Source organism: Segatella intestinalis, from assembly GCF_029348455.1.
Taxonomy (GTDB): Bacteria; Bacteroidota; Bacteroidia; order Bacteroidales; family Bacteroidaceae; genus Prevotella.
Genome location: NZ_JARJVV010000021.1, coordinates 1 through 49,759 on the forward strand (window position 1 = coordinate 1; position 49,759 = coordinate 49,759).

The 49,759-nt window shown below is 45.8% G+C and carries 42 protein-coding genes, 1 pseudogene and 1 riboswitch; of the genes and pseudogenes, 20 read left to right on the top strand and 23 right to left on the bottom strand.

Annotation, left to right across the window (positions count from 1 at the left end; all coding sequences use genetic code 11):
* Positions 1-350 precede the first annotated feature (350 nt).
* The 3 genes from P3T48_RS12765 to P3T48_RS12775 form a co-directional block, all read right to left on the bottom strand.
* Entirely contained in the window at positions 351-785 is a 435-nt protein-coding gene (locus tag P3T48_RS12765; protein ID WP_276506920.1) for an N-acetylmuramoyl-L-alanine amidase, read from the bottom strand.
* Between the two features lie 43 nt (positions 786-828).
* The gene (locus P3T48_RS12770; protein ID WP_158462255.1) at positions 829-927 is read right to left on the bottom strand and encodes a smalltalk protein; all 99 of its coding nucleotides are present in this window, start codon (positions 925-927) and stop codon (positions 829-831) included.
* Positions 928-1,005: 78 nt separating this feature from the next.
* Positions 1,006-1,548: an HU family DNA-binding protein gene (locus tag P3T48_RS12775; RefSeq protein ID WP_276506921.1), complete on the bottom strand. Its 543-nt coding sequence runs from the start codon at positions 1,546-1,548 to the stop codon at positions 1,006-1,008.
* A 970-nt stretch (positions 1,549-2,518) separates the two neighbouring features.
* Here P3T48_RS12775 and P3T48_RS12780 point away from each other — a divergent pair.
* Positions 2,519-2,731, top strand: a complete 213-nt coding sequence (locus P3T48_RS12780) for a hypothetical protein (protein ID WP_276506922.1) — start codon at positions 2,519-2,521, stop codon at positions 2,729-2,731.
* Positions 2,732-2,733: 2 nt separating this feature from the next.
* A complete protein-coding gene (locus P3T48_RS14435) occupies positions 2,734-2,901 on the top strand; it encodes a type II toxin-antitoxin system YafQ family toxin (protein WP_367614985.1) in 168 nt (55 codons plus the stop codon).
* A 424-nt stretch (positions 2,902-3,325) separates the two neighbouring features.
* Here P3T48_RS14435 and P3T48_RS12785 read toward each other — a convergent pair whose 3' ends face one another.
* Positions 3,326-3,535 (bottom strand): DUF4248 domain-containing protein, encoded by a 210-nt coding sequence (locus P3T48_RS12785; RefSeq protein WP_276506923.1) that lies wholly within the window; start codon positions 3,533-3,535, stop codon positions 3,326-3,328.
* Between the two features lie 361 nt (positions 3,536-3,896).
* Here P3T48_RS12785 and P3T48_RS12790 point away from each other — a divergent pair, with 361 nt between their 5' ends.
* Positions 3,897-4,106, top strand: coding sequence for a hypothetical protein (locus P3T48_RS12790; RefSeq protein WP_276506924.1), 210 nt, complete (start codon positions 3,897-3,899; stop codon positions 4,104-4,106).
* A 445-nt stretch (positions 4,107-4,551) separates the two neighbouring features.
* Here P3T48_RS12790 and P3T48_RS12795 read toward each other — a convergent pair whose 3' ends face one another.
* Entirely contained in the window at positions 4,552-6,822 is a 2,271-nt protein-coding gene (locus P3T48_RS12795) for a VapE domain-containing protein (RefSeq protein ID WP_276506925.1), read from the bottom strand.
* A 43-nt stretch (positions 6,823-6,865) separates the two neighbouring features.
* The gene (locus P3T48_RS12800) at positions 6,866-7,342 is read right to left on the bottom strand and encodes a hypothetical protein (protein ID WP_276506926.1); all 477 of its coding nucleotides are present in this window, start codon (positions 7,340-7,342) and stop codon (positions 6,866-6,868) included.
* 773 nt (positions 7,343-8,115) lie between these two features.
* Here P3T48_RS12800 and P3T48_RS12805 point away from each other — a divergent pair.
* Positions 8,116-9,285 carry an ATP-binding protein gene (locus P3T48_RS12805; protein ID WP_276506927.1) on the top strand — a complete coding sequence of 390 codons (1,170 nt, stop codon included), beginning with the start codon at positions 8,116-8,118 and terminating at the stop codon, positions 9,283-9,285.
* A 134-nt stretch (positions 9,286-9,419) separates the two neighbouring features.
* Here P3T48_RS12805 and P3T48_RS12810 read toward each other — a convergent pair whose 3' ends face one another.
* Both P3T48_RS12810 and P3T48_RS12815 read right to left on the bottom strand, forming a co-directional pair.
* Positions 9,420-10,760: an ATP-binding protein gene (locus P3T48_RS12810; RefSeq protein WP_276506928.1), complete on the bottom strand. Its 1,341-nt coding sequence runs from the start codon at positions 10,758-10,760 to the stop codon at positions 9,420-9,422.
* Between the two features lie 371 nt (positions 10,761-11,131).
* The gene (locus P3T48_RS12815) at positions 11,132-15,001 is read right to left on the bottom strand and encodes a hypothetical protein (RefSeq protein ID WP_276506929.1); all 3,870 of its coding nucleotides are present in this window, start codon (positions 14,999-15,001) and stop codon (positions 11,132-11,134) included.
* Positions 15,002-15,917: 916 nt separating this feature from the next.
* Here P3T48_RS12815 and P3T48_RS12820 point away from each other — a divergent pair.
* Both P3T48_RS12820 and P3T48_RS12825 read left to right on the top strand, forming a co-directional pair.
* Positions 15,918-16,175: an Rpn/YhgA-type helix-turn-helix domain-containing protein gene (locus P3T48_RS12820; RefSeq protein ID WP_276506930.1), complete on the top strand. Its 258-nt coding sequence runs from the start codon at positions 15,918-15,920 to the stop codon at positions 16,173-16,175.
* 257 nt (positions 16,176-16,432) lie between these two features.
* Complete coding sequence (locus P3T48_RS12825; RefSeq protein ID WP_276506931.1) at positions 16,433-17,173, top strand: DUF6994 family protein; 741 nt, start codon at positions 16,433-16,435, stop codon at positions 17,171-17,173.
* A 319-nt stretch (positions 17,174-17,492) separates the two neighbouring features.
* On the opposite strand, the gene P3T48_RS12830 is transcribed toward P3T48_RS12825, so the two are convergent.
* Complete coding sequence (locus P3T48_RS12830; RefSeq protein ID WP_276506932.1) at positions 17,493-18,026, bottom strand: hypothetical protein; 534 nt, start codon at positions 18,024-18,026, stop codon at positions 17,493-17,495.
* 121 nt (positions 18,027-18,147) lie between these two features.
* Positions 18,148-18,762, bottom strand: coding sequence for a hypothetical protein (locus tag P3T48_RS12835; RefSeq protein ID WP_158463287.1), 615 nt, complete (start codon positions 18,760-18,762; stop codon positions 18,148-18,150).
* Positions 18,763-18,900: 138 nt separating this feature from the next.
* Between P3T48_RS12835 and P3T48_RS12840 the strand changes: the two genes are divergently transcribed.
* Positions 18,901-19,101 (top strand): hypothetical protein, encoded by a 201-nt coding sequence (locus tag P3T48_RS12840; RefSeq protein ID WP_276506933.1) that lies wholly within the window; start codon positions 18,901-18,903, stop codon positions 19,099-19,101.
* Between the two features lie 60 nt (positions 19,102-19,161).
* On the opposite strand, the gene P3T48_RS12845 is transcribed toward P3T48_RS12840, so the two are convergent.
* From P3T48_RS12845 to P3T48_RS12855, 3 genes are all read right to left on the bottom strand, one after another.
* A complete protein-coding gene (locus P3T48_RS12845) occupies positions 19,162-19,497 on the bottom strand; it encodes a hypothetical protein (RefSeq protein ID WP_276506934.1) in 336 nt (111 codons plus the stop codon).
* A 4-nt stretch (positions 19,498-19,501) separates the two neighbouring features.
* Positions 19,502-19,921: a DUF2750 domain-containing protein gene (locus tag P3T48_RS12850; RefSeq protein WP_276506935.1), complete on the bottom strand. Its 420-nt coding sequence runs from the start codon at positions 19,919-19,921 to the stop codon at positions 19,502-19,504.
* 414 nt (positions 19,922-20,335) lie between these two features.
* Positions 20,336-20,605, bottom strand: a complete 270-nt coding sequence (locus P3T48_RS12855) for a hypothetical protein (RefSeq protein WP_276506936.1) — start codon at positions 20,603-20,605, stop codon at positions 20,336-20,338.
* A 248-nt stretch (positions 20,606-20,853) separates the two neighbouring features.
* Here P3T48_RS12855 and P3T48_RS12860 point away from each other — a divergent pair, with 248 nt between their 5' ends.
* Positions 20,854-21,723: an Rpn family recombination-promoting nuclease/putative transposase gene (locus P3T48_RS12860; protein WP_443217197.1), complete on the top strand. Its 870-nt coding sequence runs from the start codon at positions 20,854-20,856 to the stop codon at positions 21,721-21,723.
* Positions 21,724-21,803: 80 nt separating this feature from the next.
* Positions 21,804-22,574 (top strand): arginase family protein, encoded by a 771-nt coding sequence (locus P3T48_RS12865; protein ID WP_022251293.1) that lies wholly within the window; start codon positions 21,804-21,806, stop codon positions 22,572-22,574.
* Positions 22,575-23,037: 463 nt separating this feature from the next.
* Here the strand turns inward: P3T48_RS12865 and mltG are convergent, their stop codons facing one another.
* Positions 23,038-24,096: an endolytic transglycosylase MltG gene (mltG, locus tag P3T48_RS12870; protein WP_276506938.1), complete on the bottom strand. Its 1,059-nt coding sequence runs from the start codon at positions 24,094-24,096 to the stop codon at positions 23,038-23,040.
* Positions 24,097-24,290: 194 nt separating this feature from the next.
* Here mltG and P3T48_RS12875 point away from each other — a divergent pair, with 194 nt between their 5' ends.
* On the top strand, positions 24,291-24,935 hold the full coding sequence (locus P3T48_RS12875; protein ID WP_276506953.1) for an HAD family hydrolase: 645 nt from the start codon (positions 24,291-24,293) through the stop codon (positions 24,933-24,935).
* A gap of 32 nt (positions 24,936-24,967) precedes the next feature.
* On the opposite strand, the gene P3T48_RS12880 is transcribed toward P3T48_RS12875, so the two are convergent.
* The 5 genes from P3T48_RS12880 to P3T48_RS12900 all read right to left on the bottom strand — a co-directional run bounded on the left by P3T48_RS12880 (position 24,968) and on the right by P3T48_RS12900 (position 30,451).
* On the bottom strand, positions 24,968-25,675 hold the full coding sequence (locus P3T48_RS12880) for a LytR/AlgR family response regulator transcription factor (RefSeq protein ID WP_276506939.1): 708 nt from the start codon (positions 25,673-25,675) through the stop codon (positions 24,968-24,970).
* A gap of 80 nt (positions 25,676-25,755) precedes the next feature.
* Positions 25,756-26,994, bottom strand: a complete 1,239-nt coding sequence (locus P3T48_RS12885; RefSeq protein ID WP_158463281.1) for an ABC transporter permease — start codon at positions 26,992-26,994, stop codon at positions 25,756-25,758.
* Positions 26,995-27,022: 28 nt separating this feature from the next.
* Positions 27,023-27,805, bottom strand: a complete 783-nt coding sequence (locus P3T48_RS12890; RefSeq protein WP_158463280.1) for an ABC transporter ATP-binding protein — start codon at positions 27,803-27,805, stop codon at positions 27,023-27,025.
* Positions 27,806-27,880: 75 nt separating this feature from the next.
* A complete protein-coding gene (locus tag P3T48_RS12895; RefSeq protein WP_276506940.1) occupies positions 27,881-29,065 on the bottom strand; it encodes an efflux RND transporter periplasmic adaptor subunit in 1,185 nt (394 codons plus the stop codon).
* Positions 29,066-29,107: 42 nt separating this feature from the next.
* Positions 29,108-30,451 carry a TolC family protein gene (locus tag P3T48_RS12900; protein ID WP_276506941.1) on the bottom strand — a complete coding sequence of 448 codons (1,344 nt, stop codon included), beginning with the start codon at positions 30,449-30,451 and terminating at the stop codon, positions 29,108-29,110.
* A 165-nt stretch (positions 30,452-30,616) separates the two neighbouring features.
* Positions 30,617-30,831, top strand: a riboswitch (cobalamin riboswitch).
* A gap of 124 nt (positions 30,832-30,955) precedes the next feature.
* On the opposite strand from P3T48_RS12900, the gene P3T48_RS12905 reads away from it, so the two are divergent.
* The 8 genes from P3T48_RS12905 (at position 30,956) to P3T48_RS12940 (ending at position 41,226) form a co-directional block, all read left to right on the top strand.
* Positions 30,956-32,869, top strand: a complete 1,914-nt coding sequence (locus tag P3T48_RS12905) for a TonB-dependent receptor plug domain-containing protein (protein WP_276506942.1) — start codon at positions 30,956-30,958, stop codon at positions 32,867-32,869.
* Between the two features lie 60 nt (positions 32,870-32,929).
* The gene (locus tag P3T48_RS12910) at positions 32,930-34,045 is read left to right on the top strand and encodes a YncE family protein (protein WP_276506943.1); all 1,116 of its coding nucleotides are present in this window, start codon (positions 32,930-32,932) and stop codon (positions 34,043-34,045) included.
* 124 nt (positions 34,046-34,169) lie between these two features.
* Positions 34,170-34,961 carry a DUF4465 domain-containing protein gene (locus P3T48_RS12915; protein ID WP_276506944.1) on the top strand — a complete coding sequence of 264 codons (792 nt, stop codon included), beginning with the start codon at positions 34,170-34,172 and terminating at the stop codon, positions 34,959-34,961.
* A 515-nt stretch (positions 34,962-35,476) separates the two neighbouring features.
* Positions 35,477-36,616 (top strand): PKD domain-containing protein, encoded by a 1,140-nt coding sequence (locus P3T48_RS12920; protein WP_276506945.1) that lies wholly within the window; start codon positions 35,477-35,479, stop codon positions 36,614-36,616.
* A 342-nt stretch (positions 36,617-36,958) separates the two neighbouring features.
* On the top strand, positions 36,959-38,167 hold the full coding sequence (locus tag P3T48_RS12925; protein WP_276506946.1) for an ABC transporter substrate-binding protein: 1,209 nt from the start codon (positions 36,959-36,961) through the stop codon (positions 38,165-38,167).
* Between the two features lie 830 nt (positions 38,168-38,997).
* Positions 38,998-39,258, top strand: a complete 261-nt coding sequence (locus P3T48_RS12930; RefSeq protein WP_346429601.1) for a type I restriction-modification system subunit M N-terminal domain-containing protein — start codon at positions 38,998-39,000, stop codon at positions 39,256-39,258.
* Positions 39,259-39,457: 199 nt separating this feature from the next.
* Entirely contained in the window at positions 39,458-40,666 is a 1,209-nt protein-coding gene (locus P3T48_RS12935) for a DKNYY domain-containing protein (RefSeq protein WP_276506947.1), read from the top strand.
* On the top strand, positions 40,663-41,226 hold the full coding sequence (locus tag P3T48_RS12940) for a hypothetical protein (protein WP_276506948.1): 564 nt from the start codon (positions 40,663-40,665) through the stop codon (positions 41,224-41,226). Before P3T48_RS12935 ends, P3T48_RS12940 begins: the two co-directional genes overlap by 4 nt.
* Here the strand turns inward: P3T48_RS12940 and P3T48_RS12945 are convergent.
* A pseudogene (locus P3T48_RS12945) lies at positions 41,203-41,388 on the bottom strand (hypothetical protein); the annotation flags it as partial. The gene P3T48_RS12940 and the pseudogene P3T48_RS12945 overlap by 24 nt on opposite strands.
* A 443-nt stretch (positions 41,389-41,831) precedes the next feature.
* On the opposite strand from P3T48_RS12945, the gene P3T48_RS12950 reads away from it, so the two are divergent.
* Positions 41,832-44,105 carry a TonB-dependent receptor domain-containing protein gene (locus P3T48_RS12950; protein WP_276506949.1) on the top strand — a complete coding sequence of 758 codons (2,274 nt, stop codon included), beginning with the start codon at positions 41,832-41,834 and terminating at the stop codon, positions 44,103-44,105.
* 597 nt (positions 44,106-44,702) lie between these two features.
* On the opposite strand, the gene P3T48_RS12955 is transcribed toward P3T48_RS12950, so the two are convergent.
* The gene (locus P3T48_RS12955; protein ID WP_134843744.1) at positions 44,703-45,224 is read right to left on the bottom strand and encodes a ferritin; all 522 of its coding nucleotides are present in this window, start codon (positions 45,222-45,224) and stop codon (positions 44,703-44,705) included.
* A 282-nt stretch (positions 45,225-45,506) separates the two neighbouring features.
* On the opposite strand from P3T48_RS12955, the gene P3T48_RS12960 reads away from it, so the two are divergent.
* Positions 45,507-46,265: a helix-turn-helix transcriptional regulator gene (locus P3T48_RS12960; protein ID WP_276506950.1), complete on the top strand. Its 759-nt coding sequence runs from the start codon at positions 45,507-45,509 to the stop codon at positions 46,263-46,265.
* A gap of 6 nt (positions 46,266-46,271) precedes the next feature.
* Here P3T48_RS12960 and P3T48_RS12965 read toward each other — a convergent pair whose 3' ends face one another.
* Both P3T48_RS12965 and P3T48_RS12970 read right to left on the bottom strand, forming a co-directional pair.
* A complete protein-coding gene (locus P3T48_RS12965; protein ID WP_276506951.1) occupies positions 46,272-46,865 on the bottom strand; it encodes a hypothetical protein in 594 nt (197 codons plus the stop codon).
* Positions 46,866-46,915: 50 nt separating this feature from the next.
* Positions 46,916-49,243, bottom strand: coding sequence for a TonB-dependent receptor domain-containing protein (locus tag P3T48_RS12970; protein ID WP_276506952.1), 2,328 nt, complete (start codon positions 49,241-49,243; stop codon positions 46,916-46,918).
* Between the last annotated feature and the right edge of the window lie 516 nt (positions 49,244-49,759).

A 49,759-nucleotide genomic window follows, 5' to 3' on the forward strand; every position in this document is an offset into this window, starting at 1 on the left:
TTTATTGTACTTATCTATTTTCCTGCAAAGTTAACAATAATTTGCAGATATAAAGATTTTTACCTCTTTATTTTTCCAAGTGCAAATATAATAGAAGGGGCAGAAGCTCTTAGCCCAGGGCATCGCCCTGGGTATGAGGTCAGTCAGCAATGCGCCCTGTAAGGGCAAAAGCTTTAAAATACACATAATAAAAATGGTAAATCAGTTGCGGTATGTAAAGCTTTTGCCCTTACAGGGCGCCAGGTTTGCGACCATAAAAAACCCAGGGCGATGCCCTGGGCTAAGAGCTTTTGGGCCTTCAGCCCGTACTTAAACCACTTGCGAAACTTGAGTAAGGGAGTTAAGGAGTTTCAGATGTGGAAATGGATCTCCTTGAGCCATTTGCGGGTGTCGAAACAGGGACAGGCCTTGCGGACGCCGGGGAGGTCGCAGTGACCGAGGATCTCGGCATCGGGGAAGTCGACGCAGAGGCTGCGGAGCAATTCTTCCATGGTGATCTTCTGAGCTTCGGTGCGGGTGTCGGCAGGACGACCCTTGGCATCGAGTCCGCCTTCGTAGCAGATGCCTATGCTGTTCTTGTTGAAGTGGAGGGCGTGGGCGCCTACTTCGTTCTCGGGTCGGCAGGGGTAGAGGGTGCCGTCGCGGGTGATGTAGTAGTGATAGCCGATGCTGCTATAGCCACGGGCTTTATGGCAGGCTTCGAGCTGCTCGATGGTGAAACTCTGGGTGACTCTCGTCGCGCTGCAATGCAGCACGATGAGAGAGATGTTACGGTGATTTTGCATAGTCGTTAGATTTTTTTGGTTAACAAACGATGAGGTGGTTCGTCTACATTCTGCCGCAGCTGGTGACGCAGAAGGCGCCGGCAATGGCGGTGAGAACGGTGATGACGAAGTTGATGATGTTTTTTAATGTTTCTTTTTTCATAATGGTTTAATTTTTTTAATGGTTAATGTTTTTTCGAGGAGAATTTTCAGGAGTTAAGGGAGTTAAGGAGTTAAGACATTACTCTCCTTCGCCGCCGGTATTCTCGCCGCCTGAAGGGTTGCTGCCTGTGCCTCCTGATGGGTTGCTGCCTGAGCCGCCGGATGGGGTAGTGGTGCCTCCGCCTGTGGTGCCGCCAGGCTTCGTGGTGGAAGAGGTGACGAGGATGTCGGCTGCATCCTTGAGGGTGGCGTCGAGGTCAAGACGGCTGTTGGTGAGCTTGCCTGTGGCACGGGCACGGAGCTTGACACCCTCTATGTTCTTTGCCACGGTGAAGGATTCCTTCGTGTCGGCTCCCTTCTTGGGTCGGATGCCAATGGAGAATATGGCGAGGTCGTCGATCTTCACGGAGTAGCCGCTGAGGACGAGTTCCTTGACGCACTTCACCATGTCGGTGAGGATGCCGCGTACGGCTCCTGCCGAGAAGGGTGTGTTGTGGCTCGACATGTGCTCGGCGAGTTGGTCGATGCTGATGGTTGCGGTGACTGCAGGACGGGCATAGTACTTGCCGTACGTTCCTGGAAACTTTTTGTTGTTGTTTTTTACTAACTTGTAGAGAATCATAGTTCTTTTAGATTTTGGTTAATGTATTACTTGAGTGCACTAAGTTCATTCTCTCTGAATGACAATGCAAAGATACGATGATTTTATTTGGCAATGATGCCAAATAAAACATGTCATGAGAAATGGTGCCAAATGATGCGAAATGATGCTTTTTGATTGCATCATTTCGCAATTGATTGTAAAGGGGATTTCTCTTAACTCACCTGGATTTCCTTAGTATTAATGAATTCTTTTCTAAAATCACCCCGTCCCTCTTTACCATTAAAGAGGGCTCCACCTCTTTCCCCAAGCCCCTTTCCCCTCAGGGGACAGGGGATGTGCCAACCGCCCTACTCGGTGCTCAAACCGCTTCGCTATAAGGTTGGCGGACCATCAGAGGTCTCGCCAGCAGCGGAGCTGCATTTTGCGGTATGCGACCGCATGGATACAAATCGCTTACGGGCTGCTTGGTGCTTGCTCGAAGCTTTTTCGAAAACCTACCTGGATTTCCTTAACATTAATGAGTTTTTTTCGAAAACCCACCAGTCCTCCCTTACCCTTAAGGGAGGGTCCACCTCTCATCTCGGTCTTCTCCCCTCAGGGAAGAAGAGGAAACCGCTCCTCCTCGTCGCTCGTAACCATTTCATTCTATGGTTGGCGGACCATCAGAGGTCTTCGCCAGCAGCGGAGCTGCGGTTTTTTGTGCGGGGATAAACCCGCTTTCACTCAAGGATTTGCTTAGGGGTTGCATGGTAGATGCTTAGGGGCTGCATGGTTGATGCTTAGGGGCAGCCTGGTTGATGCTTAGGGGCAGCCTGGTAGATGCTTAGGGACTGTTTGGTAGATGCTTAGGGGCTGTTTGATGATGCTATGACAATACAAAACCTCCTGAAAATCTCCCCATTTGCAAAAGTGGAGTAAAAAAATGCAGAGATTCTTTGCTTTTTCAGAAAAGAAATCGTATTTTTGCAGCAATAAAAAAGATTTTATTATGGATGTAACAATACAATCGGTCAATTTACAACTTCCGAGTTCAGACATTCAGTTTTTGAAGGAATTGGCTAACAGGATGGGATGGAAAACCAGTACTGTAAACTCTGAAACTTCCAATACAGAGTTGGACAAGGCCATTCTTGATGTTAAGAAGGGAAACGTGAAAAACTTCGACACATTAGAGGAAATGATGAACTATTTAGAAGCTTAAAAATGTATAAGTTACAACTCTCTGGAAGATTTAAGAAATCGTACAAGAAGTGTATCAAACGAGGATATGACAAGTCTTTGTTTGAGGAAGTTGTGACTATTTTAATGAAAGGAGAACAATTACCTGCAAAATACAAAAATCACCCTTTGCATGGCAATTATGAAGGTTGAATAGCATATATGAATTTGGCAAAGCTGCATAAGTAATTCACTCAAGTTTCATATGTTCAGAAGTTAAAGGAGTTAAGACAACAGCCCCTAAGCGATTCGTGTCCATGCGGTCGCATACCGCAAACCGCAGCTCTACTGCTGGCGAAGACCTCTGATGGTCCGCCAACCTTATAGCGAAGCGGTTTGAGCACCGAGTAGGGCGGTTGGCACATCCCCTGTCCCCTGAGGGGAAAGGGGCTTGGGGAAAGCGGTGGACCCTCCCTTAAGGGTAAGGGAGGACTGGTGGGTTTTCGAAAAAAAATTACGGTAATGTATGACTGGTGGTTTTTTAGAAAAAATCCTTATGGCAAGGGAAGAAAGACGGGAGTAGTTTCGGACAGTTCTTTGCAAAGAGCTGTAGCAGCATGAGCTGCTACAGCATGCTTCAGGGTTCATCAAGGTACTGAAAGATGAGATCTACTTGCTGACGGCTGTAGAAATGAGAGTTCTTCCCTACGTTGCACCGTTGCAGTGCGACGTAGAGTTCGGGGATGTTCTTGATCCAACGTGAAAGTCGGTTGACTGCGACCTTGGGGGTCGAATGGGGGAAGTAGAGCAGAGCGAGCTCTGCTTTTTCGTATAGTCTGAGTTGCATTTTTATTAATGGTTTTTGTTTATTTTTTTGGGAGGTAAAGGAGATGTTCAGGAGTTAAAGGAGTTAAGGGAGATGTTCAGGAGTTAAGGGAGTTAAGGGAGTTAAGACAACAGCCTTATTGTTTGTATATTTAGCTGTAAAGCATATGGCTTTAACTTCTTAAACTTCCCTATTTGCGAAAGTTGAGTTAGATGAATTTTAAAGCTTTTGCCCTTTACCTTTCCGCTATGCGCCGGTGACCGTTGGTTCAGGGCGCCTTGCCGATTGCTATTATACCCAGGGCGATGCCCTGGGCTAAGAGCTTCTGCCCCTTCAGGGCGTGCTGCTAAGGGCTTCTTGACCATCAGGGCGTGCTGCTTCTGTGAGTTTTTTTGACCTTCAGGGCGCTGCCGCTAAGGGCTTCTTGACCATCAGGGCGTGCTGCTTCTGTGAGCTTCTTGGCCATCAGGGCGAGCTGCTATGGGCTTCTGGGCTTTCGCAGCCCCTAAGCAATTCGTGTCCATGCGGTCGCATACCGCAAAATGCAGCTCTGCTGCTGGCGAAGACCTCTGATGGTCCGCCAACCTTATAGCGAAGCGGTTTGAGCACCGAGTAGGGCGGTTGGCACATCCCCTGTCCCCTGAGGGGAAAGGGGCTTGGGGAAAGCGGTGGAGCCTCCCTTAAGGGTAAGGGAGGACTGGTGGGTTTTCGAAAAATCCCTCATTAATGTTAAGGAAATCTAGGTGGATTTTCGAAAAAAACTCTTTATTGGTAAAGGGAGGACTGGTGGGTTTTCGAAAAAATCCCTCATTAATGGTAAAGAGGGACTGGTGGGTTTTCGAAAAAATCCACAGAGCGAAACCAGCATTCCTGGGAGCGAAAGCAGCGATCGTGTGAGCGAACCAGAGAATCCTGGGAGCGAACGTGGCGAACATCGCATTCGCTCCCACGAGCGCCAAAACCACACAGCAGGGGGAGCAGCACAGCAGAGAGCAGAGGAATCTCCGCTTCACCATCAGAGAGAAGCGGAGGGAGAATCACAATTCATCTTTGTTCTCAATGAAGCGGGAGTCGGCAGCAATGGTGACTCCCTCTTTCTCCACCACCCACCACCCATGGGAGTTGTTGCGCCGCGTCTTGCTGTACCCCAGGTGGGTCATCACGTCGCCCACGTTGCGGGTAGAGAAGGAGGGACGGAACACCGGGTTGCCGGCGATGTGTTCGAGGATCTCGGCACTCGTCACGAACTTCAGGTTGGGGGAGTGGATGTCGGAGTCGGGGTTGGGGACACGGTAGTATTTCTGGATCAGCTCCTCCATGTAGTTGTTCACGATGAAGAGGCGGTTGTGCACCTCCAGGTGACTGATGTCCTTCGGCGTGAGCCAGTACACCCAAGGCTCCTCCTCGCCATCGGATGCGGCAGAGAGCGTTTTCTCCTTCATCACCTTCTGTCCCAGCGCCAGGGCCTGGGCATAGAGATGGCGGTAGTCGATGGGTGTCTCGCGAGGACTCTGAATGCGTTCCACCTCCCATACGAGGTAGCGGCGTGTCTCTTGTTCGCTGATGATGTGGATGTTGTTGCTCGTGCCGCAGAGCGAGGCGTTGTGGAGCAACTGAGAGCTGTAGCGGGCATAGGGACGTCGCAGGGTGATGGTGGGCTTGGTGACGATGCTCTTGAAGGCGCTGAGGTTCTTGCCCATGGGCGTCTCAAACTCGTCGAGACAGATGAGAGCCTTGCTGGCACACAGCTCCAGGAAGTCCTTGTTGTTGTAGTCGGCGGTGGAGTCGTTGGCGTAATACTGGCGCAGCTCGGGAGGCAGCAGGTACTGGAAGAAGGAGGTCTTGTAGAGTCCGCCCTTGCCCACGAGGATGAGCACCATCTCGTTGACCACCCTCGGGGATACCCAACACGCCACCATGCCTACGATCCACTTGCGGAACATCTCGGTGAACTCCTGCTGGGTGTGGAAGTGGGTGGGGTAGTTCTTCACCACCACGCGCCGGCTCAGCTCACCGATGTAGTCGGGGTCGCCCTCCTTCCATTCGGGCAGGCTCTCGAGAAATTCGGTCAGTGGATTGTATCGTCTCACGAAGTCGCTGTTCAGCACGATGTCCAGCAGGTTGATGGGGATCTTCAGTCCGTCGAGATCCATCCACGAGAAGATGGAGTTTTCGATGGGGTCGTCGACGATGGTCCAGCGGAAGTAGCTGGTGTTCTGGATGTCGAGTCCTCGCATCTCGGTCTTGTCGGTGATGGTGTTTCGGCGCAGCTCGAGTCGGGTGCTGAGCCACTGCCTCACGTCTTTGACGTCGGGGGTGCGCTTGTATCGTTCGCCGGGGGCATAGAGGTGCCAGCAACCGAAGTTGGCGGGGTGCTTGTACATCCAGTCTACGATGCTCTTGATGCCGTCGTACTGGCTGCCATACTGCTGCAGCATCCAGTTGAGCAGCTGCTCCTTGTCGGCACCGTAGCTGTGGCAGAATCCTGCAAACCGCATGCAGTATTCGTGGTGGCTGCCGGGCTGAAACTGCACCCGCCAGTTCCTGGCATGGTCCTCCACCCGCTGTATGATGGCTTCGAAGGTGGGAGTGCCTCCCTTGGTGGCGTTGCTCTTGGCGCGGTTCTTCTCGGCATTTTTCCTGACGGCTTTGTCGGCTGCCTCCTCTTTCTCCTGTTCCTTCAGCACCACGTGTTGATAGAACCAGTTCACCTCGTCGGGGGTGAAGGTGAGGGGCTTGGAGTCCCAGCAGAAGTAGGCTTTCGCGTCGTGGGCGAGTCCGCAGAGCCTCACCATGTCCTTGCACTGTTGGTCGGCAGAGATGTGCAGCAGGTCGTCGTAGATGGAGATGGCTTTGTCGACGGCGAGATGGTGCAGTTCGGTGACGGTGAGGGTGCATCCCTTGGGCCGTTCGTAGCGTAGGAGGATGCGTAGTCCCTTTCCGCTGATGGTGCGATACACCACCATGGAGTAGGGCGACTTGGAGGCGAGCTCCACTTTCTCGTCGAGCACGATTCCTGCGACGTGGTCGTAGTCGAGCATGAGCCATCCCGTGGCGCATCCGAAGTCCTCGAGCTTTCGTCCTGTCCGCCTGAACTGGATGGAAGGGCAAATGGCGGGCAGTCTCCGCTTTTTGTTGCGTGCTTCATTTCTATCGATGTTTATTGCCTCTCGATAGCCTTTTGTGTCGTTTTCCAATGCCTTGTCATGGAGGATGAGTCTTTCCAGTTCTGTGGTACTGATGAGTGGACTGTGACAACTCGTGCGTAGCGAACGAAACAGCGATGGAAGATTGTTGGTTGTTTCCATTGTTTTGATTGTTTAAAAGTTTATGTGATTTTTAGGGGATTTATTATTTCGTATTCATTTCGTATTGGTACAGTATTTCGGCCTTGCGGTAGAGGGTGCCTTTTTTCTGCTCGTTGCTGAAAATGGCGAGAGCTTTTATAAGCTGTTCGTTGTCACAGAGCGTCATTTTTCTGTCAAACTTGGAATAGCTTTCATTGAATTCGTCAACCAGGCTCTTCACATGGTCGCGTTTCGAATGCTTTGTCCGTTCCTCCTCGTCTCTGTATTTCAGGATCCTGATAATACTTAGTCTGAGCCGATTTTGTAAGTCCTGCGAGTAAATCGCGTCATTAAGACGTTTCAAGGTATGACTGCTGAAATGACCTTCTTCCATTAAGTCCTGGTTGGTTATTTTGTATTTTTGTCTTTGCCTTGTGTAGAAGTCCTGCCATTTATGGTAATAATGGTAGATGCATCTCAGCATTTGCTTCTTCTCTTCGGACAGTGCCAGAACTTGTTCTATTTCTTCCTTTTTGGGCATTACTTTGTTGTTTATATTTCGATTGCAAAGTTCGACATTTTTTTTTGAATACTCGGTGCACCTCTATGACGTGCACTATTGTTAAATCCGTTAAGAAAATAAAGGTTTTTTATACACATTGGGAGGTGTTTTGCCATTCTGCCGTTTTGCCACCCAATTGGAACAATCCTTATAAATGTGGACAAAAATGCGGGCAAAACCCATCCGTTCCCCCTTATTATCAATACTTTATCTCACTTTTCTCGCGTTGTTTATATATAAATGTTGAAATGAATCGGCACGGCAGCAGTTTTGGTAGTAATAACTGTTCAAAAAGGGTAGTAAATTCTGTTTTTTCGCATTTTTGTAAAAGATGGATTTTAGCCTAAAAAGGTGAGGTGCCCATTTTTGCCCACCCCCGATTTGGGCCACAAAAAAAGCCTGTTTTTTGCCTCCGTTCCAATGTTTTGGGCATGGTGCCCATATGTTTTTTCATTTTCTTTTACATCGATTTTGTGTTTTTCTTCATGATTTTTGCATATTTTCCCATTTGTTTGTCAAATTTTCTGCTTGCCCAAACGCAAATTGGCAGATTTCGGGAGTAATTTGCTGTGTTTTCCGATGATCATCCCATGCAAATTTCGCCATAATATGCGTAAAAATCCCTCAATGAGGGATAAAAATGATTAAATTCATCCCTCATTGAGGGAACTTTTCTGAAGAATCCATCCCTCATTGAGGGATTATTTGTATCTTTGCTGCAGTTTTAAATGATATTCATCTAAAAGAAAGATATGATAGACAATAAACTATATGAATACATGGCGGAGCTGCTGAAACGTACTCCGCTTGATTTCATCAGATATAAATATGATGAAATCAACTGGAAAGGACGATTAATAGGTATTGTGGGGCCGAGAGGCGTTGGAAAATCCACCATGATACTACAGCGCATCAAGCTATCCAAGGAAGGCCATCACCTGTATGTGTCGGCCGATAATATCTATTTTTCAAATCATTCCTTGGTTGACTTCGCCGACGAGTTTATTAAGGAGGGTGGTACACATCTTTATATAGATGAAATTCACAAGTATGCCGGATGGAGCAATGAACTGAAGCAAATTTACGACATGCACCCATCCCTGAACCTTATCTTTACCGGTTCATCGGTATTGGACATCAAGAAGGGAGAAGCAGATCTGAGCCGCCGGGCACTGATGTATATGATGCAAGGCTTGTCGTTCAGGGAATACCTGCAACTTTTTGAAGGAATCAAGACCAGAGTTTTCAGTCTCGACGAAATACTCAATCAACAGGTAGAGATTCCGGGAGTGGAACATCCATTGCCAATTTTCAGAGCGTACCTCGACCATGGCTATTACCCATTTGCCATAGAGGGAGATTTTACGCAAAGAATGCTGCAGGTGATAGACCAGACGGTAGAAGTTGACATTCCGCAATATGCCGATATGAGAGCCTCAACAGCACGCAAGCTAAAGCGCATGCTCGTTATTCTTTCCGGGTTGGCTCCCTACAAGCCAAGCTTAGAGAACCTTGCCACAGAAATCGGGGTAAGCAAGAACAATGTTCCTGATTATCTGGTCTATCTGGAACGTGCAGGAATGATAGGTCTGCTCAGAGATGATACTTCGGGAATGCGCAATCTTGGAAAGGTAGAAAAAGTCTATGTCGATAACCCAAGCCTGATGTCTGTACTCAACCCTAATCCCAATATTGGAAACATAAGGGAAACTTTCTTCTACAATCAGATGAGAGAAAAACAGGATGTTATTTCCTCCAGGATTTCCGACTTTACCATTGGTGACTATACCTTTGAGATTGGCGGAAGGAAGAAAGGTAAGAAGCAGATAGAGGATGTAAAAAACGGACGTATCGTAAAAGACGATATCGAGACGGGGCATGGAATCATCATCCCTCTCTGGTACTTCGGAATGAATTATTAACTGAGTACACTTCAAGACAGTAAAAAACGTCATTTACTCAACTTTCGCATATAATAAAAGGTCTATACACCACTTTTCATCGTGGCATATAGACCTTTTTTCTGCGCTATCATCAATTTAAAAGTAATAAAAGCCTAAATTGGTTCAAACCTGAATATAGGTTTCTTTATCATTTCGGGTTGAAGATACATCAACATATAGATAGGGTAATAGAGAATCTTGCCTACGACCTGAACATTGCCATTTGAAAAAACTATGGCGCGAGGGATAGCATACTCCTCATTGTTCATCACATTAGAGAGTGCATTATGACGTTTATAATCCTTGCCCGACTTAATTTCTATCGGCAAAATCTTACCTCTGTCTTCTATTACAAAGTCCAGTTCCCCCTGCTTCTTATTATTGAAATAATAAAGATTGTATCCGTGAGCACGTAATTCTTGCGCTGCAAAATTCTCATAAATGGCTCCATTGTTGATTTCTGTTGTACCCGTAAGTAAGTCTATCGCTATGTTGGCAGCATACTGACTTGCCAACAACCCCACATCGTTCATGAACAACTTAAACAAATTGCGCTGTTCACCGAGTTTTAAAGGCAAACGAGGTTCTTCTACATTATAAGTTGGGAGTGCTACGCCGGCATCAGATAGCCATAAGAAAGAATTTCTGTAACGCCCAAACTTCGCCTTTTCATTTAATGCCTTCAAAATAAAACGCTTGTTCTTGGCATTCAGTTCTGAAGGTATTAAATCGAAAATATCTTTGATATACAGCTTGTTCTTCGGGTCATACTTGGCTATATCCTTTCCGTAGAGGTGCATGATTTCTCGTTGTGCCTCACGTACTATCTGTAAATTATTCGTATTAATATACTTTTGGACAGCCTCAGGCATTCCTCCTATGATGAGATAAAGATGAATGAGGTCATTCAGCTTATTATGCACAACCTCGTCCACTACCTTGCATTGCTCATAGCACTCCTTGACATGGGTCATTACTCCTGTGCTCATGCCTACTGCTTCTGCAAATTCCTCAAAATCGAGAGGAAACATCTCTTTCTCTGCCATATAGCCAACAGGTACACTGCGGATGTCCTTCAACTCTACCCCTAACAACGATCCACTCATCACATAGCGATAGCTACCGTCTTCTACCAAGAATTTGATGGCAGTAACTATCTCCGGACATTCCTGCACCTCATCAAAGAAAACAAGTGTATTACCTGGAGTAAGTTTCTTCTCTGCCAAGGCAGAAAGGCGCAAGAGGATTTCCTTAGCATCAGAAGGAGACTTAAATGCCTCCCTATACTTAGGATTATTGAGGAAATTGAACTCCACTACATCTGCAAAGCATTCCTCTCCAATTTTTCGGATTGCAAAAGTCTTACCTACCTGACGAGCACCTGAAATGAGAAGCGCTTTTTTTTCTGTTACGAAGAAATTGCGTAAATAGCTGTATATCTTTCTGTTAAGCATATATGTATTACTTTTTCTAACCATATTTTATAGGTTTACGGAACTTTTCCAACCTATTTTAGACTGAAAAAGGAGCTTTTCCAACCCTTTTTAGGGCATTTTTTGCCACTTTTCCAAGTTCCAGCCGCTGCAAAGATACTATTTTTCTCCAAAAGTCAAGGCAAACAATAGTTAATTTTATCCAAAAGTCAAGGCTAACAACAGTTAAATCTATCCAAAAGTCAAGGCTAAACACCGCATTAGCTACAGTGACAGTAAAAAACGTAATTTACTCAACTTTCGTATATAATAAAAGGTCTATACACCACTTTTCATCGTGGCATATAGACCTTTTTTTGATATATCAGGCTTTGCTTTCGCCTTTGCGAAACTTACTTAACCATTATCTTATACGTCTTGCCGCCTCGCTTCACGATGTTCAGACCCTTCTGCAGACCATGGGTGCGACGACCACTTGCATCGTAGTATTCAGCGTCGGCATCACGGCTGATGGCGTTGAGGTGGTCAATGGCAGTGCTGCCATCGTTCTTTCCGATGCTCAGTTTCGCAGCTAACGTAAGTGATGCGTCGGATGGATGGAGGTATGCACGCATCGGTAGGATAGTGGCGTCGTGCAAGTCGCTGACGCGGCAGAACTGGTCCTCGCCAATGACGTAGTCGCTTGCCGCAAGATTCTCACCACTGATCTGAACGAACGAACCTACGAGGTTGACATCGGTGCGGTTTCCTGACAGCGGGGCAGTAGCGATGTCGGCACCGACAGCAGAGAGGCTGAGCACCGTCTCGCCCTCCTTCATCTTGAAGAGCACAGGAGTGCCGGCAGGGATTACGCCCTCTTCGCAACTCTCTATGGTGATGCATTCCTTAGCCGCATCAATGCCTGTGAGACGATAGAAGTCACATTCTGCTTCCTGGCTCAGGTCGATGGCGAAAGGCAAGCAGAGTGTTCCCCAGGCTGCGCCCTCAGGGATATTGCGGCTGTAAGAGATGGTCTTGGAGGTGAACGCCTCATAGTCCTTGAAGTCCTCGCCGTCGGCGAGTGTCAGGTCTTCTGTAGCCACAAACTTGTTGTTTGCATCCTTTGTCACCACGATGTTTCCAGCCTTGTCGGCTACATACTTGTGCGCTGAGCATTTCTCGTTGCGGCAGCCCATGTTGTAGATATGCTCGTCGGCGTCATGCTCAGGACTGGCCAAGGTGGCAGATGCTACGTGAACCAATTCATTCTCAGAAGAGCTGTTGCTATATGAGGAAGTTGTATTGTCGCAGTAACGGAATGATCCATGATATACTGTATTGCCCTCAGCAGCTGTCAATACAGGATAAGCATCTGTGCCGAGTTTCTGGTACCACGCCAGTTCGCCTTCTGATTTGCTTCCATTGAGCAGGTAAGCCACTTCACCGCTCTTCAGCTGCTCAGGGGTGAATGCCTTAATCACGTCTGCTTCATTCTTACCTTCAGGATAGGTCAATGAGCCACTTCCGATAGCCACGACTGCATCACCCGTCAGTTCCGTTCCATCGATGGTCATCTTAGCACTGCTGTTGTATGCCAAGATACCAGAAGCAGAGCTGGAAGCATCTGCAATGTATCCGACAATGAGACCATTACAATCTGCATAGTTAGCTGTAATATTGCCAATACCCAACACATTGTTAATATTGCATATATTAGCATATCCTATCAAGTTTCCGACGCGAGCATCTCCCGTAATATTGCCATTATTGGCACTGTTCTGGAGGCTTCCTTCACCAAAATATCCAATTATACCTCCTACGAAATCCTCCGTGCCTGTTATCTCACCATAATTGGCGCATGAAGTGATGGAATTTTCTGAATCGAAGCAGATACCTACAATACCACCAACAGAATGTAAACCCTTCACTATTGCATGGTTTTCGCAGTTGCTGATGTTGCCATTAGCTCTTCCTGCTATTCCGCCAGTCTCATATTTTCCTTCTACCGAACAGTTTCCTGTGGTCTTGATATTTTCAATCACACAAGAACCTGCACATCCTGCCAAAATACCAGTACTACAATTATCATTGCCCTTCACCTTCGCATTGTCGAAAGTGATGTTCTTGATGCGGCAATCAGCAGCATAGCCAAAGAAACCAATTTCATCAGAGGTGGAGCTGATGAAGAGATTACGGATCGTCTTCCCGTTGCCGTCGAACGTTCCTTGATACTGCTTAGAATAGTTACCGATAGGAGTCCAGTTGAGCTCTGCTACCTGCTTTTCGGCATCAGCCTTATGGCATACAGTGCTCATATCAATTTCTTCCACATCATCGGCAATCTTTGCGCAGGCACTTGACTTACCTACATTCACGTAGTCACGGAACCACTCCAGATGCTCTGCCGTCTTCAGTATGAAAGGTTCCGCCTCGGTTCCTTTACCAGTCACGCCTGCAGGTAGTTGATTACTTATCAAATTTACATAGAGCGTGACGTTGCCTTCGATGGCATCGCCATCATACTCTCTGGCACCGATATAATAAGTGGTGCCTTTCTTTACTTCGTAGGTGATTTTGAAGTCGTCACCATTACCATCACCTTTTTTAATCAAGTATTTAGCCGTGCGGCTGTCCCATAGGGCGCCATAGGTGTCTTCGCCGTGGCTGTCTGCCGTTACCAGCAATGTTCCCTCTTCTGGAGCTGTAAATTTATAAAGATTGTAACCGCTGATTTTCTTCCTCGTACCAAATACCTTTTCGATCGTTATGTTATTGTTGCCCAATTTAACGAACTGAATTTCTTTCTGGCACTTCGTGCACTTGTCTTTCTCATCATAGTTGTGACCAGTGGCAGCCTCCTTGATAATGTTACCTACTGGTTGTGTCAATTTTTCATCTAAGTAAGTCTCATTGCAAACATCACATTCCCAATATTCAATTGTGCCATCTACTGTGCAAGTAACATCCACTGATTCGTGATGTATGATATTATTGCCATGCTGCATCGTGAATGTGCCCTCCTGTGCTGGCTTTGTGTTGGTAAATGTACCTGTGCCTTCCAACTCGCCTGAGCATTTCATGGTTATAGGACTATCCGAATACACCTTATCCGCAGAGTTAAGTAAAGGATAATCGTCTGTGTTCAGTTTTTGTCCCCATTTTGCACTTTCTGAGGCATTTCCCTGGAGTAAAAAAGCAACCAATCCACTCTTCAACTGTTCTGCAGTAAATGCCTTTATCCATCCTGTAGATGATAATGAACTTATTCCGATAGCCTTGACGGCATCACCAGTCTGCTCAATTCCATTAATCGTAAGTTTTGCACTGCTGTTGTATGCCAAGATGCCAGCGGCGGTGCTGGAAGAATCCCAGATTACTCCAGCAAGGAGACCTGATTGAGAAGTTGTCGCAGTAACATTTCCAATGCCAAGCACATTGTTCAGATTGCATATACTAGCATATCCTATCTGGTTTCCGACACAGTCAGCCCCCGATATATCGCCATAGTTGGCGCAGTTCTGAATGGTTCCTGAGATAAAAAATCCGACCATGCCTCCAACATTGCATTCCGTTCCTGTTACAGCACCGTAATTGGCGCATGAAGAGATGGTATTGTCGGAAGAGTTGCCTACAATACCTCCTACATTAGTTGTACCATTCACCATTGCACGGTTTTCGCAGTTGCTGATGTTGCCCACTCCTATTCCTGCAATTCCGCCTGTATTTTCAGTTCCTTCTACCGAACAGTTTGCCAAGGTCTTGATGTTTTCAATAGTACATTTCTCAAAAACTCCTGTCAATATTCCTGTACCATTATAATGAGTGTTCTTCACCTTCGCATTGTCGAAAGTGATGTTCTTAATACTGCCACCATTAGCATAGCCGAAGAAACCTTTATACATAATGGTGCTATTGATGTATAGATTGCGAATCGTCTTCCCGTTGCCGTCGAACGTTCCACAATACATCCTGCCATTACCGATAGGATCCCAGCTGAGCTCTTCTGTATTCGTGGCGGCATCAGCCGCATGGCAGAACTCTGACAAGTCAATATCTTCAGTCAGCGTGGCTGAAACATATTGAGATTCATTGTTCACATAGTCGCGGAACCACGCCAGTTCGGCAGCTGATGATATCTCATAAGGTTTGTCTACTGAGCCATTACCTTTGGCAGGCGGCGTTGGTGTTTGTGCCCATGCCCCCTCATAAGGCATGAGAATAGACATCACGAGCAGCAGCATCGTGACGAGCCATTTCGGTTTGTGTAATTGTTTCTTTTTCATACACGTTTTGTTATTAATAATTAATGTAAATATTTTGTCTTGTATTTCTGTTTGTGAATTTATCAAGAGGGTAGGGTACTTTCCTCTATGATGGGACAGACTGCGCCGTCAAGCCCATTGAATTGTCAGGACGAAGAACACTCATAGAAATATAAGTGGCTTGTCTGCATGATGAACAGGTATGCCGACCTTGCAGTCTGGCATGGCTCCTGTTTCGCAATCATGGAGCAAATATACCAAAATAATTTGGGAAAAGGTGTCGCATTCCCCTGTCTATGTGTCGCATTCCTATCATTTAGGTGTCGCATTGGTAGGGAATGCGACACCTGAAAGGGGTTTTTCCGATAAAAATGTCTCTTTTCTCTGGTGTTTTTCAAAAATCAGTAATTTCCGCTTTTTTATCATCCGAAGCAGTGTCTATAGCCGGGTAGTCTCTCTTTTTGGTTCCTCAGCGCTTCCCTTAGCCCAGGGCAAATGACTCAAGCAGCACGCCCTCCTGTATGATTGATATCACCCAGCACGCCCTCCTGTGTGATTGATATTACCCAGCACACCCTCCTGTATGATTGATATTACCCAGCACGCCCTGAAAGGGCAGAAGCTTTGTAAATTGTCAGGATTTTTAAAGCTTTTGCCCTTACAGGGCGCCAGGTTTGCAACCCACAAAAACCCAGGGCGCTGCCCTGGGCTAAGAGCTTCTGCCCCTTCAGGGCGTGCTGCTTATATTAGCTTCTTGCCTTTATGGCGTGTTGCTTATATGAGCTTTTAATTACCCAGCACGCTTCCACATTTTAGCTAAAAAACATTCTAAATATTTGGAAGTTACTAAATTTCAGAGTATCTTTGCAAAAGAATAAAACGTATCAAGACAAAGGAATCAAAACGTATCCCTGCAAAGGAATAAAAAGAAATGCGTATGAGACAGGTAGAAGAAAGATACACTCCGCAGGAATTGAGGGAGTACGAGGCCAGCAAGATAGCATATCGCGACATCAAGAATTCCGTAGACACCGCCAAGCGTGAAGGTATTGCTGAAGGAATGGAAAAAGGAATGGAAAAGAAAAGTCTTGAGATTGCCAAGAAGATGCTGACAAAGGGCATGGATGAAGCGACTGTGATGGAAATAACGGGGCTGTCGGCAGAAATGATACAGCAGCTGAAAGCGGAGATGTAGATTATTGATACGCAAGGCTCCTGTAATAAAACCAAGTCTTGCACATATTGTTATAAACAGATATTCACTCAATAATGCCATTCTTCAATATCATGATACTGTAGTTTCGGAGGAAACGTTCAATTGGATTGTTAAGACAATACATACTAATTCTACAACAGTAGATAAAGAAGAGATGCGGAAGAGGTATGAGATGCAGTAAGAAGAAAGCATAATGGCGGCAGAGCCTGATGTGGAAAAGAAATAATAATTTTGATATGGAAAATATTGATGTAATATTTGACTTTACTTCAGACACACCTAATTATTGGGATGGATTTTGGAACAATGAACTTGGCTATTCAAAGAGAGATCCAGACTCGAAAAGTCCAATGCTAAGGAAATATCATCAGATACTTTGGAGTAGAGAATTGCCGTGCGGTGAGAAAATGGAGCTGACCGATGGGAAAAGCAGATATTATCTGAAATGGAAAGACTTCTATTTTGGGAGTGATTCCATTTTGGTGAGTTTCCGCCATAGCGACAAAAAAGCGTTGCTTGATGAAGTAAAAGAAAAGGTGTCTGACTATAAATCATTTGTAGAGAAGTATGTCCGTGATTTTTATACAATAGGCGGAATGATTATCTTTCCACAGCGGCGGTTCAGTCTTAACTGTGCCCGTGGATGCCATCAGCGAATACGTGACAGATGGGACTTAACACTTGAATGTATAAGGCGGTACTATCAAGGGGAGGACAGTCCGCTGTATAAATCACTATTGAAAGACAAGGCCTTTTTTGATTTGTTTGTTGATTTCAAAGGATATGTTGATTTCTTCTTTTTGCAAGACTGCGTGTCAGAAGACTACAGAAAGGTGAACTTGTGGCTCGGTAATGATTTCTTTGAGAAAAATCCAGTGCCACAAAATGCAGATGAATATCTTACTTTTATTGGGAAGGAATATGATTTTCTAAACAAAAGGAACCGAAGAATTTTAAATTTTAAGATAAATATGTAATTTAGCACTCTTAACAGGATTTGGAATGAGGCAAACCTGCCCCAAAAACTTTTGAAAAAATCTTAGGATAAGCGTGGAGCGCGACCCTTTCAGAATGCCGCTTGCGCTAACTTTGCAAAGGAAAAATCAGACGGCGGAACAAGCTACCAAGATAACAGCATAGGAAAGATGCACAAAGTGCAGGAAAGGCGCTGCTGAAGGCGGAGCATACCGCAGAAAAAAGAAAAGCCTTCATCCTGCGTTGCCAAGATAAAGGCTTTATTGAAAGGGTGATTAGGAGGGATTTCACTTCATTGAAGTTTCATAGTCTTTGATGTCTTTACTTTTTACTAATGTCATCATCAGGTTGCTTACGAAGATTTGAGCGATAAACCGAAATATTTGTGGTTACATCTTTTCCTCCTACTCGACCATATACTTTTATAGTGGCTCGTGCGCCTAAGAAGCCCAACGGCAAATCTTCATCCTTCAACTTGGCAAAGTGAATGCGAAGTGTCTTATTATCGATATTTTTCACAGAGATACCAACCTCTTCCTCGGTGGCAGAGATATTTTTCCCTTTATTGTTTTTTACTATTCCAAAACTGCAATCTAATGAATAGTTAATATTGTCGCAGTTAGTGCATGTCAACTCTAAATCACCATCAATATAAGTGTACGAATAGATGAAGTATTTCGATTCCTTAGGGTAAAGAGTATAACCTATTTCTTCGGGATAATAGCGGACACTTATATATTCAGGATTAGTGTTTGAAGTAGCCTTAAACAAAAGGGGCGAGTCTTTCACTTCATCGCAACTGCTTAATATCACAACAGTAAGCAATGAAAATAGCATAATTAAAAGCTTGTTCATATCTATAATTTGTTTTGAATTCTTGTTCGCAAAGGTACTGTTTTTTTCTCATTCAAGGAGTGATGTAGCAATTATTTTATTCCGCTTCATTATATTTCTCTAAAGAAATTTGTAGCGTACATTATTTCGCCTCGTCAAACTTCTTTATGAGCATAGTCGGATCTTCATAAAACTTGTCTGTATCAAGCTCCTTAATAATAGGCTTCATTTCAGGAAAGTCTTTGAAGACAATTTTCAACATTGCTTTCACACCAATGGCAGATGACATCCAAAAAGCTCTGGCGACATCCTCACCCTTAACCTTAAAATAATAAATGCAGCCACCTCCAGTTATTTGTAAATTCTTGGTATTGGTCTGGGTGGTAATGGGATGCATATATGCAGTAGCTCTCTTTCCCTCATATAAAGGAATCATAAATACTGGTTCTTTGTATGGTTTTGGACTTTTGACCCAAACGCTCGGCATAGTTTTTTGCGCCATCAGAGGAACGAATGTAATCCATTCTTTTCCTTTCTCGTCGAAATACTTTACTTCTTTTATCTCAGACGATTTGTAATCTTTATGCTCACCATTCTTTTTATCTTTAACACGGATTTCACTTCCATTGTCGTACATAAACAAAGATTTAGTGTTTCCACTCACTGTTTGACCATTGTTCAGTGTCAACTTGATATTCTGTGCTTGCATTGTAAATGCAAACAACAAGGCAAATAGCATTGTTAAAATCTTTTTCATATTCATTCTCGTTTTATTAGGTATAAATTATTTGATTTACAAAAATAGCATTTATTTGCAGAAATTCCAAATGTTTAAAGACTTATTAACGCAAAATATAGGTAATCTCACTCCACCAACCGCTATTGGATACAAATCGTGCTGTGGGAACTTCTCGCAGCCGATATAGAGTGTTTCGAAAGCATCGGTGCCGTTGGTACGGTGTTCGAGAAGGTCTTTGTTCTCACCCAAAAGGTGCAGATGAAGCGAAGCGTAACAGGAAATGATGCCGACGACTGCTGCCCACAAAGGAAAAGCCCTTGTCCTACGTTGGTTGGGCGCAAGACAAAGGCATTATAAGGAAAGGCGGATTAGGAGGAATTCCGCTTCAATAAATCTTTAATATTTCCATTCTTCTTACTATTCAAAAATTCTAAACAAAGCATACATTATAGACCCAAAACCAACAACATATCCTTTAAGATAATTAATATAGGCTATTGTAAAACTCGGTGGGAAATTACGCTTGTCTTTGTATGTGATATTTAGGAATGTAATACCATAGAATATTGCACAAATACTATCATATCTTTTAAATAAGATGGTTGTTATTCCTAAGCATATCATCAAAATTGAAAAAATCAAGTAAGTGCCATATTTTACGGCACTTACCGACTTTTTGTGCTTAATAACTGAAAACATTATTGCAATTCCTGTTATAGACGCTAATATTCCCCAAAAATAAAAATCGTTCATAATATTACTTATAATCTTCTAATGCATGACTTAAATCTTCAGCAAATTGATTCAGCCCAACAACTTTACCCAATACTTCTTGCCCTGTTGGAAAAACATTAATCGAAAGTTCCTCCTTACATATGAAGTCAATTATAGAATTCTCAAAAGTGTCAAGACTTATGGCTTCAATTTTCCAATTAGACCAGTCTTTTACACAAAACGCATGGGCATATTCCTTGGAAGACCATATCGGAAACAACCGCTCGTTACCATAAGACTGAATAAAAAATGCACCATTGTTATCGACAATAGACCACATAGTTTCAGTGTCAGCAATTCTTTTAAGAGCATATTGGTATCTCACATCTGGCTGACTCTTTATTAGTGCATTAAATTCATTTTCAGAGATTATCAGCTCATTTGGCATTGTGTTATTTTCCATTTCATTTTGCATTGTTCTTCACAAAGTTACATCATAAAAACGGCAATTCTCCATTTTTGTTGCTTTTATTTCTCCGTCTTATACGTTTGGCAACAATGATTTTGACAAATCGGAACGCCAAGATTACCAAATGAATGAATGTAAGTAACAACAGATAAAACCACCAAGTAAATGCTGCTCCACCATACCCCCTATATAACATGAAGTAATACAAAGGGCATGAGTAATAAAAGAACACGATGAGGTCTGTCATTCCTTTCTTTTTATTGACAGATACTATTTCAATTAGTATAAATATTATACAAACAAGAGATAGTATGTATGCAATTACATTGTCATTCATTTTTGTTGCGTCTCATAAAATTAATAGACTTTTCCTATAAAACGGCATTTTCTCCGTTTTATTGTATTATCTCACCCCACCCACGCAAATTGGATATGAATCATGTTGAGGGAACTTCTCGCAGCCGATGTATCATCGTGTCGCATCGGGTTGCCGAGGTACACGTCAATGACCTGCCAGCCTTGGCGCTCGAACTCGTGGACTACCACCCAATGGAAGTCCTGGTCGTTCACGGCAAAGTTAGAGCCAAGGGCTGTGGCATCATAGCAGTAGATGACCATCTTGTTCGGGTGTGGAGTGTAATAGGTGCAGAAGTCAGCGACGAGTGCAGGGATTTTCAATTCCGCGTTGCGCCGGTGACCGTTGGTTCAGGGCGCCAGGTTTGCGACTCCCCAAAGCCCAGGGCAAATGAATTCAAGCAGCACGCCCCCTGTTTGGTTGATATTACCCAGCACGCTTACTCATTTTAGCTAAAAAACAGCCTAAATATTTGGAAGTTACTAAATTTCAGAGTATCTTTGCAAAAGAATAAAACTTATCAAGACAAAGGAATCAAAACGTATCCCTGCAAAGGAAAAAAAAAATGCGTATGAGACAGGTAGAAGAAAGATATATCAGCTTGCTGACCGACTTCGGCTTCAAGCGAATTTTTGGAACAGCAATAAACAAGGATTTGCTGATTTGTTTTCTCAACAGCTTGTTTGATGGCAAACAGGTTGTGAAGGACGTTTCGTATCTCAACCCTGAGCATGTGGGAGACGTCTACACCGACCGCAAAGCCATCTTCGACGTATACTGCGAGGGCGAAAACGGCGAGAAGTTCATCGTAGAAATGCAGAATGCCTATCAGACATATTTCAAGGACCGCTCTCTGTTCTATTCCACATTCCCTATCCGTGAGCAGGCACCAAAGGGGAAGGATTGGGACTTCAAACTCAACTATATATATACCGTTGCCCTGCTCAACTTCGACATGAACGAGGAAGCCTTCGAAAAGGAAAAAATCCGCCATAGTGTACAGCTGTGCGATACCGCCACTCATAAAGTGTTCTACGACAAGCTGGAGTTCATCTATGTAGAAATAGCCAAGTTTAACAAATCGCTGGAGGAACTGGAGACGCTTTACGACAAGTGGCTCTATGCGCTGAAGAATCTCTACAGGCTTACCCAGCGCCCTAAGGAGTTATGCGACAAGGTCTTCGACCGCCTCTTCGAGGAAGCCGAGATTGCCAAGTTTACTCCGCAGGAATTGAGGGAGTACGAGGCCAGCAAGATAGCGTATCGCGACATCAAGAATTCCGTAGACACCGCCAAGCGTGAAGGTATTGCAGAAGGAATGGAAAAGAAAAGTCTTGAGATTGCCAAGAAGATGCTGACAAAGGGCATGGATGAAGCGACTGTGATGGAAATAACTGGGCTGTCGGCACAAATGATACAGCAGCTGAAAGCGGAGATGTAGATGATAGATTCGCAAGACTGAAAGGTTTCTTTGCTCCGAAGTTTAGATAACAATAACCATCAGTTAATCATATTATAATTGTGAACAAGTTACCTATTATAGTTTTGGATTTTTCGGGAGTATATGATTTTGAGGCGTTTGCTTCAAGTCGTAATATCATCCGTGTAGATTGTAAGGACCTGAAAGGAGTGGACTGCTATTGTGATGAGGAAGGCAGGGAGAAACTTCATCGCAGGTTGGCCCCATACCCTTCTAAAGCCATTCATTTCCTGGACTCAGGAGATTTCCATTATCTTACCGAATACTGGGTGTCACGGCTGCAGGAACCTTTCTCTCTGATAGTCTTTGATCATCACCCGGATATGCAACAGCCTCAATGGGAAGGCTTGGTTTCGTGTGGCGGTTGGGTGACGGATGTCTTAAAGTCCAATCCTTTTGTGAGACACATCATCCTCGTTGGCGTATCCGACGAACTCATGTCTCAAATACCGGCTGCACTCAGGAGCAAGGTGCTGTTCTACAGTGAGTCGGAAATCGACCATCATCAGGCTTGGCCCTCCAAGGCTGGTAAACTGATACATGAACCCGTATATATCTCTATCGACAAGGATGTGCTGAGGACTGATGATGCCGTCACCAACTGGAGCAATGGCGACATGACCCTTATGGAGCTGCAGGCTGTTCTGCGTATCGTCTATGCTCACGAGAGAGTGATGGGAGTGGATATCACTGGCGAGTGTTCCAATATGCTTGATTATGCCACAGAAGTGAAGGATGCAAGTATTGACAATGAGGCCAATGAGGAATTGATTCGGATGATATTGTCAGAGAGGCAGAACAGGGAGGAGTGACACGTGTCATTTTGGCATTTCAGAGGGGAAGTAATTGACAGAAATCAATTTTTCAAGCCTTTTAAGAAGAAAAAGACAGAAATGTTGTGTGCGAACACAAAAAGGTATTACCTTTGCACTTGAAAAGATTGAATAACGATAATTAAAGTAAAGAAAGGGTAACAATTATGATGATTTTTGGAATGACATTGGTAGTTTTAGCTATCACATTTGCTGAGATTGTAGTAATCAACAAAAAGATGCATCTCGGTGAGTAATATGGAACTAAAATAAGTTATTAATTTTACAAAATACGAAAGGCAGTTGCAGGCTATGGTGCTTGCAACTGCCTTTTTTTGTCGACCCGCATAGAGAATGCCCTATGGTGGGGAACGTGCTCTCAATGGTGCCATCGCTCATCTTGCGGATGTAAGAGGCTGATGTGTCTTTGAAAGCTTGTTAAGAGATGTGAGTGGGGGATTATTTATTTGATTCCTCTCTCGTTGAGTGCCTTTGAGTATTTGGCTGCGTTGTCGAGGTGCTCGGAGTAAGTGCGGGCAAAATTGTGGGTGCCGCTGAAATCCTCCTTCGCACACATGTAGAGATAGTCGTGGTGGATGTGATTGAGCACGGCATCGATGCCGGCAACAGTAGGGATGCGGATAGGCCCTGGAGGCAGTCCTGGGTTGCGATAGGTGTTGTAGGGGCTGCGGATGCTGAGCAGGTTGTTGTAGATACGCTTCAGGTCGAAACGCTTCCAGGCGAACTTGATGGTAGGATCGGCCTGAAGAGGCATTCCCTCGGGATATTCGGCATTGCGAAGCATCAGACGGTTGTAGTACATGCCCGCAATCATCGGTTTCTCACCGTCGTTGGCAGTTTCCTCGTCCACGATACTTGCCAGGGTGATGACCTGCTGCGGGGTGAGGTTCATGTTCTTCGCTTTCTGTGTGCGCTCAAAGTTCCAGAACTTGTCCGACTCCTTCTTCATGCGACTGAGCAGTTTGTCGAGCGACACGTTCCAGTAGATGTCGTAGGTGTTGGGGATAAACATACAGGCGATGGTGGCTGTGTCGTAGCCATACTTCTCGCAGGTGGCCTCGTCGGTAAGGGCATGGCTGATGGTAGCGCTGTCGAGCATCAGCTTGCGTCCCAACTCAGCTGCGAGTTTGTCGAGTGTCCGGACCGATGGAACGGTCAGGTTGACGGGTTCCTGGAGTCCGTTCTTCAGGTGGCGCCATGTCTTGAGCGAACCGTCACCGGGATGGATGGCATAGCGACCCGTGCGAATATGCTCGGCGTATTCGGAGTGATGGGTAAGGGTGCGGAAAGCCTGCATCGGGATGGATCGGGCTATCGGCGCGAGCTTATGATAAACGGAGTCTATATTGTCGTCTTCGTCAATATAGACATATTCTGTCTTCTCGCTTTTCGAGAATGAGGAAAAGCCATAGATATAAGTAATGACGATTACCGCCACGAGGCACACCAAGGCGCCATAGAAATAAAATTTGTAAGCGGTCTTGCTTTGTTTTTTCTTCATTTTTGTGTTTTGTTTTTGTGCATGAATTTCGCTGCAAAAGTACATTTATTCGTGGAATTGACAAAATTATTGGGCTTATATTATTCAAGTATAGGTAAAAATAGGTTAATTCCTTATTATTTCGGTAAGATTGACGTAACTTTGCAAAGTTCAATAACAGAAAAATGATGGAAACAAAGGATTATAAAGAAGGAATAAGGGAATATGATACGTATGTCTTCGACCTGGACGGCACGTTGCTCTCCACACTCGACGACTTGGCTGCGAGCTGCAACTACGCCCTTCGCACCAACGGGATGGAGGAGCACTCTGTCGACGACGTCAGGAGATTTGTGGGCAACGGCGTTCGCAAGCTCATGGAGCGTGCCATTCCTCAGGGCGACAGCAATCCGCTCTTCGACAAGACCTATGCCGACTTCAGAAAGCATTATATGGAGCACAACCTCGACACCACCACGCCTTATCCCGGCATCATGAATCTGTTGAGCAGACTGAAGGAGAGAAACAAGAAAGTGGCTGTGGTGAGCAACAAGTTCTATGCTGCCACGCAGGCGCTCTGCCGTCATTTCTTTGGCGACCTGGTGGATGTGGCGATAGGAGAGCGTGAGAACATCAGGAAGAAGCCTGCGCCCGACACGGTAGAGGAAGCCCTGCGCCAGTTAGGTGCCGACAAGGTTGGCGCAGTGTACATTGGCGACAGCGACGTCGACATCATGACTGCCCGCAACTGCAAAATGCCTTGTATCAGCGTGTTATGGGGCTTCCGTGACAAAGAATTCCTCGTGGATCATGGCGCCACAACTTTCGTTCACTCTCCCGAAGAAATTTTTCCTTTCTGAAAGGAAGGCTTTTCTGGAGGAATCTCCTTCTCTTATGCTAAATGCGAGTTGACGAACTGGTAGACGGCATCCTTGTAGGAATCGGAGATAGGGATGCTGGTCTCGCCATAAAAGATGCGCATGTGACCGATGGAGTCCATGCGGCAGAGGTTGGCGATGAACGAACGGTGGATGCGCTTGAACTGCTGGCGGGGCAGACGGCTCTCCAGTCGCTTGAGGTTGGAGAAGGTCGTGACCTTACGGCCCTGTGTGAGATAGAAACGCACATAGTCGTTCATGCTCTCGATGTAGAGAATATCGTCGAGGTCGATGCGGACAAACTTATTCTCAACCTTGGCTACTAAACAGCGGTCGCGCTCTATCGGGTCCTGCAACTGGTATTCGTCAAAGGTAGCCCTCACTCGCTTGTACGACTCCTGAAAGTCTTCGAAGCTGATGGGTTTGAGCAGATAGTCGGCAGCTCCAGCCTTGATACCGTCGAAGGCATACTCCTTATAGGCTGTGGTGAAGACCAGACGGCAACTCTCCGGCACGAGACGGGCAAACTCGATGCCGCTCAGTTCGGGCATCTGTATGGCGAGGTAGAGCACGTCGACATGTCCGTTCCTCACGTCTCTTACAGCCTCCCGCGCACTGGTATAAGCACCAATAAGTTGTAGGGTTGGTGTTCGCTTGATGTGGCTCGTTATCTGGTTCAGAGCCTCTGGGTCATCGTCAATAACGACACAGTTTAGTATCATGTTTTATAGTGGTTTTTTGTTCTTTTCTGCTACAATAACGTCCCGATTGGGAAATTATTGTGCAGAATAGCGAGAGATTATTATTCGTATCTGATGGCTTCGATAGGGTCGAGGCGGGCAGCTTTCTTGGCAGGATACCAGCCGAAGAAGACACCTGTGAAGGTACAAACAGCAAAGCTCATGATGATGCTCCAGGGCTCTATCTGCGTGGCTACGTGCAGGAACTGTTGCAGTCCTACCGACAGACTGACTCCCAACAGCACACCTATCACACCGCCCGTCACACTCAGCAGGATGGCCTCGATGAGGAACTGGTTGAGGATGTCGACACCACGTGCTCCCACGCTCATGCGCAGACCAATCTCACGGGTGCGCTCCGTCACACTCACATACATGATGTTCATGATGCCGATACCGCCCACGAGGAGCGAAATGCCTGCCACAGAACCAAGAAGGATGGTGATGGTCGACATGGTGGAGTTCATCATGCTCGAAATCTCCTCCTGCGAACGGATGTTGAAATCGTCCTCGTCTGCCTCGGTCGTATCGGTGGCGTCCTTGAGCTTATGGTTGCGTCGCAGGATCTCCGTTATCTGGTCTTGAGCCGGTTGCGAAGCTTCCTCGGTAATCGCCGAGCAGACGATGCCGCCCAAGTAGGTTTGGGCCAGGATGCGTTTCATCACGGTGGTGTAGGGTGCCAGCACCAGGTCGTCCTGGTCCATGCCCATGGAGTTGTAGCCCTTCTTCTTCAGTACACCCACCACACGGAAGGGGATGCTGTTGAATCGCACCACCTTGCCCACGGGGTCGCTGCCGTCGGGGAAGAGATAATCCACCACCGTCTGTCCCAGGATGCACACCTTGGCAGCCGCCTTGATGTCGTTGTCAGTAAACATCTCACCGTCGGCCACCTTGAGCTGTCGGATGCTCAGGTAGTCCTGGTTCACACCGTAGATGGAGCTTTGTGTATTGTTGTTGCCGTTGATCCATTGACCGCTGCTGTTGACGGTAGGCGAGATGGCAGAGATGTAGTTGCACTCGTCCTTGATAGTCTGATAGTCAGCCTGTTTGAGGGTCTCCATGGCAGAGGCGTCCTGTCTCACACCGCCCCTCATGTCGGCACCCGGCGAAATCATGATCATATTGCTTCCCATCTCGGCGATGTTGGCCTTGATGCTTGCCTTGCTGCCCTGTCCGATAGCGAGCATGGTGATGACGGCAGCAATACCTATAATGATACCCAAAGCCGTGAGAAACGACCGCATCTTGTTGGCTGCGATCGCCCTGATGGCTATCTTGAATAGATTCTGATAATTCATCGCATTTTAAATCATTAATATTGAAAAATTACTCATCCGTATTCGCCGGCAGGGCAGCGAGACCCTCGGCGGCAGAGAGGATGTGCGGATTGTACTCGTCGCTGATGATGTGACCGTCGCGCAACTCGATGTTACGGCTCGAATAGTTGGCAATATCGGGGTTGTGGGTCACGAAGATGATGGTACGTCCCTCAGCGTAGAGCTTCTGGAAGAGCACGAGAATCTCGAAACTTGTACGTGTGTCGAGGTTGCCCGTTGCCTCATCGGCAAGGATGACGGCGGGATTGTTGACCAGGGCGCGGGCTATGGCCACACGCTGCATCTGTCCACCCGACATCTGGTTGCTCTTGTGATAGAGACGTTCGCCCAGTCCTACGGCCTTCAGCGCCTCTATCGCCCTCTGCTTGCGCTCCTCGGCTGTTACCGAGGGGTTGTACATCAGGGGCAGTTCCACATTCTCCACGCTCGTGGTCTTGGGCAGGAGGTTATAGTTCTGAAAGATAAAACCTATCTTGCGGTTGCGCAGCACGGCACGCTCCGAACGCGACATGGTGCGTACCGACACGCCGTCGAGGTAGTATTCGCCACTCGATGGGGTGTCGAGACAACCCAACTGGTTGAGCAGGGTAGACTTGCCCGAACCCGACTTACCCATGATGGTGACAAACTCGCCCTCGTAGATCTTGAAGCTCACGCCCTTGAGGGCATGAACCGTCTCGTCGCCTACGAGGAAGTCGCGCCTTACGTTGTCGAGCTCAATCACGACCTTCTTCTGGTCTTGGCTGGCTTTGTTTTCTATGTTTTCTGACATGATGATTGTACTTTTATTGAACTTTCGCTGGGTTCAGAATAAACTTTCGCTGGGTTGAGAAGTGACAGCAAACCCTTACTTCTTCTTTCCCCTTGGACCCGGTCCGCTTATCAGTCCCTGGCTTTGCTGTTGGTCCGTGCTGTCGTCCTCGGGTGTGTTCACCACGATTTCGGTCACAATCTGCTGACCGGCCTTCAGTCCCTTTGTTATCTCTGTATGCATTCCGTCGGTCTGACCGATGCTCACTGGGTGAGCGGTAAGGGTTTTGCCGTCGAGGGTCCACACCTTGTTCTTGCCCTTGCAGTCAACTATCTTCATGTCTTTGCCTACGGTTTCCTTGGTAGGTGTGAAGCGCAGCGCCTTGTTGGCTACAGCCAGTACGCCAGTACGTTCCTGCGTGTAGATAGTGACATTGGCGGTGAGTCCCGGTTTCAGTTTCAGATCGGCATTCTGTGCGCTGATCACCACCTCGTAGGTTACCACGTTGTTGGTTGTCGTGGCCTGCAGACGGACCTGCTTCACCGTACCCTCGAAGGTGTCGTCGGGATAAGCGTCGACGGTGAAGGTAACGCGGTCGCCCTCCTTCACAGCGCCTATGTCAGCCTCGTCCACGTCGGCTACTACCTGCATGTTGGTCAGGTCTTTGGCGATGGTGAAGAGCTCAGGAGTGTTGAAACTGGCAGCCACGGTCTGACCTTCCTCCACACTCTTCGAGATAACGGTTCCGTCGATAGGCGAGGTGATGGTGGCGTAGCCTAAGTTGGTCTGCGCACGTTGCACCTGTTCCTTGGCTGTGGCCACCTCCTCCTTGGCCTGTCGATAGGTGAGGAGGGCGTTCTCATAGTCGTCGGCGCTGACGAGTCCTTTCTGGTAGAGGGTCAGATAGCGCTTCATGTTGGCGCTCTGGTAGTTGAGCTGACTCTGGGCGCTTGCCATGTTGGCCTTGGCGGTGTTGAGCTCGCTCAGCAGGTTGGTCTTGTCGAGTTCGGCGATGACTTGGCCCTTCTTCACCTGGCTGTTGTAGTCGACGTAGAGTTTGTTGACAATACCAGATACCTGTGTACCCACGGTGACACTTGTCACCGCCTCGATGGTACCTGTGGCAGTCACACTGTTCTGCAGGGTCTGCAGACTCACCTTCTCCTGTTTGAAGTTGATTTCTTCCTTTTCCTTTCCGCCTGAGAGTGCCCAGACAGCCACGGCTATGATTACCACGACTGTCATGGCAATCCAAACTTTGCTTATCTTCAGCTTTTTCATATTGAATGTTTTTTACCTTTTTACTTTTTTACCTTTTTACCCTTACAAGATTCTTCCTTGCTGATAGAACTTCAGCATGTCGAGGTTGAGGATAGCGAGGTATTTTGCCTGCAACTCGTTCTGCTGGGCACGCAACAGGTTGCCCTTGCCTGTGCGAAGTTCCACGATGTTCTTCAGTCCTAAGCGGAACTGCTCGCTCAGCAGGTTGTAGCTTTCCTGTGCGCTCTCGCGGCTCACTTTGGCAGCCTGGTATTGACTCTGGTTGGTGTTAGCCTGCAGCCAGTAGTTCTCGATGGTGGAGTAGAGTTGTGTCTGCTCGTTCTTCATGTCGAGAAGAATCTGTTGTTGCTGGATGCAAGCCTTGTTGACAGCTGTCTTTGTCTGTCGGTTATCGAAGATCGGAATGCTCACGCTGAAGCCACCGCCCACATTGAAGTTGTTCTTTATCTGTGAACCCCAACTGTTTGTATTCATGGAAGTTGTACTCGTAGACAAACCTGCATTCAAACCGATGGTTGGCAGTTTGCCAGCCTTGGCTATCTTCACGTCCAGGTCGTTCTGTGCCAACTGGTTCTGATAAACCTTCATCTCGGGTCGACGGTCGAGAGCAGCCGTGTAAACACTTTGCAGGGCAGGAATCTCAGCCAGCGCCATCGCTTCGGTCGTGTTGGGCATCACCACGTCGAAAGCCTCTTCGTCGGTTATCTGCAACAGTTCCTTGAGTTGTCGCTTGTAGTTTCTCACATTGTTCTTTGCCTCCACAATGTTGTATTCATCCTGTGCTCTCTGAGCGGTGAGCTGAGCCAAGTCGGCTTTCGACATCTTGCCGATCTTTACCATCTCCTTGCCACGGTTCTCGTTCTCCAAGCTCGACTGATAACTCTCCTGGTTCACGTTGATGGCCTCGGTGGAGTAGAGTATCTGGACGTAGAGCTGGGCTATCTGCTCCTGCAGTTTGGCAGCCTGTGTGGCAGAATCGAGTTGTGCAGCCTCGCCCGCCAGTTTGTTGAGCTTCACCTGCGCCTGTCGCTTGCCGCCGTCGTAAAGGGTGTAGTTGCCCGTCACGCTGTACGTGCCGTTGTAGTACACCTTGTCGATGGAAGCCTTGGAGTATCCGTCACCTGAGATGCCATTGGCCACCCATGGCGTGTAGTTGACATTCTGGTTGGTAGAAGCGCTGAGCGATGGCAACAAGGCTGCCTTCGACTGCAGATAGTCTTCGTGGGCACTCTGTGCCTGCAGACGTGTTTTCTGCAACGAGATGTTGTTGGCCAGGGCGTAGTCGATACAGTCTTTCAGACTCCATTGACGTGCCTCTGCCGAGAAGGGCATTGAGGCTATCATCAAGCCTACGATTGCCTTTGTGATTGTTTTTACTTTTCTCATCCTTTATATATTATTTGTTGATATCTGTTTTTTGAGAAGTTATCTTCTTGTCCCCTCGCAACTTACACTAAAAAAGATGACATTTCGGGTAAATGGTTTATTATGTATGAAAGTTTTTAACAAAAATAAACAAGAAACCTTGGTGGGTTCATATTTTTTATTTACCTTTGCAGCCGCAATTGGTTCGCAACTATCTTCGTTCCGCTGAGGCAATAGGAGGTGTTGCGATGAAAAGGGAATCAGGTGAGAAGCCTGAGCAGTCCCGCTGCTGTATGCGTCTTATTGGGCAAGCATGATGGTCACTGACATTTTTTCGGGAAGACCGCTTGAACGAGTTTGACGACGCAAGCCAGAAGACCTGCCGTTGCCATAGAGAGACAATGTGTGTGCTCACTGTATGTATCAATCAGCATACTATAAGTATTTACGCTTTCTGTCTATGATTCTATCCCGCCTCGTGGGTTAGGTTTTGGGATGGAGAACCATTAAGTTTTTTAGGATAAGATGAAGAAAATCTGCAAAGGATTATTGTGCTTCTGTGTGATGCCATGTCATGCGCAGAATGTAGGTACGATTCATCGCGACACGCTCTCGCTCGACGAGGTGGTGTGTGTGGGCGAGCGCCCTCATTACCTTACACCCAGTCAGACCCTCCAGGGCGAGATGCTGCAGAACCTGTCTACCACCTCCGTGGCCGATGCCCTGAAGTATTTCTCGGGCGTGCAGATCAAGGACTATGGTGGACTGGGCGGACTGAAGACCGTCAACGTGCGGTCGCTCGGATCGCAGCATGTGGGCGTGTATCTCGACGGCATTCGTATCACCAACGCACAGAACGGACAGGTGGATTTGGGCAAGTATTCTTTGTCCAACATGGAGTCCGTGTCGCTATACAACGCCAACAGGAACGAGCGTCTGCAGTCGGCTTCCGAGTATGCCTCGGCTGCTACGGTCTATATGCAGACCCGTCGTCCCGACCACACTATGCTGACGGGCGAGTACGGACTGGGATCGTTTGGACTGCAGAAAGCCAAGCTCTATTTCGCCTTGAAGAACTGGCTCTTTGTAGATGGCGAATATCAGCACAGCGACGGCGACTATAAGTTCCGGTTCCAGTCGGCTTCGGAAGACACGATAGGGCGCCGTCACAATTCCGACATCACCTTCTACCGGCTTGAGGCAGCAGGCTTCTATCGGGGACTGTCGGTCCACACCTATTATTATAACTCCGAAAGGGGCTTGCCAGGTCCTGTCGTCAGGCGACTCTCCGACCAATGGGACTCCACCGACCGGCAATGGGATCAGAACTTCTTCGCACAGGCTTCGTACAAGAAACTGTGGAGCCGTTTCGGTCTGAAGGCCAACATGAAGTATGCGTTCGACTATCTGCATTATCTGCAGGACCCATCGACCAATGCTGCCGCTATGTACTGCAACAATCACTACACCCAACAGGACTTATACGCCTCTGTGGCTGGTTCTTACAACAGTACCTATCTCTCGCTGACAGCAAGCACCGACCTGCGATGGTCCGACCTCGACTGCGATGTCTATCGCTTCAATTATGTCTATCGCATCGACTCTAAGTCGCTCCTTTCGCTCATCGGTTCGTACAAGGGATGGGAGGCCAATGTGGCGCTGCTCTACACACATGTGCAGGATCATACCGTGGCACAGGCTGACGCCATGCAGAAGCTCACACCCATGTTCCTGCTCTCGTATAAAAAGGGCGGCTGGATCCTCAGGGCTTTCCACAAGCGCATCTTCCGTGTGCCCACGCTCAACGACCTGTACTACACGCTGGTGGGCAACACCCAGCTGCAGCCCGAATACACCTCGCAATGGGATGCGGGAGCCGACTATCGCGGCAAACATCTGCACCTGGCCCTTGACGCCTATTACAATGAGATAAGCGACAAGATTGTGGCCATCCCGATGAAATGCCAGTTCAGATGGTCGATGGTCAACTTTGGCAAGGTGAAGTCGTATGGCGTGTCGCTCTCAGGCGGCTACAACCAGGAGTGGGGCAAGTTCTCGCTCTCTGCCAATGCCAACTATACGTGCCAGATAGACCGCGACTACACCATGCCCGACGATCCGGAATACAAGAACTACATTCCCTATTCGCCCATGCATTCGGGCTCTGCCATCGTCGATCTGGGGTATCGGTCGTACAGCCTCTGCACCTCGTTTCTCTATACAGGAGAGCGCTTTGCCCTGATTTCCAATAATTCCGACGACCGCCTGGGCGACTGGTACACCGTGGACGTGAAACTGAACAAACGTTTCCACTTGGGCAAATACGTACTGCAGGCCACCTTGGAGTGTAACAACCTTACCGACTCGAATCATGAGGTGGTGAAGCGTTACCCCATGCCTGGAAGAAACTACAAGATGACCCTGAAATTTGAAATGTAGGAATTTGCTCAGATGTTAAGGAGTTAAGAAGTTAAGGAGTTAAGACAATACTAAAGAAATATGAACATTCGTAAACACATCATAAGCCTCTATGCTGTCGCCATCGTACTGACGATGATGCTTACGGGCTGTCGCATGGAAGTGAACGACGAGGTGGCAGTCAGTCATCCCACGGCTTCCGACGACCGCCTGCTCGTGCTCTGCGAGGGATTGTGGGGAATGGACAACTCCACCATCTCGCTCATCGACCATGGTGTGCTTACCAACAAATGGTTCCGACAGCAGAATCCACAGCAGCGCTTGGGCGATACAGGCAACGACCTGCTGATGGTGAACGACACGCTCATCGCCATCTCCGTCAACTGGTCGAACATCATCCAGTACATCCGTCCCGACGGAACCGCCATAGCTGCCACAGAGGATATTCCCAACAACCGCAAGTTGGCTACCGATGGCGAATACCTCTACTGCACCTCGTATGCCAACGACGGCTATGTGGCGAAGATAGACCTGCGTACGAAGAAGATTGTCGATACCTGTCCCGTAGGTTACGAACCCGAGGGAATAGCCTGTTACCGTGGCCGCCTCTTTGTGGCGAATACAGGAGGCTATTCTTCGCAAGCAAGCCACGACTACGAGTCGACCATCTCGGTCATCGATGCGCAGACGATGAAGGAACTGAAACGTATCGACACGGGCTGCATCAACCTCTTCGGCAACATGTCACAGGAAGGGCAGTTTCTTTGCATCAACTCCGTGGGCGACTACTATGAGGTTCCGGGACGCTGCGTTGTGCTCAACATGCAGAGTGAAGAGTTCCGCGTGTTCGATTTCCCTGTGACCTATAATTGCAGCTACGACGGAAAGTTCTACGCCATAGGCTCTGCCTTCTCTTACCTCACAAACACCTACGAGTTCTCGGTTCACACCATCCAGTTGCCCTCACTTCGGGTGGAGGAAGGACTTGGGGAATATGACGCAGCCCTGCCCACCATCAAGCAGATGCAGTCGCCCTACGGCATTTACATCTCGCCCCACTCGGGACATCTCTATGTGTCGGATTCTCGCGGTTACGCCACCAACGGCTACGTCTACGAGTTTGACCGCGACGGCTCCCTGCTCAACAAGTACAGCCTCAAGGGCATCAATCCTGCCCACTTCTTGGCGTTGCCGTGAAGCACAAATGAAGTTGGTTCAGGGCGTGAGGAGCTTACTTGTGATAAATTCTGTAATGTAATAGACAAGGTGTAAGATCATACAACACAATATTTATTAATTTTTTAAGTTTAACTAAAAGAAAATGAAGAAGTATTTTTATTTGCTGGCGCTCGTATGCGCTACTGGTTTTTTGGCATCATGTAGTGAAGATGATGGTCCTGAGGAACCCAATTACGAAACTGTAGATTTCGAGGGTGAATACTGGAACGCTCTGATTGACCCTAACCAGGGCACGGGCAAGTTGCTCTATGGTGAATCAGGAATGGGCTTCACCGAGGACAATGGCGTGTACGAGTGGACCGACGAAACTACAAAGTTGCACTCCAAGCTCAACGAGTCTTACGGTTCATGGGCTTATTGGAACGGCGGAGTGGCTGTATCAAACTATCATTGCGATATCGCCAACGGAAGTCCTACGACACAACTCTCTTTGCCTACAGGCACGGCAGCTCATTCAGGCAAAAACTTTGTTGTAGCCTATGGTTATAATGATGGTGGTTGGGACTCTTGTCCTGTCATCGACTTCAAGGACGGCGTGGCACGCAAAATCAAGGGACTTTGGGTTACTAACAATTCTTATTTCCTCAACTCGCTTAGCAATGGAGATAGCTACAACTCGGCAGCCACAGAAGCCACCTTCATCGACGTAACCTTCGAGGGTTTCGATGCAGCAGGCCTCTCTCAGGGCAAGGTGAAATGTCGCCTGCAGGACGGCAAGACCTCACTTACCGACTGGAAGTATGTAGACCTCAGTTCGTTAGGAGCTGTCAACAGTTTGAAGGTGAACTACGAGTTCTCTGACGACCAGAAGAACAGCCATGGTTTTTCTGCACCTGCTTATGTTGCTATCGACGACGTGCAGATTTACAAGTAAACAAATTGAAGTTTCGCAAGTTTTGCCCCACACGCCCTGAAAGGGCAGAAGCTCTTAGCCCAGGGCAACGCCCTGGGTACAATGACAATCAGCAAGGCGCCCTGTAAGGGCAAAAGCTTTGTATATTGTCGGTATTTTAAAGCTTTTGCCCTTACAGGTAGGGTGTTCAAAATCCGCATCAAAATTTGACTCACTTTTTGCGTATTTGAGCCTGTAAATCATTGATAAACAACCAATGTTGTATAAATGAAATGAGCAGTTTTCGGATACTTCAAAAAAACGGCATTAAAAAGCAAACGCTATCTCATTGATTGATAATATATTAAGTATATTTTTCGTTCAATATTTGAGCCAGTTTTTGAAACCTATTTTGAACACCCTACCTTACAGGGCGACAGGTTTGCTGCCCTGGGCTAATAGCTTCTGCCCCTTCAGGGCGTGCTGCTTCTGGAGCTTTTGGGCCTTCAGCCCGTACTTAAACCACTTGCAAAATTTGAGTAGACAAACAATAAAACATGTACAAAACTACTACGAGAAAAAAGATTTTATCCCTCTGCCTGCTGACTCTGTCGCAGGTAGGATGGGCGCAGACACAAACTGTTCAGGTGCTGGAGTTTCATCCGGCACCCGGACAGTTTGTTAACGTTTTTCCTGAGGCTGATGCCAATTCCACACAGGACGACGTGAACAGGCGATGTGAGGACTTGCTGAATGATGAAGGCAATGTTATCAGTTTGGGAGCCTATGGCGGCTACATCACCATGAAGTTCGACCATCCGATAGTGAACAAGTATGGGTCGGATTTTCTGATCAAGGGCAACGGAATGTATGCAATCAACGACCCAAAATATGGCAAGGAGACCATCGGAGGTTCCATTGAGCCGGGAATCGTCTACGTGGGAGTGGGCGACAACCTCGAAACAGCCAAATGGTATGAGTTGGCTGGTTCTGAATATTATACTTCTGAAATCCACGATTTCCAAATCACCTACTATAAGCCAACGGCAGAGAGTGGAGACCATACACAGTTTAGTTCTTCATACGACAAATACATCAAATGGGAGTGCTCATGGACTGATAAGAATGGAGAGCATCGTGATTCCACAGGATATCACATGAAGAATGTTTCTAACAAACAGACTTATTGGCCTATATGGGAAGGTAAGGATGAACTGACTTTTAAGGGTGGTAAGTTGCCCAACAATGCCATCGATACCAGTGGAAAGGGTACCTATTGGGTGCAGTATCGTTATGCCAAGGATGCCTATGGCTATGCGGATGCTTGTCCCGCCACCGATTCACTCTATTCTTCCTTCGATATCAACTGGGCGGTAGATGATGAGGGCAATCAAGTAGTTCTTGACCATATTGATTTCATCCGTGTAAAGACGGGCATCTTCCAGTATTGCGGATGGTTAGGAGAGACTTCTACAGAGGTCAGTTCCGTGGTAGACCTACATCTCGTGGAAGGCTACGACGACAATCCCTACATCATCACACCTCGCAAACGTCCTTCTACTGGCATCCAGCTCCCCACAGTTCCTGATCACCAGATGCAGGGCGATGCTGCCTACTATACTCTTACAGGGCAAAGGGTGGAACGTGTGGAACGCGGCAAAATCTACATCCACAAGGGCAAGAAAGTGGTATTCTGATTTTTCAAGTAGTTGTTGATTAACTGAAGTTTCGCAAGTTTTGCCCCACACGCCCTGAAAGGGCAGAAGCTCTTAGCCCAGGGCATCGCCCTGGGTACAATGACAATCAGCAAGGCGCCCTGTAAGGGCAAAAGCTTTGTATATTGTCCGGTATTTTAAAGCTTTTGCCCTTACAGGGCGACAGGTTTGCTGCCGTAATTCCCAGGGCGATGCCCTGGGCTAAGAGCTTCTGCCCTTTCAGGGCGTGCTGCTTCTGGAACTTCTGGGCCTTCAGCCCGTACTTGAACCATATGTGAAACTTGAGTTTGATTAACTTCATGAACTTCCATTATAAAAAAAATCATGTCAATTACAAAAAGGTATTATCAACATTATAATATACTGGCGCTCTGTGTGCTGGTATGGCTCTCTGGCTTTATGCTGTTGTTCAACTCGTGCGGAAACCGAACTGCTACAGTCCAGGCTTCGGGCGACACCATCCAACTCGACTATGCCAAGTACTTACAACTCATTCGCCACGAGGGTTATACAGAGGCTGTGGTGCTCAATCCCTGGAAACAGGGTGGGGAGCTTCATCGCTATCTACTCGTTCCCAAGGGGGCAGAAGGCGACGAGGTGGCTAAGAAACTGGCCGACCAGAAGACAGCAATTACAGGAACAACGCCCTGCGACATCCTGCGCACACCCCTGACGAAGAGCATCATCACCACTTCAGCCCATTGTCAGCTGCTCTACGAGCTTGGCCGTCAGCAAGCCATCGCGGGCGTCTGCGACCTCGAATACATCCTTATTCCCGATGTTCAGAGGCGTACTTCACACAAGTCTCGTCCCTATATATCCAACTGCGGTTCCAGCATGCAACCAGATATCGAGCGCATCATGTCGCTCCGTCCCGACGCCCTGCTTCTCTCGCCCTTCGAGAACAGCGGCGGTTACGGCAAACTCTCGGCCTTGCAAATACCTATCATCGAGGCTGCCGACTACATGGAGACCTCGCCCTTGGGCCGTTCTGAGTGGATTAAGTTTTACGGCATGCTCTACGGTTCCGAAAAGGCTACCAGTCTTTTTTGCGGCATAGAGAAATCTTATCTCCATTTGAAAGCCTTTGCAACCAAATTGCCCTTAGGCTATTCCATCCTTACCGAGCGCAAGACGGGAAGCGTGTGGTATGTTTCTGGCGGATGCAGCACCATAGGCACCTTGCTGCAGGATGCTCATGCCCGTTATCTCTTTGCCGACGATACCCATAGCGGCAGTCTTCCCATGAGTCCTGAGCAGATCTTGGCAAAGGCTGACGAGGTGGATGTCTGGGCGACAAAGTATTGGGGCGACCATCCTCTCTCGCGTGCCGAGTTGCTGCAGGAATATCCCGGCTACAGCCAGCTGAAGGCGATGAAGACGGGGCGAGTCTTTCAGGCAAGCACCAGTTCGCAGCCTTATTTCGAGCAGACCAGTTTTCATCCCGAGCGCCTGCTTCGAGAGTTTATCATCCTCTCGCATCCCGAGACCACCCGTTCGTTGGGAGCGTTGAGGTATTATTTGCGACTATAGACATAAGTAGTCAACTGTAAAGATGACTAAAAAATAAGTAAGTCAATGTGAATTATAAATAAGGCATAACTGAGTCTACTCGTATTGTCAATAATATTTAGAGTGGTCAACTAAAATCGTTCAATCACACAACAAAAATCATTAAATCACATAGAAATCACCGTTCAAAGGCTTTGAACGGACATTCAAAGGCTCTGAACGGACATTCAAAGCCTTTGAATAGAACTTTTATAGGCTAAACAGAACTTTTATATAGTATAAGAGAAAGATTTCACCAGTATTAAGCGACCTTTTCTTTGGGTTATAAGGCATAACTCGCTCTAATTTGGACTTTGATTGAAAATCAAGAAGTTGGGCGTTTGCCTATATTATATAGTTAACAATATGGAAACGAGCTATATTCTTTTTCTTTCTCAACTTTGCAATATACAAAGAACGCTTTAATTACGGTGCAAAGATAAAATTAAAATCTGGAAAAACTATTTTTTTCTCTCAAATTACATTTTTTTAAGAGGTGAACATTGATTGCCTATCTCTTTAGAAAATTACAACTTTACTTTTAAGCCAAAACCTAAAAACAGAGCCATAAAGCCTCTAAAATAAGTATAAAAAGTCGGATTTGTAGTATCTTCGGCTAAAATCATCTTATAAAATGCTAACTTTTTGCTTTTTATAATAGATTATCGCAATAAATTATTATTTTTGTATGGTAAAATGCAATAATAATATGAAGTTAAATCGCATAAAAATTGCACAGATATTGTCTGTGGATATGAAGGAACTTATCTCAGACGCGAAAGAACGTAGTACTAAATAAAAGACAAGACATAATGGAACTGTCACAATATAACTTTTTGTTCTCGTTCATCTGGAACATAGCCAATGATGTACTTGTGAACGCTTTCAACAAAGGCGATTACAAGAAGGTCATTCTGCCTATGTTGGTGTTGCGCCGCATTGACGTGCTGCTTGAACCGACAAAGGATGCAGTTATACAGATGAAAGAGCAACTTGACAACAAGAGCTTCCAGAATGCCATCAATGAAAGAGTTTTCCAACAAGTGTATAGCAAAGTATCACAAGGACTATAAAACAAGAAAGAAATGAGCAAGACTATTATGAAATATTTATTGGCTTTATGCCTTATTTGTAATGTTGGCAATGCGTTTGCACAACATCGTTATTATTGCGAGGTAAAGGGTATTGAGAAATACCTTTCTTCTGCTTTGAAAATAATCTTCGACTTCGGGACAAAGGCTTCATATAATATTTACAAATTATAATGTAGCTATGAAGAGATTTATGTTAATATTTTGCTCCCTGCTTATAGCATTCGGAGCAACAGCACAAAGTAAGTTAGGTTCGCAAACTCCTAAGAAATCTATATTCATTACATCAATACTTTTGGTATTGATGACCCTAGTTTCATGTTCTGTCGGATATAAAAACGATGGTAAGGAGGTAACATGGAATACGTGGAATGAAGGAACCGGTTATACTTCAAGTCATGTTGATGCAGACCCAAAGACTTTTGAAATACTGAATGATGATTATGGTCGAGACAAGAAACACGCATTCTACGAGGGCGATATTATCAAAGGTGCCGATGGCGGCTCGTTCCGTGTGCTTACCAAATCGTATGCAGCAGACAATACGCATGTATATGTTTCCGGTGAATTGATAGAAAAGGCGCATCCGGCAACATTCAAAGTGCATTCCTACTATTTTGCAGAAGATGCCAACGATTTTTATTGGGATGGGAAAGCACTGAACGTAAGAGATAAATCGACATTCAAAATCTTAGGCAGTTCAGATTCTTGGGAAACTCATTGGGCAAAAGACAAATACAATGGATACTACCTTGCAGGAGGTGTGATTACAGATATCGATTACGAGACTTTCCACCCGATTGAAGCAAAGACTCCGGACCAATCAGGAGACTATGCCGCTGACAAGCACAAAGTGTTTTTCAGGGACAAGGAGGTTCCCGGTGCTGACCCTGCGACGTTCAAGGAAGTGGACTTCTATATAGGGCAAGACAAGCACAGGGCTTACAATAAAGGGATTCCAACCCAAATAAAAGATTATTCCAAACTCACCGAAGTAGGCAGTTTGATGTATTCCGACGGAACGAATATCTACGATTCCCATTTTAATATCCTTCCTAAAGCCGATGTCGCGACTTTCGAGCATATTTCCGACAACTGGTACAAGGATAAATCGCATGTCTGGTGGAGTTCCCAATTAGTTGCCGGGGCAAATCCCAAAACTTTCCAGCCTGTGTCCGAGGGAGGTTTCGGGGGAGATTTCAACTATGGGAAAGATGACAAACATGTGTTTTGGAACGACTCCATCATTCAAGGTGCTGACCCCGGAAGTTTTGAGAAGATGACATTCCCGGACGGCGACAGTTGGACGGTGTTCGACCGCAACCGAATATATGAAGGCAAGGATTCTCCCAAACTGCGTGAATATCTGAAAAAGAAATATGGGAAATGAGTATGGAAATCATGCTGCGCTATATAGTCGGAATCGCTATTGCTTATGGCATAGGCAAATGGATATATCAGTCGATACGTTCACGGTCGATTGACTATTTTTTATTGGCGATTATCGCGCTTATGGGTGCAGTTTTATGGCTTTCAAGAGGGTTTCTTATCTCCAACCGTGTATATGATTTCTTGATGATTGTCGTATGGCTTGTTGCTGTCGGTTGTTTTATCATTTCCCGAAAATCCCAATATGGCAAGTATTTGAAATTTGCTACTGTTGGCGGTCTTTCTACTTTTCTTGTGCTTTTTGTCTATTGGAATGTAAAAGCGGAGTCTATCAAACCGACAACATTGACAACTCAGCTGAGGGGATATTCAACAAGTAGAATAGTTGAGGTATGTTTCCGTTATAACGAAACTCCATTTCGGAGAAGTTACAATCTCAACCAATACCCAAATGTAAAGCTACTCCCTGAACAGTACGATGTAAGGCTGACAATCAAACCTATCTCGGCCAATGTTGCCAAACTTGAATCAATAATACTAATTCCAAAAAACAGAAAATGAAGCAGTGGTAGAAAATTCGGGGTTTATAATCTTTGAAATTTTATAAGTAGCCATTTCAACCATTTCATGATGATGGCGAATAGAATCCTCGTAGGCAGCAACACGATTTCTTACATCATCTATAACTTTCTCATCTTGGCAAACAGAAAAATACTTTTCGATGTCCAACGAGACGAAGACATAATTGATAAATTAAGAACCCAAGTTGATGTGTATGAAGATTCCGTCTATCACTACCACAAAATGATTGAGATTGCATTCTATAAAGATAGTGTAGCAAGACAACTTATTAATGAATCAAATAGAATAAAGATGCAGGTAAACCGTAAAAAAAGTAAGTGAAAATGTCGTTTTAGCGTTATTATGCAAAGTATAATCACGTACAACGTAGTTTAATGCAATTTAAATATTTCCGAAAAATTACTCGGTAAAAAAAAGTCTTTATATCTTTGCATCTGGAATACAAAATGAGGCAAATAATTGCAGTTTGCTTTCGTTAGTATAAATGTTTGACCACATTTACGAAAAAGTATGTTTGATTAAAAAGTAGTATTTTGAGAAAGTTTTTCTTTACAATAGTTGTGTGTCTCTCAACAATGTCCCAAATGATGGCGCAAAACATTTCAGGAAAGATTGTAGATGCCAAGGGAGAGCCTTTGGCATTTGCAAATGTAGTGCTACTAAACCGTCAAGATTCAGCATTCGTCAAGGGGACTGTGAGTGGAGAAGATGGGCATTTTACCATCGACTCTCCTTGCAATGGCGGAATCATCAAGGTAACTTCCGTAGGCTATAAGACAATCTTCAAGGACTGCAAAGGTGAGAATGTGGGAGTTATCAAGATGGAAGAAGACAGCAAGATGCTCGGTGAAGTAGTTATAAAATCATCTTTGCCGAAGACCGTTTTGAAAAATGGGGGAATGACAACAACTGTTGCCGGATCTGTGCTTGAAAAGGCAGGAACAATGGAGCATCTGCTCGACCGCATACCTAACGTATCTGCACAAAATGGCAATATCAAGGTGTTTGGACGTGGCGAGCCTATAATATATATCAATGGACGACAGATGAGAGACAGAAGCGAACTCGACCGTTTGAGTTCGGACAACATCAAGTCGGTTGAAGTAATATCCAACCCAGGTGCTCGTTATGCTGCAAGCACTAAGGCTGTTATACGTATCACCACAAAGAAGATACAAGGCGATGGATTCGGATTTGACGCTACAACAGAAGGATCGTACGACGAGAAAAAGAACATTGGAGGATATTGCAGGCTGAATATGTATTACCGTAAGAACGGATTGGAGTTTGGCGCTTACGCCTTTGGCGCAAAACAATCATCGCCAGACGAGAAAGACTTGCAGCAAATGACATATCTCGACAAGATATGGAATCAGCAGGATAAAACACGTTGGAAGAACAAAACCGAGACTTTTAGTTCTCGCTTGAATGTCAGTTATCAGTTTGACGACAACAATTCGTTGGGAGCAAACTTTAGTTTCTTACGCAATCCAAAGCTGATAACGGACGGAAAGACGGAAGGCTCTGTACTGAGAGATGAAGATCTGACTGAGACTAACACTTCTATCAGATCGGAGTTTGGGCAGAATAGCAACTTGTCAAGTAATATATATTATGTAGGCAAGGTAGGGAAATTGGGTATTGACTTCAATACCGACTGGTTTTGGTCTAAAGGAAACAATAAAAACAATATAGATGAGCATTATCAGGAGGTAAGCTCTGCAATACAAAACCAACTTGTAAACAGTACCACTTCAAAGTACAACCGCCTGATAGCTTCCAAAATGGTGCTCTCTTATCCGCTCTTAGGTGGCGACTTGTCGGTAGGAGGCGAGTATTCGTTCACCAATCGTAACACCAACTATGCCATCATACCAAACACTCTTTCCGATAATGTAATAGACCGCATAAAGGAAGGCATGTCTTCTGCGTTCGTTATCTATAGTCGTGACTTTGGCAAGCTGAACATGGAAGCTGGATTGCGATACGAGAATGTTGATTTCAAATATTATGACGATGGTAAGTATATGGCGGAGCAAAGCAAGAATTACGGCAATTGGTTTCCGTCTCTCAGCTTTTCTATGCCGTTTGGCAATGTACAGATGCAGCTGAGCTATGCAGCCGACATCGATCGTCCTAACTACTGGGTATTAAGAAGTGGTGTGCAATATAGCAACCACTATACATACGAGACTGGTAATCCGTTTCTTGTTTCAGAGATTTCAAGAGATATCAGTTACGACCTCGCCTACAAATGGCTGACTTTCAACCTGACTTATGAACATGTATCCGATCCGATATATCAGACTGTAGAGATGTATAAGGACAATGCCACAATAGGATTGATGAGGATGATAAATGGCAAATCTTACAACAATGTGTCTTCTGTACTCACCTTGCAGCCAGCCTTTGGCATCTGGCATCCTATGCTGTCAGCTATGGTTGAGAAGCAATGGTTCAAGTTGGAGACAAGGGATGGACATTATCTTAACAAACCTGTAGCTGAGCTAAAGCTCAACAACACCTTCGATACGAAATGGGCGATGTTCTCCGTTATGATGACTTACATCACAAAGGGATACGAGGAAAACCATTACATCTACAAGCCGATGTTCAACACCGACCTGTCTATATACAAGGGCTTTCTGAAGGACTGCCTGACTTTCCAGCTTTATGTCAACGACGTGTTTGGCACGAACGACAGTCACATAATAGGCAAGTACGGCAAACTGAAGGAAACCATCTTCGATGAGTTCTCAACAAGTAAAATCTCATTGACAGTCCGCTATAAGTTCAATGTTACTCGAAGCAAGTATAAGGGTACAGGAGCAGGTCAAAGCCAGAAGGATAGAATGTAATTCTACGATGTTCTTTAAAATGAGAAAAATAACAATTATACATCAACATGACTCCATACAATGCAGGTGTTCGGATAAGCTATATCCGAACACCGCCTACTATCTCCATAAAGGTTCATTTTCCCATCCTTGCGGAAATCCCATGGCATGCAAATCTAATTGTTCATCTATATTTATCGGTTGTTTGTCGTAGTTCATATACCCATATAAAAAGCGAAGTCCCACCGTGGTACGCATCGTTGAGAGGCGTGGTGGGATTTGTTGCTGCAAAAATACGCTTTTTTTGTCGGAATCTCCAAATATGTTCTTAGAAAACTGCATTTCTGGGATTTAACACAAAAAGTTCTAATTGCCATAAAATTCTCATCGTAATTCATTGGATATTTAGAAAATTATCGTATCTATGTCCCCGAATTAAGGCATTCTTTGTATATTGCAAAATACAGAAACGAGCGGAAGTCCACTCGTTTCCATATTGTTACCTATATGATATAGGCAAACGCCCAACTTCTTGATATTCAATCAAAGTCCTATTTAGAGCGAGTTATCCGTCATTAACTATCAGTTCTATAAGGATCTTGATTATATACTCATTTTTTACGCCTTGTTGGCCAATGGCGCTGCCTGGGTATAGACTCTTGCGCCAAGCTCCTTGTCGAGCATGTATAGACCATAGCCGTTGTCCTTGATCATGCGAAGGTTGTCGATGATGTTCTGGGCGTTCTCCTCTTCCTCCACCTGCTCATCTACAAACCACTTGAGCATGCTCTGTGTGGCATAGTCATTCTCCTGGGTAGTGAGAGCGAAGAGGTTGTTGATGAGGGAGGTAACCTTCTGCTCGTGTGCCAAGGTTGACTCGAAGACATCCAATGGATTCTCCCATGTGGTAGGAACGGCATCTATAGCCTTCAATTCCACGTGACCGCCACGCTGGATGATGTAATTGAACATAATCTTGGCATGGTCTTGCTCCTCCTGAAACTGAACCTGGAACCAGTTACCCATACCAGGGTTGCCGTTGGCATGGCAATATGCCGCCATTGACAAATATAGGTAAGCTGACCACATCTCTGCATTAATCTGGGCGTTGAGCGCCTCTTCTACTTTCTTATTTAGCATGGTTTTCTAAATTTAAAGGGTTAGACTTTTTGTTTGTACCATATATGAAGAATGGCAATTCTTTGCCTTTTCTTACAAGCACATCGCAAAGTTACGGCTTTTATTTGAAATGACAAAAAGTATTAGGAAAATTTTATTCATGGAAGATTCAATCTCTGAAAGTATGGTTACTCAACTTTCGCGTGTACGAAAGTTGAGTTAATTATCTGTAATAAAACAATACCATAGAGTTGTAATCAAATAAAATCTTGTACTTTTGCGGACGAATATTCAGAATAGTTTATGAATAAAGAAAAAGACGATTTCTTCCTCCATTCCAACGAGGTGAATCATATCAACAGAGAAGATTACGACAAGATAGAATTATTGGTGAATGCGGCAAAGGCTTTTGCCCGCAGTACCTACCAGTGTGTCTATATCATCGACTATTTTCATCAGGATTTCATCTATGCATCAGACAACCTCGCTTATCTCTGCGGATTGGAGCCCGAGCAATTGACGGAGGCTGGCTATCAGATGTATATAGACCATGTTCCGGATGCTGACCTGCAGATGCTGCTCGAAGTGAACAAGAAAGGTTTTGATTTTTTCAATGAATTGCCTGTGGGCGACCGTCTGGACTATACCATCTCGTACGACTTTCATCTTACCAATGGCAGACATAGCCGATTGATTCATCATCAACTCACTCCGATACTTCTTTCTGATGATGGAAGAATCTGGCTTGCCCTCTGCACCGTATCGTTGGCGGCAACCGATGAACCGGGACATATCATCATGCAGAAGAATGGTGAGCGTAGCTATTTTGAATATTCCACCTCGCGCCACAAGTGGGAAAAGAAAGAAGGCATAACCTTGAGCGAGACAGAGAGAGATGTTTTGAGATTGTCTGCCCAAGGTTACACGATGAATGATATTGCCGACCGACTATGCAAATCGGTGGATACGATAAAGGCTTGCAAGCGCAACCTTTTCGCAAAGATGGGCGTGAAGAACATTGCCGAAGCGCTGTTTCATGCCACTAACTATCAGATGATATAATCGCAATCATATCTCTTCCAACAATGGCGAGAGATAGAACTTGGGGAAGTATTTCACCTCCTTGCCTTCCGCAAGGTTCGCGAGAATGTTGGCACAATAGCCGGCAGCAATGTATGCCCCGATGCCCAGTTGCGGGAAAGACTCCTCAGAATAATGTCTGATGGCTTCATCCACCCAAGGCACGGGCATCTGCCAGAACATACCGTACTGCGAGATATACTTGCCTAATGAGCAACGGAAATCATCCGAACCTTTCTTCACTACTTCGCTGAATGGATAGCCTTTCGGTTTCTCTACAGCGAGAAAGGCAGCCTTGCCAAGATTGACGGCATGGATAACGGGGATGCCCTGCTCCTTACATTTCTCATCGAAAGCAAAAGAGGCTTCGTTGTCATGCAAGGTTGCATTCACCGCATACCGGATGCCCGACAAGTCGCATGCATCCACATCTTCCATCGTCAGCGTATCCTTTTCTATGCGATAGATATGAAATCTATCTTCCTGCCGAGGGCTTTTATGGAAGTCATGGCGCAAGGCACAGGAAGCTATCAAGCCTCCCATGTCTGCACCACTAATCAACAATTTTATTGGGTTGTTCATTTATAGAGAGATTTATTGTCATTACACTATTACCGGATGCTGCAGACAGATTACATTCTGTTCTTCTGACTTTCTCCTGCACCCGTACCCTTATATTTGCTTCTTGTTGTGTTGAACTTATACCGTATAGTAAGAGACACTTTGCTTTTTGACTGTATATCAACAATCATGTCCTTCATTTTGCCAAAATGAGCAATCATGTGGCTCATGTCTGTTCTAAACAAATCATAGACAAAGAGCTGGAACGACAAACGGTCTTTCAAGAAAGACTTATATACAGATACATTGGTACAAAATCTTGGTTTATACAAACATATATTTCTATCATATCCTTTAGTGGTATACGACATCATCCACGTTAACATTGCCAACTTGGTGTCGAAGGTGTTATTAAAGTTGAATACTGCCATAGGATTGTTGGATATTTTGCCATCATGTGCATCCATATCAAGCCACTGCTTTGCCACAGATGCCGTAAATGAAGGATGCCAAATGCCAAACGAAGGGCATAAGTTGACGGAAGCTTCTACATGATTATATGCCTTTCCATTCACAGGCTTAAGCAGTCCTATTGCTGGATTGTCTTTGTAAGTCTCCATATTCGACATCATCGTATGCGAAGTATGGCTGTAGGTCATATTGAAAGTCAACCACTTGTAAGCCAATTCATAGTTAAGATTTTTGCTTATCTCAGACACTAAGAATGGATTTCCCGTTTCATACGTGTAGCGGTTGTCATACTGTATGCCGCTGCGCAAGTCATGATAGGGAGGACGGTCGATGTCTGTAGCATAGCTCAACTGCATCTGTACCTTGCCCACAGGCATCGATAAGCTGAGCGATGGGAACCAATTGCCATACGACTTGCTTTGCCCTGGCATATACTTGCCATACTCATAGTAATTGAAGTCAATGTATTCGTATCTCAGTCCTGCTTCCATGCTCAATTTTCCGAAATCCCTTGAATATGCCAAGAATGAAGAAGCCATGCTTTCTGTTATACGGCTGTCATCATCCGACACGAAGTTGGTTGGCACAACCTGATACTTGGATGTGCGATGCGTGTTGGAATATTCACCACCCAAAGATAACTCACCGCCCAACAAAGGATAGGAAAGCACCAACTTGGAAGCCAACAAACGATATTTCTTGTCAGTAAGGCTATGAACCGTCTGGCTCTGCGCGTCCATCCCCACTTCCTGATATTGCTCTTTTGTAACAACGTCCTCGTTATTCTTCGACCAAAGCCAGTCGGTATTGAAGTCGATGCCGAGTTTGCCAATCTTTCCGACATAGTAAACATTGCTTGAAAGTGTGCTCTTCTGCTCGAAGAAATTAGCGTGGCTGTCAGAGCTTTCTGTCTGATCTTCGTCTTGCAATATAGCAGTAGTCATATTGGCTTCGCAGGTCTGTTTCGGATTTCTCAAAAAGCCAAAGTTGGCACCTATAGAGTTGTTGGCATCCCACTGGTAGCTGGCATCCAGGCGGAAGTTCATGGCTTCGATAATATCTACTTGTCTTATCTCACTTTTCTGGTTCCACGTCTTGTCAAGATAAGTCTTCTGCTGTAAATCTTGATTGTTTGGCTGGTACTGCTTTGCCCCAAAGGCGTATGCGCCCAAATCCAAGCCATTCTTGCGATAGTTCATATTCAATTGGCCAAATCCGCCGAAGTTTTTCTTCTCATCATATTCACCTGTGGTTGAGGCATCAAATCCGAAGCCCTCGCCCTGTATCTTCTTCGTTGTGATACGGATGACCGCCTTGGTGCTGGCTGCGTAACGGGCACCAGGGTTAGTGATGACTTCCACCGACTTGATGTTGTCGGAATGCAAACGGTCCAGCTCGCTCTTGTCTCTCATCTGTCGTCCATTGATATAGATAACAGGCTCGCCGCGACCGAATACCTTGATGCTACCATTCTGGGCAGACACGTTAGGGATGCGGTCGAGCAGGTTCTCCATGGTTCCTGCCTTCTCAAGTACGGATCCGACAACGGTTGTCGTCATTCCGCCATTCTTCAGGATTGTCTTAGGCAGGGATGACTTCACGACAACTTCGCCGAGCATCTTGCTGTCTTCTTCCATCTTGATAATGCCCACATTCTCACCAGTGCAATCCTTGCAGATAGTCTTATAGCCTACGGATGTCACCTTGATGATTCCGCCGTTGCAGGAAGAGTCGATGACAAAGCTGCCATCCTCTCCACTCACTGCGCCCTTGACGAAAGCCGAGTCTGTTCTATTCAATAATACTACATTGGCAAATGCCAAAGGCTCGCCCTTCATATCCATCACCTTGCCGATGATATTCTGCGCCATCATCTGCGTCATAGCCGAGAGGCACAACGCTGTGGTCAAAATTACTTTTTCCTTCATATTGCTACAGTTTTGCTTGATTTTTTTTATTTTTCTGCTGCAAAAGTATTGCTTTAAAGGAAAAAGCCTTTGACACAAAAGTGTATTTCTCAAGAGTGCGGCTTAAGAATTACACTTTTGTGTATAAAAAGAAAGATAAATAGCGTTTGGTGATAGATTTTTAACTCAAGTTTCACAAGTGGTTTATGTACGGGCTGATGGCCCAATAGCTCTTAGCCCGAGCAATGGATACAAGCAGCACGCCCTGAAAGGGCAGAAGCTCTTAGCCCAGGGCAGCGCCCTGGGTATAATGGCAATCGGCAAGGCGCCCTGTAAGGGCAAAAGCCTTATAATTTGTTCGGAGTTTTAAAGCTTTTGCCCTTACAGGTAGGGTGTTCAAAATCCGTTTAAAATTCGACGCATTTTTTACCTATGGTATTGATGCGTTTCACTGCCAAATTTGGAGAGAGGTTTGCATTAGTCCATTCTTTAATGTGCCGATGTCTTCCTTCCTCCAAACGTTCTTTAAAATCAAAA

Excerpts from the sequence above, each read along its gene's own strand:
- mltG (WP_276506938.1), bottom strand. The coding sequence starts at position 24,096 with ATGAAGAAAAAACAAAGCAAGACCGCTTACAAATTTTATTTCTATGGC.
- P3T48_RS12845 (WP_276506934.1), bottom strand. The coding sequence starts at position 19,497 with ATGAACGATTTTTATTTTTGGGGAATATTAGCGTCTATAACAGGAATT.
- P3T48_RS12960 (WP_276506950.1), top strand. The coding sequence starts at position 45,507 with ATGAATAAAGAAAAAGACGATTTCTTCCTCCATTCCAACGAGGTGAAT.
- P3T48_RS12950 (WP_276506949.1), top strand. The coding sequence starts at position 41,832 with ATGATGGCGCAAAACATTTCAGGAAAGATTGTAGATGCCAAGGGAGAG.
- P3T48_RS12890 (WP_158463280.1), bottom strand. The coding sequence starts at position 27,805 with ATGTCAGAAAACATAGAAAACAAAGCCAGCCAAGACCAGAAGAAGGTC.
- P3T48_RS12955 (WP_134843744.1), bottom strand. The coding sequence starts at position 45,224 with ATGCTAAATAAGAAAGTAGAAGAGGCGCTCAACGCCCAGATTAATGCA.
- P3T48_RS12970 (WP_276506952.1), bottom strand. The coding sequence starts at position 49,243 with ATGAAGGAAAAAGTAATTTTGACCACAGCGTTGTGCCTCTCGGCTATG.
- P3T48_RS12805 (WP_276506927.1), top strand. The coding sequence starts at position 8,116 with ATGATAGACAATAAACTATATGAATACATGGCGGAGCTGCTGAAACGT.
- P3T48_RS12800 (WP_276506926.1), bottom strand. The coding sequence starts at position 7,342 with ATGCCCAAAAAGGAAGAAATAGAACAAGTTCTGGCACTGTCCGAAGAG.
- P3T48_RS12905 (WP_276506942.1), top strand. The coding sequence starts at position 30,956 with ATGAAGAAAATCTGCAAAGGATTATTGTGCTTCTGTGTGATGCCATGT.
- P3T48_RS12785 (WP_276506923.1), bottom strand. The coding sequence starts at position 3,535 with ATGCAACTCAGACTATACGAAAAAGCAGAGCTCGCTCTGCTCTACTTC.
- P3T48_RS12930 (WP_346429601.1), top strand. The coding sequence starts at position 38,998 with ATGGAACTGTCACAATATAACTTTTTGTTCTCGTTCATCTGGAACATA.
- P3T48_RS12810 (WP_276506928.1), bottom strand. The coding sequence starts at position 10,760 with ATGCTTAACAGAAAGATATACAGCTATTTACGCAATTTCTTCGTAACA.
- P3T48_RS12895 (WP_276506940.1), bottom strand. The coding sequence starts at position 29,065 with ATGAAAAAGCTGAAGATAAGCAAAGTTTGGATTGCCATGACAGTCGTG.
- P3T48_RS12880 (WP_276506939.1), bottom strand. The coding sequence starts at position 25,675 with ATGATACTAAACTGTGTCGTTATTGACGATGACCCAGAGGCTCTGAAC.
- P3T48_RS12940 (WP_276506948.1), top strand. The coding sequence starts at position 40,663 with ATGAGTATGGAAATCATGCTGCGCTATATAGTCGGAATCGCTATTGCT.
- P3T48_RS12795 (WP_276506925.1), bottom strand. The coding sequence starts at position 6,822 with ATGGAAACAACCAACAATCTTCCATCGCTGTTTCGTTCGCTACGCACG.
- P3T48_RS12780 (WP_276506922.1), top strand. The coding sequence starts at position 2,519 with ATGGATGTAACAATACAATCGGTCAATTTACAACTTCCGAGTTCAGAC.
- P3T48_RS12820 (WP_276506930.1), top strand. The coding sequence starts at position 15,918 with ATGAGACAGGTAGAAGAAAGATACACTCCGCAGGAATTGAGGGAGTAC.
- P3T48_RS12920 (WP_276506945.1), top strand. The coding sequence starts at position 35,477 with ATGTACAAAACTACTACGAGAAAAAAGATTTTATCCCTCTGCCTGCTG.
- P3T48_RS12765 (WP_276506920.1), bottom strand. The coding sequence starts at position 785 with ATGCAAAATCACCGTAACATCTCTCTCATCGTGCTGCATTGCAGCGCG.
- P3T48_RS12910 (WP_276506943.1), top strand. The coding sequence starts at position 32,930 with ATGAACATTCGTAAACACATCATAAGCCTCTATGCTGTCGCCATCGTA.
- P3T48_RS12860 (WP_443217197.1), top strand. The coding sequence starts at position 20,854 with ATGAGACAGGTAGAAGAAAGATATATCAGCTTGCTGACCGACTTCGGC.
- P3T48_RS12965 (WP_276506951.1), bottom strand. The coding sequence starts at position 46,865 with ATGAACAACCCAATAAAATTGTTGATTAGTGGTGCAGACATGGGAGGC.
- P3T48_RS12830 (WP_276506932.1), bottom strand. The coding sequence starts at position 18,026 with ATGAACAAGCTTTTAATTATGCTATTTTCATTGCTTACTGTTGTGATA.
- P3T48_RS12900 (WP_276506941.1), bottom strand. The coding sequence starts at position 30,451 with ATGAGAAAAGTAAAAACAATCACAAAGGCAATCGTAGGCTTGATGATA.
- P3T48_RS12885 (WP_158463281.1), bottom strand. The coding sequence starts at position 26,994 with ATGAATTATCAGAATCTATTCAAGATAGCCATCAGGGCGATCGCAGCC.
- P3T48_RS12915 (WP_276506944.1), top strand. The coding sequence starts at position 34,170 with ATGAAGAAGTATTTTTATTTGCTGGCGCTCGTATGCGCTACTGGTTTT.
- P3T48_RS12815 (WP_276506929.1), bottom strand. The coding sequence starts at position 15,001 with ATGAAAAAGAAACAATTACACAAACCGAAATGGCTCGTCACGATGCTG.
- P3T48_RS12775 (WP_276506921.1), bottom strand. The coding sequence starts at position 1,548 with ATGATTCTCTACAAGTTAGTAAAAAACAACAACAAAAAGTTTCCAGGA.
- P3T48_RS12925 (WP_276506946.1), top strand. The coding sequence starts at position 36,959 with ATGTCAATTACAAAAAGGTATTATCAACATTATAATATACTGGCGCTC.
- P3T48_RS12770 (WP_158462255.1), bottom strand. The coding sequence starts at position 927 with ATGAAAAAAGAAACATTAAAAAACATCATCAACTTCGTCATCACCGTT.
- P3T48_RS12935 (WP_276506947.1), top strand. The coding sequence starts at position 39,458 with ATGAAGAGATTTATGTTAATATTTTGCTCCCTGCTTATAGCATTCGGA.
- P3T48_RS12850 (WP_276506935.1), bottom strand. The coding sequence starts at position 19,921 with ATGGAAAATAACACAATGCCAAATGAGCTGATAATCTCTGAAAATGAA.
- P3T48_RS12825 (WP_276506931.1), top strand. The coding sequence starts at position 16,433 with ATGGAAAATATTGATGTAATATTTGACTTTACTTCAGACACACCTAAT.
- P3T48_RS14435 (WP_367614985.1), top strand. The coding sequence starts at position 2,734 with ATGTATAAGTTACAACTCTCTGGAAGATTTAAGAAATCGTACAAGAAG.
- P3T48_RS12835 (WP_158463287.1), bottom strand. The coding sequence starts at position 18,762 with ATGAAAAAGATTTTAACAATGCTATTTGCCTTGTTGTTTGCATTTACA.